The sequence below is a fragment of the Leclercia sp. LSNIH1 genome (assembly GCF_002902985.1).
Classification (GTDB): Bacteria; Pseudomonadota; Gammaproteobacteria; order Enterobacterales; family Enterobacteriaceae; genus Enterobacter.
In genome coordinates, this window is the sequence record NZ_CP026167.1 from 2969404 (window position 1) to 3026529 (window position 57126).

At 57.6% G+C, this 57126-nt stretch carries 53 protein-coding genes, 2 tRNA genes and 1 other RNA gene (1 of these 56 only partly in view); 31 read left to right on the plus strand and 25 right to left on the minus strand.

Features of this window, described 5'->3' with window-relative positions; translation table 11 throughout:
* Positions 1–142: 142 nt before the first annotated feature.
* Complete coding sequence (ppsR, locus tag C2U54_RS14790) at positions 143–976, minus strand: posphoenolpyruvate synthetase regulatory kinase/phosphorylase PpsR (protein ID WP_103179315.1); 834 nt, start codon at positions 974–976, stop codon at positions 143–145.
* A 338-nt stretch (positions 977–1314) separates the two neighbouring features.
* Between ppsR and ppsA the strand changes: the two genes are divergently transcribed.
* The 3 genes from ppsA to C2U54_RS14805 all read left to right on the plus strand — a co-directional run bounded on the left by ppsA (position 1315) and on the right by C2U54_RS14805 (position 7715).
* Positions 1315–3693 carry a phosphoenolpyruvate synthase gene (ppsA, locus tag C2U54_RS14795; protein ID WP_103179316.1) on the plus strand — a complete coding sequence of 793 codons (2379 nt, stop codon included), beginning with the start codon at positions 1315–1317 and terminating at the stop codon, positions 3691–3693.
* 236 nt (positions 3694–3929) lie between these two features.
* Positions 3930–5330 (plus strand): MFS transporter, encoded by a 1401-nt coding sequence (locus C2U54_RS14800; protein WP_103179317.1) that lies wholly within the window; start codon positions 3930–3932, stop codon positions 5328–5330.
* 3 nt (positions 5331–5333) lie between these two features.
* A complete protein-coding gene (locus C2U54_RS14805) occupies positions 5334–7715 on the plus strand; it encodes a glycoside hydrolase family 3 N-terminal domain-containing protein (protein ID WP_103179318.1) in 2382 nt (793 codons plus the stop codon).
* A gap of 44 nt (positions 7716–7759) precedes the next feature.
* Here the strand turns inward: C2U54_RS14805 and rprA are convergent.
* An RNA gene (gene rprA, locus C2U54_RS14810) (antisense sRNA RprA) lies at positions 7760–7870 on the minus strand.
* A 188-nt stretch (positions 7871–8058) separates the two neighbouring features.
* Complete coding sequence (gene ydiK / locus C2U54_RS14815) at positions 8059–9171, minus strand: AI-2E family transporter YdiK (protein WP_103179319.1); 1113 nt, start codon at positions 9169–9171, stop codon at positions 8059–8061.
* 206 nt (positions 9172–9377) lie between these two features.
* On the opposite strand from ydiK, the gene ydiJ reads away from it, so the two are divergent.
* The 9 genes from ydiJ to ldtE all read left to right on the plus strand — a co-directional run bounded on the left by ydiJ (position 9378) and on the right by ldtE (position 20272).
* The gene (gene ydiJ / locus C2U54_RS14820; protein WP_103179320.1) at positions 9378–12434 is read left to right on the plus strand and encodes a D-2-hydroxyglutarate dehydrogenase YdiJ; all 3057 of its coding nucleotides are present in this window, start codon (positions 9378–9380) and stop codon (positions 12432–12434) included.
* Positions 12431–12841 carry a 1,4-dihydroxy-2-naphthoyl-CoA hydrolase gene (gene menI / locus C2U54_RS14825; protein ID WP_103179321.1) on the plus strand — a complete coding sequence of 137 codons (411 nt, stop codon included), beginning with the start codon at positions 12431–12433 and terminating at the stop codon, positions 12839–12841. The genes ydiJ and menI overlap by 4 nt, the downstream gene beginning before the upstream one ends.
* Positions 12842–13654: 813 nt before the next feature.
* Complete coding sequence (gene sufA, locus C2U54_RS14830) at positions 13655–14023, plus strand: Fe-S cluster assembly scaffold SufA (RefSeq protein WP_103179322.1); 369 nt, start codon at positions 13655–13657, stop codon at positions 14021–14023.
* A gap of 8 nt (positions 14024–14031) precedes the next feature.
* Positions 14032–15519, plus strand: coding sequence for a Fe-S cluster assembly protein SufB (gene sufB, locus C2U54_RS14835; RefSeq protein ID WP_103179323.1), 1488 nt, complete (start codon positions 14032–14034; stop codon positions 15517–15519).
* Between the two features lie 16 nt (positions 15520–15535).
* Positions 15536–16282, plus strand: a complete 747-nt coding sequence (sufC, locus tag C2U54_RS14840; RefSeq protein WP_039029104.1) for a Fe-S cluster assembly ATPase SufC — start codon at positions 15536–15538, stop codon at positions 16280–16282.
* Positions 16257–17528, plus strand: a complete 1272-nt coding sequence (gene sufD, locus C2U54_RS14845) for a Fe-S cluster assembly protein SufD (RefSeq protein ID WP_103179324.1) — start codon at positions 16257–16259, stop codon at positions 17526–17528. Before sufC ends, sufD begins: the two co-directional genes overlap by 26 nt.
* Positions 17525–18745 carry a cysteine desulfurase SufS gene (gene sufS / locus C2U54_RS14850; protein ID WP_103179325.1) on the plus strand — a complete coding sequence of 407 codons (1221 nt, stop codon included), beginning with the start codon at positions 17525–17527 and terminating at the stop codon, positions 18743–18745. The genes sufD and sufS overlap by 4 nt, the downstream gene beginning before the upstream one ends.
* Positions 18746–18759: 14 nt before the next feature.
* A complete protein-coding gene (gene sufE, locus C2U54_RS14855) occupies positions 18760–19176 on the plus strand; it encodes a cysteine desulfuration protein SufE (protein ID WP_103179326.1) in 417 nt (138 codons plus the stop codon).
* 97 nt (positions 19177–19273) lie between these two features.
* The gene (gene ldtE / locus C2U54_RS14860) at positions 19274–20272 is read left to right on the plus strand and encodes a L,D-transpeptidase LdtE (RefSeq protein ID WP_103179327.1); all 999 of its coding nucleotides are present in this window, start codon (positions 19274–19276) and stop codon (positions 20270–20272) included.
* 63 nt (positions 20273–20335) lie between these two features.
* Here ldtE and lpp read toward each other — a convergent pair whose 3' ends face one another.
* From lpp to ynhH, 3 genes are all read right to left on the minus strand, one after another.
* Complete coding sequence (gene lpp, locus C2U54_RS14865; RefSeq protein ID WP_001082307.1) at positions 20336–20572, minus strand: murein lipoprotein Lpp; 237 nt, start codon at positions 20570–20572, stop codon at positions 20336–20338.
* Positions 20573–20882: 310 nt separating this feature from the next.
* Positions 20883–22304, minus strand: coding sequence for a pyruvate kinase PykF (gene pykF, locus C2U54_RS14870; RefSeq protein WP_103179328.1), 1422 nt, complete (start codon positions 22302–22304; stop codon positions 20883–20885).
* 7 nt (positions 22305–22311) lie between these two features.
* Complete coding sequence (gene ynhH / locus C2U54_RS28110) at positions 22312–22587, minus strand: protein YnhH (protein ID WP_420107399.1); 276 nt, start codon at positions 22585–22587, stop codon at positions 22312–22314.
* A 300-nt stretch (positions 22588–22887) separates the two neighbouring features.
* Between ynhH and C2U54_RS14875 the strand changes: the two genes are divergently transcribed.
* From C2U54_RS14875 to fumD, 4 genes are all read left to right on the plus strand, one after another.
* Positions 22888–23910 carry a methionine ABC transporter ATP-binding protein gene (locus C2U54_RS14875; RefSeq protein ID WP_103179329.1) on the plus strand — a complete coding sequence of 341 codons (1023 nt, stop codon included), beginning with the start codon at positions 22888–22890 and terminating at the stop codon, positions 23908–23910.
* A complete protein-coding gene (locus C2U54_RS14880; RefSeq protein WP_103179330.1) occupies positions 23903–24571 on the plus strand; it encodes a methionine ABC transporter permease in 669 nt (222 codons plus the stop codon). The genes C2U54_RS14875 and C2U54_RS14880 overlap by 8 nt, the downstream gene beginning before the upstream one ends.
* A gap of 27 nt (positions 24572–24598) precedes the next feature.
* Positions 24599–25411 (plus strand): MetQ/NlpA family ABC transporter substrate-binding protein, encoded by an 813-nt coding sequence (locus C2U54_RS14885; protein WP_039029111.1) that lies wholly within the window; start codon positions 24599–24601, stop codon positions 25409–25411.
* A gap of 104 nt (positions 25412–25515) precedes the next feature.
* Positions 25516–25725: a fumarate hydratase FumD gene (gene fumD / locus C2U54_RS14890; protein ID WP_014831602.1), complete on the plus strand. Its 210-nt coding sequence runs from the start codon at positions 25516–25518 to the stop codon at positions 25723–25725.
* On the opposite strand, the gene C2U54_RS14895 is transcribed toward fumD, so the two are convergent.
* The 4 genes from C2U54_RS14895 to C2U54_RS14910 are packed head-to-tail and all read right to left on the minus strand — an operon-like array spanning position 25706 to position 28788.
* Complete coding sequence (locus C2U54_RS14895; RefSeq protein WP_103179331.1) at positions 25706–26392, minus strand: ABC transporter permease subunit; 687 nt, start codon at positions 26390–26392, stop codon at positions 25706–25708. The genes fumD and C2U54_RS14895 overlap by 20 nt on opposite strands.
* Complete coding sequence (locus tag C2U54_RS14900; protein WP_103179332.1) at positions 26386–27156, minus strand: amino acid ABC transporter permease; 771 nt, start codon at positions 27154–27156, stop codon at positions 26386–26388. Before C2U54_RS14900 ends, C2U54_RS14895 begins: the two co-directional genes overlap by 7 nt.
* Positions 27153–27968: an amino acid ABC transporter ATP-binding protein gene (locus tag C2U54_RS14905; RefSeq protein WP_103179333.1), complete on the minus strand. Its 816-nt coding sequence runs from the start codon at positions 27966–27968 to the stop codon at positions 27153–27155. Before C2U54_RS14905 ends, C2U54_RS14900 begins: the two co-directional genes overlap by 4 nt.
* Position 27969: 1 nt before the next feature.
* Positions 27970–28788, minus strand: a complete 819-nt coding sequence (locus C2U54_RS14910) for an ABC transporter substrate-binding protein (protein ID WP_103179334.1) — start codon at positions 28786–28788, stop codon at positions 27970–27972.
* Between the two features lie 239 nt (positions 28789–29027).
* Between C2U54_RS14910 and C2U54_RS27475 the strand changes: the two genes are divergently transcribed.
* From C2U54_RS27475 to C2U54_RS14925, 4 genes are all read left to right on the plus strand, one after another.
* A complete protein-coding gene (locus C2U54_RS27475; RefSeq protein WP_168192014.1) occupies positions 29028–29189 on the plus strand; it encodes a hypothetical protein in 162 nt (53 codons plus the stop codon).
* A gap of 160 nt (positions 29190–29349) precedes the next feature.
* Positions 29350–30678, plus strand: a complete 1329-nt coding sequence (locus tag C2U54_RS14915; protein ID WP_103179335.1) for a sensor histidine kinase — start codon at positions 29350–29352, stop codon at positions 30676–30678.
* On the plus strand, positions 30671–31282 hold the full coding sequence (locus C2U54_RS14920; RefSeq protein WP_103179336.1) for a response regulator transcription factor: 612 nt from the start codon (positions 30671–30673) through the stop codon (positions 31280–31282). The genes C2U54_RS14915 and C2U54_RS14920 overlap by 8 nt, the downstream gene beginning before the upstream one ends.
* 89 nt (positions 31283–31371) lie before the next feature.
* Complete coding sequence (locus C2U54_RS14925; RefSeq protein WP_103179337.1) at positions 31372–31854, plus strand: GlcG/HbpS family heme-binding protein; 483 nt, start codon at positions 31372–31374, stop codon at positions 31852–31854.
* Between the two features lie 118 nt (positions 31855–31972).
* Here the strand turns inward: C2U54_RS14925 and C2U54_RS14930 are convergent, their stop codons facing one another.
* Entirely contained in the window at positions 31973–32113 is a 141-nt protein-coding gene (locus tag C2U54_RS14930) for a hypothetical protein (protein ID WP_032617828.1), read from the minus strand.
* A 128-nt stretch (positions 32114–32241) separates the two neighbouring features.
* On the opposite strand from C2U54_RS14930, the gene C2U54_RS14935 reads away from it, so the two are divergent.
* On the plus strand, positions 32242–33033 hold the full coding sequence (locus tag C2U54_RS14935) for an MBL fold metallo-hydrolase (protein WP_103179338.1): 792 nt from the start codon (positions 32242–32244) through the stop codon (positions 33031–33033).
* A gap of 71 nt (positions 33034–33104) precedes the next feature.
* A complete protein-coding gene (locus tag C2U54_RS14940) occupies positions 33105–33740 on the plus strand; it encodes a carbonic anhydrase (protein WP_103179339.1) in 636 nt (211 codons plus the stop codon).
* Between the two features lie 40 nt (positions 33741–33780).
* On the opposite strand, the gene C2U54_RS14945 is transcribed toward C2U54_RS14940, so the two are convergent.
* From C2U54_RS14945 to C2U54_RS14970, 6 genes are all read right to left on the minus strand, one after another.
* Entirely contained in the window at positions 33781–34947 is a 1167-nt protein-coding gene (locus C2U54_RS14945; protein ID WP_103179340.1) for a cupin, read from the minus strand.
* Positions 34948–34958: 11 nt separating this feature from the next.
* Positions 34959–35747, minus strand: coding sequence for an HpcH/HpaI aldolase family protein (locus tag C2U54_RS14950; protein ID WP_103179341.1), 789 nt, complete (start codon positions 35745–35747; stop codon positions 34959–34961).
* The gene (locus C2U54_RS14955; RefSeq protein WP_233210488.1) at positions 35740–36456 is read right to left on the minus strand and encodes an alpha/beta fold hydrolase; all 717 of its coding nucleotides are present in this window, start codon (positions 36454–36456) and stop codon (positions 35740–35742) included. The genes C2U54_RS14950 and C2U54_RS14955 overlap by 8 nt, the downstream gene beginning before the upstream one ends.
* 11 nt (positions 36457–36467) lie before the next feature.
* Positions 36468–37232: an SDR family NAD(P)-dependent oxidoreductase gene (locus tag C2U54_RS14960; protein WP_103179343.1), complete on the minus strand. Its 765-nt coding sequence runs from the start codon at positions 37230–37232 to the stop codon at positions 36468–36470.
* 3 nt (positions 37233–37235) lie between these two features.
* On the minus strand, positions 37236–38558 hold the full coding sequence (gene hisD / locus C2U54_RS14965) for a histidinol dehydrogenase (RefSeq protein WP_197431839.1): 1323 nt from the start codon (positions 38556–38558) through the stop codon (positions 37236–37238).
* A 73-nt stretch (positions 38559–38631) separates the two neighbouring features.
* Positions 38632–39870: an MFS transporter gene (locus C2U54_RS14970; RefSeq protein ID WP_103179344.1), complete on the minus strand. Its 1239-nt coding sequence runs from the start codon at positions 39868–39870 to the stop codon at positions 38632–38634.
* 330 nt (positions 39871–40200) lie between these two features.
* Here C2U54_RS14970 and C2U54_RS14975 point away from each other — a divergent pair, with 330 nt between their 5' ends.
* The 5 genes from C2U54_RS14975 to C2U54_RS14995 all read left to right on the plus strand — a co-directional run bounded on the left by C2U54_RS14975 (position 40201) and on the right by C2U54_RS14995 (position 46191).
* Positions 40201–41271, plus strand: a complete 1071-nt coding sequence (locus C2U54_RS14975; RefSeq protein WP_103179345.1) for a LacI family DNA-binding transcriptional regulator — start codon at positions 40201–40203, stop codon at positions 41269–41271.
* Positions 41268–42239 (plus strand): nuclear transport factor 2 family protein, encoded by a 972-nt coding sequence (locus C2U54_RS14980; RefSeq protein ID WP_103179346.1) that lies wholly within the window; start codon positions 41268–41270, stop codon positions 42237–42239. The genes C2U54_RS14975 and C2U54_RS14980 overlap by 4 nt, the downstream gene beginning before the upstream one ends.
* 130 nt (positions 42240–42369) lie before the next feature.
* Positions 42370–43509: a nuclear transport factor 2 family protein gene (locus C2U54_RS14985; RefSeq protein WP_103179347.1), complete on the plus strand. Its 1140-nt coding sequence runs from the start codon at positions 42370–42372 to the stop codon at positions 43507–43509.
* A complete protein-coding gene (gene hisD / locus C2U54_RS14990; protein WP_103179348.1) occupies positions 43509–44819 on the plus strand; it encodes a histidinol dehydrogenase in 1311 nt (436 codons plus the stop codon). The genes C2U54_RS14985 and hisD (C2U54_RS14990) overlap by 1 nt, the downstream gene beginning before the upstream one ends.
* A gap of 58 nt (positions 44820–44877) precedes the next feature.
* On the plus strand, positions 44878–46191 hold the full coding sequence (locus C2U54_RS14995; RefSeq protein ID WP_103179349.1) for an amidase family protein: 1314 nt from the start codon (positions 44878–44880) through the stop codon (positions 46189–46191).
* Here the strand turns inward: C2U54_RS14995 and C2U54_RS15000 are convergent.
* From C2U54_RS15000 to mdtK, 4 genes are all read right to left on the minus strand, one after another.
* Positions 46178–47788: an FAD-NAD(P)-binding protein gene (locus C2U54_RS15000; protein WP_103179350.1), complete on the minus strand. Its 1611-nt coding sequence runs from the start codon at positions 47786–47788 to the stop codon at positions 46178–46180. The two genes, C2U54_RS14995 and C2U54_RS15000, sit on opposite strands and share 14 nt — an antisense overlap.
* 149 nt (positions 47789–47937) lie before the next feature.
* Positions 47938–48014, minus strand: a tRNA-Val gene (locus C2U54_RS15005).
* 4 nt (positions 48015–48018) lie between these two features.
* Positions 48019–48095 (minus strand) — tRNA-Val (locus tag C2U54_RS15010).
* Between the two features lie 151 nt (positions 48096–48246).
* Positions 48247–49620, minus strand: a complete 1374-nt coding sequence (gene mdtK / locus C2U54_RS15015) for an MdtK family multidrug efflux MATE transporter (protein WP_103179351.1) — start codon at positions 49618–49620, stop codon at positions 48247–48249.
* A gap of 222 nt (positions 49621–49842) precedes the next feature.
* On the opposite strand from mdtK, the gene C2U54_RS15020 reads away from it, so the two are divergent.
* On the plus strand, positions 49843–50487 hold the full coding sequence (locus C2U54_RS15020) for a riboflavin synthase subunit alpha (RefSeq protein WP_103179352.1): 645 nt from the start codon (positions 49843–49845) through the stop codon (positions 50485–50487).
* 31 nt (positions 50488–50518) lie between these two features.
* Here C2U54_RS15020 and cfa read toward each other — a convergent pair whose 3' ends face one another.
* Positions 50519–51667 carry a cyclopropane fatty acyl phospholipid synthase gene (gene cfa / locus C2U54_RS15025; protein ID WP_103179353.1) on the minus strand — a complete coding sequence of 383 codons (1149 nt, stop codon included), beginning with the start codon at positions 51665–51667 and terminating at the stop codon, positions 50519–50521.
* A 280-nt stretch (positions 51668–51947) separates the two neighbouring features.
* On the minus strand, positions 51948–53144 hold the full coding sequence (gene punC, locus C2U54_RS15030; RefSeq protein WP_103179354.1) for a purine nucleoside transporter PunC: 1197 nt from the start codon (positions 53142–53144) through the stop codon (positions 51948–51950).
* Positions 53145–53259: 115 nt separating this feature from the next.
* On the opposite strand from punC, the gene punR reads away from it, so the two are divergent.
* A complete protein-coding gene (gene punR / locus C2U54_RS15035; RefSeq protein ID WP_103179355.1) occupies positions 53260–54183 on the plus strand; it encodes a DNA-binding transcriptional activator PunR in 924 nt (307 codons plus the stop codon).
* A 5-nt stretch (positions 54184–54188) separates the two neighbouring features.
* Here the strand turns inward: punR and purR are convergent, their stop codons facing one another.
* The gene (purR, locus tag C2U54_RS15040; protein ID WP_103179356.1) at positions 54189–55214 is read right to left on the minus strand and encodes an HTH-type transcriptional repressor PurR; all 1026 of its coding nucleotides are present in this window, start codon (positions 55212–55214) and stop codon (positions 54189–54191) included.
* Between the two features lie 296 nt (positions 55215–55510).
* Here purR and cydH point away from each other — a divergent pair, with 296 nt between their 5' ends.
* Both cydH and C2U54_RS15055 read left to right on the plus strand, forming a co-directional pair.
* On the plus strand, positions 55511–55600 hold the full coding sequence (gene cydH, locus C2U54_RS15050; protein WP_103179357.1) for a cytochrome bd-I oxidase subunit CydH: 90 nt from the start codon (positions 55511–55513) through the stop codon (positions 55598–55600).
* A gap of 164 nt (positions 55601–55764) precedes the next feature.
* The gene (locus C2U54_RS15055; RefSeq protein WP_103179358.1) at positions 55765–56931 is read left to right on the plus strand and encodes an MFS transporter; all 1167 of its coding nucleotides are present in this window, start codon (positions 55765–55767) and stop codon (positions 56929–56931) included.
* A gap of 38 nt (positions 56932–56969) precedes the next feature.
* Here the strand turns inward: C2U54_RS15055 and sodB are convergent, their stop codons facing one another.
* Positions 56970–57126: the 3' portion of a superoxide dismutase [Fe] gene (gene sodB, locus C2U54_RS15060; protein ID WP_103179359.1), read on the minus strand. The gene runs 425 nt beyond the window's last position; only the last 157 of its 582 coding nucleotides appear in the window; the start codon falls outside the window, past its right edge; the stop codon is at positions 56970–56972.

A 57126-nucleotide genomic window follows, 5' to 3' on the forward strand; every position in this document is an offset into this window, starting at 1 on the left:
GAATGTAGTGCTTCATCGGTAACTTACCGGGAAGTGATGGGCATCACCTTAAACCAATCCCCGCTGATTTCAAGTGCAGGGCACAGACGTGCCCTGTAATGGGGAGCGAGTATAAAGGATTATGAACCAATGTACTAGCCTGTTAGTACATGCGGCGATTCAGGCCCATAATATCGAGAATTTTGGTGGCGATCTCTTCGACCGAATAGTTGGTGCTGTTCAGACACGGAATATTGTTTTTTCGGTACAGGGCTTCGACTTCAGCCACCTCCATACGGCACTGGCGCATCGAGGCGTAGCGGCTGTTTTCCCGGCGCTCTTCACGGATGGCCGCCAGGCGTTCCGGGTTAATGGTCAGACCAAACAGCTTATGTTGCAGGGGTTTTAACGCTGCCGGAAGCACCAGATTATCCATGTCATCGGCGATGAAGGGGTAGTTGGCGGCGCGGATCCCGAACTGCATCGCCAGATAGAGGCTGGTAGGGGTCTTACCGCAGCGCGACACCCCGAGCAGAATGACCTGGGCCTGATCGAGATTACGCAGCGAAATGCCGTCGTCATGGGCGAGAGTGTAATCGATGGCGGCGATACGCGCGTCATATTTAATGATGTTCGCCGGGTTCAGGCCGTGGGTGCGGTGCGCCACCGGGGTGGGGTCCAGTTTCATCTCCTGTTGTAGAGGGGCCACCAGCGCCTGGACGATATCCTGGCAAAAGCCTTCGCTCTGCAAAATGATCTGGCGAATCTCCGGGATGACAATCGAATAGAAGACCAGCGGGCGCACGCCGGTCTGCTGAAAAATGGCATCGATTTGATCTTTCACCGCTCTGGCGCGGCTCTCGTTTTCTACAAACGGCAGGGTGATGCTGTTAATGGAAACCGGGAACTGCGACATGACTGCGTGGCCCAGTACTTCGGCGGTGATGGCCGTACCATCGGAAATATAAAAAACGTGGCGATCGACAGCATTATCCATTTTGCACACTCGGTATATCAGATGTAATTGACTGAAAGCATAAATTAAAAAAGTAAAATACAACAGGCAATGTAGGCCGGAAAATAAAAATGAAACGCTATTTTTAATTTAAATGAAAGGGGTGTTTCATTTTTCAAAATCACCCTAAAGTCTGAGTATTTTTGTGGGAATCCATAAGAATCATTAGGTTAGCATTTAAGCGGGAAGAGTCTGAAAAGCTAAAAAATAAATGTGCTTACACGATTCACCGTTTTTTTAGCGCGAATAAATATGACAGTATAAATACGCAGTAAGGAACTTCTCAAAACCCGTTCATATATCATAAAAGGATTGTTTCGATGTCCAACAATGGCTCGTCACCGCTGGTGCTTTGGTATAACCAACTCGGCATGAATGATGTAGACAGAGTTGGAGGCAAAAATGCCTCCCTGGGTGAAATGATTACAAATCTGTCCAGTATGGGTGTCTCCGTACCGAATGGATTTGCTACCACCGCCGATGCTTTTAACTATTTTCTGGATCAAAGCGGCGTAAACCAGCGCATTTACGAACTACTGGATAATACGGACATTGATGATGTCTCCGAGCTTGCAAAAGCCGGGGCTCAGATCCGCCAGTGGATCATCGACACACCTTTCCAGCCTGAACTGGAAAAAGCCATTCACGACGCCTACAACCAGCTTTCCGCTGACGATGCGCAGGCCTCCTTTGCCGTGCGCTCCTCTGCGACCGCAGAAGATATGCCAGATGCCTCCTTCGCCGGACAGCAGGAGACCTTCCTCAACGTGCAGGGCTACGATGCGGTACTGGTGGCGGTAAAACATGTGTTTGCCTCCCTGTTTAACGACCGCGCAATCTCCTATCGCGTGCATCAGGGTTATGACCACCGTGGCGTTGCGCTCTCGGCGGGCGTGCAGCGCATGGTGCGTTCAGACCTGGCCTCATCAGGGGTGATGTTCTCTATTGATACCGAATCGGGTTTCGATCAGGTGGTCTTTATCACCTCTGCCTGGGGTCTGGGCGAGATGGTGGTGCAGGGTGCCGTCAACCCTGACGAATTCTATGTTCACAAGCCAACCCTGGCTGCGGATCGCCCGGCTATCGTGCGCCGTACCATGGGGTCGAAAAAGATCCGCATGGTTTACGCCCCAACCCAGGAGCACGGCAAGCAGGTTCGCATTGAAGATGTGCCGCAGGAACAGTGCGACCGCTTCTCGCTGACCGATGCCGAGGTGCAGGAGCTGGCGAAGCAGGCGGTGCAGATTGAGAAGCACTATGGCCGTCCGATGGATATCGAATGGGCGAAAGACGGTAACACCGGCAAACTGTTCATCGTCCAGGCGCGTCCGGAAACCGTCCGTTCCCGCGGCCAGGTGATGGAGCGTTACACCCTGCATGCCCAGGGCAAAATCATCGCTGAAGGCCGTGCCATCGGCCACCGCATCGGCGCAGGCCCGGTGAAGGTTATCCATGACATCAGCGAAATGAACCGTATCCAGCCGGGGGACGTGCTGGTAACAGACATGACCGACCCGGACTGGGAACCGATCATGAAAAAGGCCTCGGCAATTGTCACCAACCGTGGCGGTCGCACCTGTCACGCGGCGATCATCGCCCGTGAGCTGGGTATTCCGGCGGTCGTCGGCTGTGGTGACGCCACGGAACGTATGAAGGACGATGAGAACGTCACCGTCTCCTGCGCCGAAGGCGACACCGGTTATGTCTACGCGGAGCTGCTGGACTTCAGCGTGAAGAGCTCCAGCGTGGATACCATGCCGGATCTGCCGCTGAAGATTATGATGAACGTCGGCAACCCGGACCGGGCGTTTGACTTCGCCTGCCTGCCAAACGAAGGCGTTGGCCTGGCGCGACTGGAGTTCATCATCAACCGTATGATCGGGGTTCACCCGCGTGCGCTGCTGGAGTTCGACGACCAGGATCAGAAGCTGCAAAAAGAGATCCGCGAGATGATGAAGGGCTACGACTCGCCGAAAGAGTTCTACGTTGGCCGTCTGACTGAAGGGATTGCGACGCTGGGTGCGGCATTCTTCCCGAAACGCGTCATCGTCCGTCTCTCCGACTTCAAATCTAACGAATATGCCAACCTGGTGGGCGGCGAGCGTTATGAACCAGAAGAAGAGAACCCGATGCTGGGCTTCCGTGGCGCCGGTCGTTATGTCTCTGACAGCTTCCGCGACTGTTTTGCCCTGGAGTGCGAGGCGGTAAAACGCGTGCGTAACGATATGGGGCTGACCAATGTTGAGATCATGGTGCCGTTCGTGCGGACCGTGGATCAGGCGAAAGCGGTCATTGACGAACTGGCGCGTCAGGGGCTGAAGCGCGGCGAGAACGGGCTCAAAATCATTATGATGTGTGAGATCCCGTCCAACGCCCTGCTGGCAGAGCAGTTCCTGGAACACTTCGACGGCTTCTCTATCGGCTCGAACGATATGACGCAGCTGGCGCTGGGTCTGGATCGCGACTCCGGCGTGGTTTCCGCGCTGTTTGATGAGCGTAACGAGGCGGTTAAAGCGCTGCTGTCGATGGCCATCCGCGCCGCGAAGAAGCAGGGTAAGTACGTGGGTATCTGTGGTCAGGGCCCGTCCGACCATGAAGACTTTGCCGCATGGCTGATGGACGAGGGGATCGACAGTCTCTCCCTCAACCCGGATACCGTGGTACAAACCTGGCTGAGCCTGGCCGAACTGAAAAAGTAACATTCAGCTTATGCACGATAAAAGGTGAGGATATTGATCCTCACCTTTTTTATTTCCCCTGAGACTTGCTCTCCATCACAAATAAATCAAAAAACTAAATATCATAATTTGTCTGTTAATTTAGACAATTGTTAGCGGGCAAAGCGTTGCTAATAATTGAGCCTCGAATGCGCACGAATCTGATTCTTGCGCAGCTGGTTGAAATAATTTTAACCTGATAAAAAGGCTCATTAAAAATGACAATTTCCTCTGTATTGAGTACGAAGGATAAAATAGGCTATGGATTAGGTGATATGGCCAGCGCGCTGGTTTGGCAAACCGCGACGTTATTTTTGGCCTACTTTTATACCGATGTTTTTGGCCTGCCTGCGGCCATTATGGGTACCATGTTTTTAGTCGTCAGGGTGGTGGATGCCTTTGTCGATCCCTGTATTGGGGCGCTGGTCGATCGCACCCAAACCCGCCACGGTCGTTTCCGCCCCTGGCTGCTCTGGTTCGCCATTCCGTTTGGCGTCAGCTGCCTGATTACCTTCTATGTTCCGGACGTAGGCGCCACGGCAAAAATTATCTATGCCTGCGTAACCTACGCTATTTTAAGCCTTATCTACTCCGCCATTAACGTGCCTTACTGCGCAATGCCCGGCGCTCTGACGCTGGATCCGCGCGAGCGCCACTCCCTGCAATCCTGGCGTTTTGGTTTGTCGTTTATCGGCGGTCTGATCGTCACGGTTATCGCCTTACCGCTGGTCTCTTATTTAGGCAATGATAACGTTCAGAAGGGCTATTTTTATGCCATGAGCCTTATGGGGTTATTAGGCATTATCTTATTCTTCTGCTGTTTCTTTATGACCCGCGAACGTTATTCTCCCCGTAATGACACCTCGGGCTCAATGCTGACGGATTTAAAACTGCTGGCCGGAAATAGCCAGTGGCGAATCGTTTTTCTGTTCAATATTCTCCTGCTTACCGCGGTGGTCACGCGTGGGTCAGCAACGATGTATTACGTGAAATATGTTCTGCTGCGCCCCGAACTGATTTTTGCCTTTATTGTCTCTGGGATGGTGGCTTCGCTGAGCGGTGCCTTATTATCCGAACGCCTGCTGGGAAAATTTGACCGGGTTCGCGCTTATCAGTGGACCATTATTACCTTCGTTATTTTTGGCGCGCTGATTTTCTTCATTCCGCCTTCCCAGGTCTGGCTGATCTTTGGTTTGAATATCATCTTCAGCTTCATACAAAACCTGACCACGCCGCTCCAGTGGACCATGTTCTCGGACGTGGTGGACTACGAAGAGCATCGCAGCGGTCGCCGACTCGACGGGCTGGTGTTCTCTACTGCGCTGTTCGCCATCAAATTTGGTCTTGCGCTGGGCGGTGCCGTGGTGGGCTGGGTGCTGGGGATGGTGGATTACGCGCCGGGAGAGGCCACCCAGGCCCCGCACGTGCTCTCTACGATCAACGCCTTGTTCACCCTGATCCCCTGCGGCCTGTTTATTTGCATGGTGCTGCTGCTGGCTGTCTACAAGCTCAACAGCCGACTGGTGGATACCATTGCGCGTGAACTCGCCAGCAAACGTGAAACCCGTAACGAGGCAGGGCACCTCAGCCCGGCAATTCATTCCGCAACTCAGGAGTAACTGATGACTGCTATTTACAAGGATGCGGGCCGTCCCGTGCAGGAGCGCGTCGCCGACTTACTGGCGCGCATGACCCCGGAAGAGAAATTTGCCCAGATGCACGCTTACTGGCTGATCCTCGATGAGAACGGCAACCACCGTGAGCGTAGCGATCTGAGCGATGAATTTGCCGGCGTAAGTGAACAGGCCGCCCTGAGCGAACGCCTGAAGCTGGGCGTCGGGCAGATCACCCGTCCGCTGGGCACCCACATTGTTGATGCCAGAACCGGCGTGCGCGCCGCTAACCGTCTGCAACGCATGATGATGGAGGAGACGCGGCTCGGTATACCGGCGCTGTTTCACGAAGAGTGCCTGGTGGGGCTGCTGTGTAAAGACGCCACCCTGTTTCCCTCCTCACTGAACTACGGTTCAACCTGGGATCCGGAGCTGGTGCATCGTGCCGCTGAACAGATAGGTAACGAGGCTCGTTCGGTTGGCTGCCAGCAGGGACTGGCACCGGTGCTGGACGTCTCCCGCGACGTGCGATGGGGACGAACAGAAGAGACCTTTGGCGAGGACCCGTGGCTGGTGGGGGTGATGGCAACGGCATATGTGAAGGGCTTGCAGGGCGATAAGCGCGATCTGCTGGCGACCCTCAAGCACTATGTTGGCCACTCCTTTAGCGAAGGGGCGCGCAACCACGCCCCGGTCCATCTTGGTTTCAGCGAACTCAACGACACCTTCCTGCTGCCTTTTGAGATGGCGGTGAAGCTGGCGAATGCCGGGTCAGTGATGCCGGCTTATCACGATATTGATAATCAACCCGGCCACAGCGACCACTTCCTGCTCACCACCGTGCTGCGCGAGCAGTGGGGCTTTGACGGCATCATCGTGGCGGATTACGGCGGCGTGAGTCTGTTGCATCAGCACCATGGGATAGCCCACGATGCAGCCGAATCGGCCGCGCTGGCCTTTAACGCCGGGCTGGACGTCGAACTGCCAAAAGATGACTGCGCCCGGCATCTGGCCGGGGCGGTGGAGCGGGGCCTGATGGCCATGGAGAAAGTAGATGAGATCGTCGCCCGCGTACTGACCGAAAAATTCCGCCTTGGGCTCTTTGAACATCCCTATGCCGACGAAAACGCCATCGATCTGCAAAGTGACGAGACTCGCCGGGTGGCCCGCGAGGTGGCGACGCGCTCGCTAACCCTGCTGGAGAACCGCGGCGTTCTGCCTCTCTCCGGTAAACCTCGCGTGGCGGTGGTCGGGCCCACGGCGGACGATCCGCTGGCGCTGTTAAGCGGCTACAGCTTCCCGGTCCATTTGATCATCAGTGACATGGTGGAAGAGACCGCTCAGGTGACCACCCCGCTGCAGGCACTGAAGCACTACCTGGGCGAGGCCCACGTTCAGTATGCGCAAGGGTGTCATATCATCGAAAAACGTATGGCGGGGGCCCCGGTTTTCCCGGGGGACAGCAGCGGTAAACCGATGCAGCAGTCGCCGGTTTCGCAGGATACCCAGCTCATCCCGCACGCTGTGCGGGTCGCCAACGACAGCGATGTGGTGGTGGCATGCGTGGGGGACCTGGCGGGCCTGTTCCAGAGCGGCACCGTGGGTGAGGGCTCGGATACGGACAGCCTGAATCTGCCCGGCGTACAGCAGCAGTTGCTGGAGGCGCTGGTGGCGACCGGCAAACCGGTGATCGTGGTGATGACGGGAGGGCGGCCATACAACCTGCAGGGGCTGGAAGATCGCGTAGCGGCCCTGATGATGGCCTGGGCGCCGGGTCAGGAAGGCGGCTGGGCCATCGCCGATGTACTGACCGGGCGGGCAGAGCCACAGGGCAGGCTGGTGGTCAGCGTACCGAAAAGCGCGGGGGCAATGCCTTTCTACTACAACCACAAGCTGAAAAGCGGCGGTACGCCGTTCGCCTTCCACTTTGGGGCTCGCTATCCCTTTGGCTATGGCCTGGGCTGGACCACCTTCAGCTGGGGAGCCGCACGGCTGGCTGAGAGCAGGGTGCCCGTCGACGGCGAGGTGAGGCTGAGCATCGACGTGAAAAACAGCGGCGAGCGCAGCGGGAGCGAAGTGGTCCAGGTTTACGTCCGGGATAAAGTCGCCAGCCAGGTGCGGCCCTTGCAGGAGCTAAAAGCCTTCCAGCGCGTCACCCTGTCTCCGGGTGAAAGCGCCACGCTCACCTTTACCCTGCCTGTGGATCTCTTCAACTTTACGCGCCGGGACGGCAAACGCGTGGTTGAGCCGGGCGAGTTTGAATTGCAGGTCGGGGCATCGTCGGCGGATATTCGCGAGGTGGTCACTGTCGAGGCGACGGGCGACACCCGGGTATTACCTTGCGAATGGCGTATGGTGAGTCACTGCACGGTTGAGAAGAGCGCGAGCTAAGGTGCTGTAAAGGCGGGAATCTTTTCTCCCGCCTGGTTTGCAGGATAAAAAAAAGCCCATCGTGGGAGATGGGCAAAGACTACACACAGCAATTCGTTGTTTCACTCAGGGGATTTCCATGCTTATAAATCAAGGTGTTGTTGATTCATAACCGTGACCTAATAGTAGGCATAGGGAATTTTTGCGTCGATCAGATTCGTCTCAATAGTTTAAAAAGCATGAAGAATTTATGAAGTAGATTGAAGGAATTACGCGCAGGAAAGGCTTTAGCAGCGCTTAAGGGAAATCCAATTGATAAGTGGAGCTTAACATTCTGGTGGGCGAACCCACCAGAACGGGAGCGTTACTTTTTGACCTCGTCCGTTTCGTTAAGGGAGGCGAGCAGGACAGCAGGATCGGTCGGCGGCAGCGGGACCTCGTGCACCCACGCAGAGAAGAGTCGCCAGGAGACAGCCAGCAGTACCGGTCCGATAAACAGACCGATCATCCCAAAAGCAATCAGCCCCCCGATAACGCCGGAGAGGATCAGTATCAATGGCAGGTCTGCACCCATGCGAATCAGAATCGGGCGGATGACGTTATCCATCGTGCCCACCACGCAGCTCCACACCAGCAGGAAGGTGCCCCAGGTGGTATCGCCGCTCCAGTAGAGCCAGACAATCGCCGGGACCAGAACCAGCAATGGCCCCAGCTGCATCAGGCAGGTTAACAGCATCAGCACCGTAAAGAGGGTGGCGTAAGGCACCCCGGCGATCGCCAGGCCCACACCGCCCAGCACCGACTGCACCAGAGCGGTCACCACCACACCTAAAGCCACGGCCCGCACGGCCTGCGCCGCCAGCAGCATCGCCGCGTCGCCGCGTGTCGAGGCCAGACGGGTGGCGAAATGGCGAACGCCCAGCGCTACCTGCTCGCCGCGCCAGTAGAGCAGGGCGCTGAACAGCAGCATCAGTACGCAGTGCACGACGAAGCGGCCAAGATGGGCGGCGGTACCCACAAACCAGGTGGTGGTGGCGCCAATATAAGGCCGTACTTTCGCCATAATCGCGCTGCCGCCCATATCCAGCAGGTTATGCCAGCCGGCATAGAGTTTATCGCCAATCAGCGGGATATCGTTGAGCCAGGCCAGCTCCGGCAGCGTCATATCGCCGCTGGTAACACTGCTGATAAGCGGGCCGCTGCCGTCAACCAGGCTATTAACCAGCAACGCGACAGGAATGACAAAGAGCAGGACCAGGAGCAACGTCATCACCAGCACCGCCAGCGTCCGGCGACCAAACAGTAAGCGTTCAAGACGAATAAATAGCGGCCAGGTGGCGATAACCACCGTTCCTGCCCAGGCAAAACCGAGAATAAAGGGTTGAACAATCCACAGACACGCAATAATCATGATTGCCAGAAACAGCACCGACAGCAAAACTTGTGCAACGTCCCTGGGCTGGTGTCGATTGACCATAGATGAAATTTACCTTTTGAGAACACCGGCAAACCGGCGAGAACATAAAACCGCATCACTACAATCATTAGTGATTTCAGCCATTTTTAACAGGCAGATTCTGCCTGTAATTCTGTCGGGCGGATACGTTTAAAATGTGATACAAAATGTGAGACACAACGCAAACGATTATCTACAACTCTTAAGATTGGGCAGGGTCGACAGTAATGATCCCACAAATTTCTCAGGCACCCGGCGTCGTTCAGCTGGTGCTTAATTTTTTGCAGGCACTGGAGCAACAGGGTTTTACCGGCGATACCGCCACACGTTATGCCGACCGGCTGACCATGGCGACCGACAACAGTATCTACCAGCTACTTCCCGATGCAGTCGTTTTTCCCCGTTCTACCGCTGATGTGGCACTCCTGGCCCGTGTGGCCTCCCAGGAGCGTTTCGCTTCGCTGATTTTCACCCCTCGCGGCGGCGGTACTGGCACCAACGGCCAGGCGCTTAACACGGGGATCGTCGTCGATATGTCCCGCTACATGAACCGCATCATTGAGATCAACCCGGAAGAAGGTTGGGTGCGGGTGGAAGCCGGGGTGATTAAGGATCAACTCAATCAGTTTCTGAAGCCTTACGGCTATTTTTTTGCCCCGGAGCTGTCGACCAGTAACCGGGCTACTCTCGGCGGGATGATCAATACCGACGCCTCGGGACAGGGCTCGCTGGTCTACGGTAAAACCTCCGATCACGTTCTCGGCGTGCGGGCAGTTCTGCTGGGCGGCGATATTCTTGATACCCAGCCTGTGCCGGTTCAGCTTGCCGAAACGCTCGGCAAGGACAACACCGCCACCGGGCGCATCTACCGCACCGTGCTGGAACGCTGCCGCGATAACCGCCAGCTGATTATTGATAAATTCCCGAAACTGAACCGCTTCCTGACCGGTTACGATCTGCGTCATGTCTTTAATGACGATCTCAGCCAGTTCGATTTGACCCGTATCCTCACCGGCTCAGAAGGGACGCTGGCCTTTATCACTGAAGCGCGTCTCGACATCACCCGCCTGCCAAAAGTGCGTCGCCTGGTGAATGTGAAGTACAACTCCTTCGACTCTGCGCTGCGTAATGCGCCGTTTATGGTGGATGCCCGGGCGCTGTCTGTTGAGACCGTCGACTCAAAAGTGCTCAACCTGGCGCGGGAAGATATCGTCTGGCACTCGGTGAGCGAACTTATCGCTGACGTGCCCGATAAAGAGATGCTGGGCCTGAACATTGTTGAGTTTGCTGGCGATGACGCAGCGCTTATCGAAAGCCAGGTCGCTGCCCTGTGCCAGCGGCTGGACGAACTTATCGCCCGGGGCGAGGGCGGGGTGATTGGCTGGCAGCTGTGTAACGATCTCGCTGGCATCGAACGTATCTATGCGATGCGTAAAAAAGCGGTGGGGCTGCTGGGCAACGCCAAAGGGGCTGCCAAGCCGATACCGTTTGCTGAAGACACCTGCGTGCCGCCGGAGAACCTGGCGGACTATATCGTGGAGTTCCGCGCTCTGCTCGACAGCCACGGCCTGAGCTACGGCATGTTCGGCCATGTCGATGCCGGGGTGCTGCACGTGCGCCCGGCGCTGGATATGTGCGATCCGCAGCAGGAGATCCTGATGAAGCAGATCTCCGATGAGGTGGTGGCGCTCACCGCCAAATATGGCGGCCTGCTGTGGGGCGAGCACGGGAAGGGCTTCCGCGCAGAGTACAGTCCGGCCTTCTTTGGCGAACAGCTCTATGGCGAGCTGCGCAAAATCAAAGCGGCCTTTGACCCGAACAACCGCCTCAACCCCGGTAAAATCTGTCCGCCGGAGGGTGTCGATGCCCCGATGATGCAGGTGGATGCGGTCAAGCGTGGCACCTTTGACCGCCAGATCCCGATAGCCGTGCGCGCCTCCTGGCGCGGGGCGATGGAGTGTAACGGCAACGGCCTGTGCTTTAACTTCGATGCGAAAAGCCCGATGTGCCCGTCAATGAAGATCACCAGCAACCGCATTCACTCGCCGAAAGGACGTGCGACGCTGGTGCGCGAGTGGCTGCGCCTGCTGGCCGAACGCGGCGTCGATCCGCTTGCGCTGGAGAAAGAGTTGCCGGAGAAACGCGCCAGCCTGCGCACCCTTATCGATCGCACCCGCAACAGCTGGCATGCGCGTAAAGGGGAGTACGACTTCTCCCACGAGGTGAAAGAGGCGATGTCGGGCTGCCTGGCCTGTAAAGCCTGCTCTACCCAGTGCCCGATTAAGATCGACGTGCCGGAGTTCCGCTCCCGCTTCCTGCAGCTCTATCACAGCCGGTATCTGCGCCCGATGCGCGATCACCTGGTCGCGACGGTGGAGAGTTATGCCCCGCTGATGGCCCGCGCGCCGCGCACCTTTAACTTCTTTATTAACCAGCCGCTGGTACGCAAACTTTCCGAGAAGCATATCGGCATGATCGACCTGCCGCTGCTCTCCACGCCCTCTCTGCAGCGTCAGATGGTCGCCCACCGCTCTGCCAACCTGACCCTCGAGCAGCTTGAGGCGCTGAGCGCAGAGCAAAAAGCGAAAACGGTGCTGGTGGTGCAGGATCCCTTTACCAGCTATTACGATGCCCAGGTGGTAGCGGACTTTATTCGTCTTGCCGAGCGGTTAGGCTACCAGCCGGTGCTGCTGCCGTTTTCACCGAACGGCAAGGCGCAGCACATCAAAGGTTTTCTCAACCGCTTTGCGAAAACCGCGCAAAAAACCTCGGATTTCCTTAACCGGGTGGCGCAGCTGGGTATGCCGATGGTTGGGGTCGATCCGGCGCTGGTGCTCTGCTATCGCGATGAGTACAAGCAGACCCTCGGTGACAAGCGCGGCGACTTCCACGTCATGCTGGTACATGAGTGGCTGCCGACGATCCTCGATGCGCAACCCGCCCAGGAGACCAGCGGCGAGGCGTGGTATCTGTTCGGACACTGTACAGAAGTAACCGCATTGCCGGGCGCGCCAGCACAGTGGTCGGCCATCTTTGCCCGTTTTGGCGCGAAGCTGGAGAGCGTCAGCGTTGGCTGTTGCGGCATGGCCGGAACCTACGGGCACGAGGTGGTGAACCATGCGAACTCGCTGGGGATCTATGAGCTCTCCTGGCACCAGGCGATGCAGCGCCTGCCGCGCAACCGCTGCCTGGCGACCGGCTACTCCTGCCGCAGCCAGGTCAAACGCGTCGAGGGCAACGGCGTGCGCCATCCACTGCAGGCCTTACTGGAGATTATGGGATGATCTGGAAACGGGCTGTCACGTTACAGGCGTTAAACGCCATGGGCGACGGGAATATGGTGGGGTTGCTGGATATCCAGTTTACCCGTATCGGCGAGGATGAACTGGAGGCCACTATGCCGGTCGACAGCCGCACCCATCAGCCCTTTGGGCTGCTGCACGGCGGTGCGTCGGTGGTGCTGGCCGAAACCCTGGGCTCGGTGGCGGGCTATCTCTGCACCGAAGGAGAGCAGAAGGTGGTGGGGCTGGAGGTGAATGCCAACCATATTCGTTCCGTGCGCAGCGGCCGGGTGCGCGGCGTCTGCCGTGCGCTGCATGCTGGCTCACGCCATCAGGTCTGGGAGATTGAGATCCTGGATGAACAGAATCGCTTGTGCTGCTCGTCGCGGCTGACTACGGCTGTGATCTGAAGCGAAAGGCCGCAAAAGCGGCCTTTTTTCTTTTTTATCACCTTGAAAAAGGGGAACTTACTGGCGGGCCGCAAGAAATGTTAATTCGCGCGTCAAGGTTTATGAGATTATTCCTATGCTCCTTCAAGAGCTAAGCCATATTGAGTGCCGGAGATAAGCGCCGGATGGAGCGAGAAGCCCTTAAGATTACTTCTGGTAGTCTTAAGGGCTTTCTTTTTACTGCATTCAGTAATCGTTGTTAATGTCCTGCATGGCAGACAGGATAACCAGACCGGTTATGACGACGGCAACGATGGCGATGGTCACAACTGCAATGAGCATTTTCCCCTCCGTATGCTGCCCTTTTGCCGAAGCATAGCGCACCCGGCGGCGTTCGCCTCACCCTTCCGACTGAGATTCAGAATACGCTTACAAAAAGAAAAACCCTGCTGGGGCGCAGGTTTGCCTGTTGGCCCAAAGTACCCAAATAAAGTCATGCCTCAATCCTGGAGAGCCTGGCTCACCTGGCACCGCCCTTCAGGAGATCCTCTGTCCTTGCGTCTTATCTATCTGGCTATTCCAAAAATAGGCATTTTCTATACATATTTTAACTTTTGACCATTATGGTCGATTTGTTCTGTTAATCATCAAGATTATCAAGAGATTAAACAATCTTCGTCAGGCCTGTTAAGCCTGTCATCAGGGTCTATGCTTAATAAAAGTATGCAAAAAGGGCGATTAAGCCGAATGCCCCTGCAAGTGAGGGGTTGAAGTGATAATCATTATCACTAACATGGTGTTATGCCCAGAGGGCGCAATACATGAGGTGGACTTATGGAACAGCATTCAGAAACGTTTGATCCGACAGATTTTGCATGGCGCGGATTATCGCTGACCCCTGCCGCAGCGGCGCACATTCGCGAGCTGGTGAGCAAACAGGCAGATATGCTCGGCGTGCGGTTAGGGGTGAAACAGACGGGCTGCGCCGGTTTCGGCTATGTCCTCACCACCGTCAGCCAGCCGGAAAAAGACGATCTGGTTTTTGAACATGACGGCGCCCGGCTCTATGTGCCGCTCCAGGCGATGCCGTTTATTGACGGTACGGAAGTGGATTACGTGCGCGAAGGCTTAAACCAGTTATTCAAATTCAATAACCCGAAAGCCCAGAACGAATGCGGCTGCGGCGAAAGTTTTGGGGTATAGGCGGTATTATGTCTCGACATACTGAAGCAACTGACGACGTCAACACCTGGTCCGGCGGCCACATTAATTACAAAGAGGGCTTCTTCACCCAATTGCAGACCGACGAGCTGGCAAAAGGGATTAACGAAGAGGTCATCCGCGCGATTTCCGCCAAGCGTAACGAACCCGACTGGATGCTGGAGTTCCGGCTGAATGCGTTCAAAGCCTGGCTGGAGATGGAAGAGCCGCACTGGCTGAAGGCGCACTACGATAAGCTTAACTATCAGAATTACAGCTACTACTCTGCCCCCTCCTGCGGTCATTGCGACGACACCTGCGCCTCTGAGCCCGGTGCGGTACAGCAGACCGGGGCCAACGCCTTTTTAAGTAAAGAGGTGGAGGAGGCGTTCGAACAGCTCGGCGTGCCGGTACGTGAAGGGCGCGAGGTGGCGGTGGACGCCATCTTTGACTCCGTCTCGGTCGCGACCACCTATCGCGAAAAACTGGGCGAGCAAGGGATCATCTTCTGCTCCTTCGGGGAAGCTATCCACGATCACCCAGAGCTGGTGAAGAAATATCTTGGCACTGTCGTGCCGGGCAATGACAACTTCTTTGCCGCCCTCAACGCGGCGGTAGCCTCCGACGGCACCTTTATCTACGTGCCGAAAGGCGTACGCTGCCCGATGGAGCTCTCCACCTATTTCCGTATCAACGCCGAGAAAACCGGCCAGTTTGAACGCACCATCCTCGTTGCCGATGAGGGTAGCTACGTCAGCTATATCGAGGGCTGTTCCGCCCCGGTGCGCGACAGCTACCAGCTGCACGCGGCAGTGGTGGAGGTGATCATCCATAAAGACGCCGAGGTGAAATACTCGACGGTGCAGAACTGGTTCCCGGGGGATAATAACACCGGCGGCATCCTGAACTTCGTCACCAAGCGCGCCCTGTGCGAAGGCGAAAACAGTAAAATGTCGTGGACCCAGTCTGAGACCGGCTCCGCCATCACCTGGAAATATCCGAGCTGTATTCTGCGCGGGGATAACTCCATCGGCGAGTTCTACTCCGTGGCGCTGACCAGCGGGCATCAGCAGGCCGATACCGGCACTAAGATGATCCACATCGGCAAAAACACCCGGTCGACCATCATTTCGAAAGGGATCTCCGCTGGGCAGAGCCAGAACAGCTATCGCGGCTTAGTCAAAATCATGCCGACGGCCACCAACGCCCGTAACTTTACCCAGTGCGACTCCATGCTGATTGGCCCGGACTGCGGGGCGCATACCTTCCCGTATGTTGAGTGCCGCAATAACAGCGCCCAGCTGGAACACGAAGCGACAACCTCGCGGATCGGCGAAGATCAGCTCTTCTACTGCCTGCAGCGCGGCATCAGCGAAGAGGATGCCATCTCGATGATTGTGAACGGCTTCTGTAAGGATGTGTTCTCTGAACTACCGCTGGAGTTTGCCGTGGAAGCACAAAAATTACTGGCGATCAGCCTCGAACACAGCGTCGGCTAAGGATTAAGGAAAGCACATGTTAAGCATTAAAGATTTACAGGTCAGTGTGGAAGATAAAGCGATCCTGCGCGGCCTGAGCCTTGAGGTCCGCCCGGGCGAAGTGCATGCGATTATGGGCCCTAACGGGTCGGGCAAAAGTACGCTGTCAGCCACCCTTGCCGGGCGCGAAGATTACGAAGTGGTCGGCGGTTCGGTCGACTTTAAGGGCAAAGATCTGCTGGAGCTGTCACCGGAAGAGAGAGCCGGGGAGGGCATTTTTATGGCCTTCCAGTACCCGGTAGAGATCCCAGGCGTCAGCAACCAGTTCTTCCTGCAGACCGCCCTGAATGCCGTGCGCAAATACCGCAGCGAAGAGGAGCTGGATCGCTTTGATTTCCAGGATCTGATGGAAGAGAAGATCCAGCTGCTGAAGATGCCGGAAGATCTGCTCACCCGCTCGGTCAACGTCGGTTTTTCCGGCGGGGAGAAGAAGCGCAACGACATTCTGCAGATGGCGGTGCTGGAGCCGGAGCTGTGCATCCTCGATGAAACCGACTCCGGGCTCGATATCGACGCCCTGAAAATCGTCGCCGACGGCGTTAACGCCCTGCGCGACGGCAAGCGGTCGTTTATCATCGTCACCCACTATCAGCGCATCCTTGATTACATCAAACCCGATTATGTGCATGTGCTCTATCAGGGGCGGATTGTGAAATCGGGTGATTTTACGCTGGTCAAACAGCTGGAGGAGCAGGGCTATGGCTGGCTTAGCGAACAGCAGTAACGCGCTGCAGCAGTGGCACCGCCTGTTTGAGGCACAGGGCGGAACCCGCTCTGAACAGGCCCAGCAGCACCTGCAGCAGATGCTGCGCCTCGGGTTGCCGACGCGTAAGCACGAAAACTGGAAATATACCCCGCTGGAAGGGTTGCTTAACGGCGAGTTTGTTTCCCGACCCGCCAGGGTGGCAGCGAGCGATCGGGATGCCCTGGCGCTTACTCTCGACGCCACGCGGCTGGTCTTTGTTGACGGACGCTTTAGTCCGGAACTGAGCGACAGCACCGACGGCAGCGGGTTTGAGGTGACCATTAACGACGAGCGGCAAAGCCTGGCGGCACCGGTTCAGCCGGAGCTGTTCCTGCATCTGACCGAAAGTCTGGCCCAGAGCGTGACGCATATCAGCGTGAAACGTAACGCCCGTCCTGAAAAGCCGCTGCTGCTGATGCACATCACCCAGGGACTTGAAGGCGAAGAGATCAACACTGCTCACTATCGTCACCATCTGGAACTGGCGCAGGGTGCAGAAGCAACCATCATTGAGCATTACGTAAGTCTCAATGAGATGCACCATTTCACCGGCTCGCGCCTGACCATGAACGTGGCGGCCAACGCCCGGCTGCACCATATCAAGCTGGCGTTCGAGAACGCGGCGAGCCACCACTTCGCCCATAACGACCTGTTGATGGCCGCCGATGCGACGGCATTCAGCCACAGCTTCCTGCTGGGGGGCGCAGTACTGCGCCATAACACCAGCACCCAGCATAACGGCGAAAATACGACCCTGCGCATCAACAGCCTGGCGATGCCGGTGAAATCTGAAGTGTGCGACACCCGTACCTGGCTTGAGCACAACAAGGGCTACTGCAACAGCCGCCAGCTGCATAAAACCATCGTCAGCGATAAGGGGCGGGCCGTCTTCAACGGGCTAATCAACGTGGCGCAGCACGCCATCAAAACCGACGGTCAGATGACCAACAACAATCTGCTGATGGGGCGACTGGCGGAGGTGGACACCAAACCGCAGCTGGAAATTTACGCCGATGATGTGAAGTGCAGCCACGGCGCCACCGTGGGGCGGATCGACGATGAGCAGATGTTCTATCTGCGCTCCCGCGGGATCGATAAGCAGGCGGCCGAGAAGATGATTATCTACGCCTTTGCCGCCGAACTGACCGAAGCCCTCGACGATGAAACGTTAAGACAGCAGGTGCTGGCGCGTATCGGCCAGCGTCTGCCTGGAGGTGTGGCATGATTTTCCCTGTAGAGAAAGTGCGGGCGGATTTTCCTGTCCTGACCCGTGAAGTAAACGGTCTGCCGCTTGCCTATCTCGACAGCGCCGCCAGCGCGCAAAAGCCCACGCAGGTGATCGAGGCCGAGGCGGAGTTTTACCGGCATGGTTACGCGGCGGTGCACCGGGGGATCCACACCCTCAGCGCCGAGGCGACGCAGCGGATGGAGAATGTCCGTACCCGCGCGGCAACATTTTTAAACGCCCGCTCGCCGGAGGAGCTGGTCTTTGTGCGCGGTACCACCGAAGGGATCAACCTGGTGGCGAACAGCTGGGGCAGCGCCGAAGTGCACGCGGGCGATAACATCCTCATCAGTCAGATGGAGCACCACGCCAATATCGTGCCCTGGCAGATGCTGTGCGAGCGCGTCGGGGCGGAACTGCGGGTTATCCCGCTTAACGAAGATGGCACGTTACAGCTTGAACAGCTGGATACCTTGCTGGATGAACGCACCCGGCTGGTGGCCATTACTCAGATCTCCAACGTGCTGGGTACCGTAAACCCGGTGGCGGAGATTATCGCCAAAGCCCACCAGGTGGGGGCGAAAGTGCTGATTGATGGCGCCCAGGCGGTGATGCACCATACGGTGGATGTCCAGGCGCTGGACTGCGACTTCTACGTCTTTTCCGGCCATAAGCTCTACGGGCCTACCGGTATCGGCGTGCTGTACGTCAAAGATGAGATTTTACAGGCGATGCCGCCGTGGGAAGGGGGCGGGTCGATGATCGCCACCGTCAGCCTGAGCGGAGGCACAACCTACGCCCGGGCGCCGTGGCGCTTTGAGGCGGGCACGCCTAACACCGGCGGCATTATCGGGCTGGGCGCGGCGATGGAGTATGTGTCAGGCATCGGCCTTGATGCTATCGCCGAATATGAACAGATGCTGATGCGCTACGCTCTGGCGGAACTTGCCAGCGTGCCGGATCTCACGCTGTATGGCCCGGCGGACCGTCAGGGTGTTATTGCCTTTAACCTTGGCAAACACCACGCCTATGACGTGGGCAGTTTTCTCGATAACTACGGGGTGGCGGTGCGAACCGGACACCACTGCGCTATGCCGCTGATGGCGTTTTATCAGGTACCGGCGATGTGCCGCGCATCGCTGGTGATGTACAACACACTGGAAGAGGTCGACAGACTGGTGGCCGGGCTGAAGCGTATCCACCAGCTGCTGGGCTAAAAAGAGGGCAAGAGATGGCTGCATTGCCAGACAGAGATAAATTGCTGCGTAATTTTACGCGTTGCGCAAACTGGGAAGAGAAGTACCTCTACATCATTGAGCTGGGGCAGCGTCTGCCTGCCCTCAGCGAAAGCGACCACGTCCCGGAAAATAGTATTCAGGGGTGTCAGAGCCAGGTGTGGATAATAATGCACCAGAATGAAGCCGGGGTGATTGAATTAGCGGGCGACAGTGATGCGGCAATAGTCAAAGGCCTTATTGCCGTCGTGTTTATTTTATATCAGCAGATGTCCGCCCAGGATATTGTCGCTTTTGACGTCCGCCCGTGGTTTGAAAAAATGGCCCTCACCCAGCATTTAACCCCCTCCCGATCCCAGGGGCTTGAGGCGATGATCCGCGCAATCCGCTCCAAAGCCGCCAACATTAGCTAAACTATCAGGACAGCCCTCATTCTGCTCCGCGAGACGGCTCCCGCCTCGCGGATTTTTCAGCTTTCTGACGTTCTGTCAGTGAATAAGGAATCTCAGTATGAAGCGCGCGTCTTTATTAACTCTCATTCTTTTAGGTTCGCTCAGCGCGCTTAATAGCGCCCGGGCGGTGGATTATCCTTTGCCAGCGGCGGGTAGCCGGTTAATCGGGCAAAATCAGACCTATGTTGTTCAGGAAGGTGATAATAACCTGCAGGCCATTGCGCGCCGATTTAATACCGCTGCGCATTTAATACTCGAAGCCAATAATACTATCGCCCCGGTCTATCCGGCGCCGGGAACGGTGATCACCATTCCGTCGCAAATGTTGCTGCCGGATACCCCCCGGGAAGGGATTGTGGTGAATCTGGCGGAGCTGCGGCTCTACTTCTATCCCCCGGGTGAAAATAGCGTGCAGGTCTATCCGCTGGGTATTGGACAGCTGGGGCTGGACACGCCGGTGACCACCACCCGCATCAGCCAGAAGATCCCGAATCCGACCTGGACGCCAACTGCGGGCATCAGAGCGCGCTCGCTGGCCCAGGGCATCAAACTGCCGCCGGTAGTACCCGCAGGGCCAAATAACCCGTTAGGACGCTTTGCGCTGCGTCTGGGCGTGGGTAACGGTGAATACCTGATCCATGGCACCAGCGCGCCCGACAGCGTGGGGCTGCGCGTCAGTTCCGGTTGTATGCGTATGAATGCGCCGGATATCAAAGCGCTCTTCGCCCAGACCTCTGTCGGCACGCGGGTGCAGATCATCAATGAGCCGGTGAAGTTCTCGGTTGAGCCGGACGGTAAGCGCTACGTTGAAGTGCATCGTCCGCTGGCGACGATGGAAGGGGAGAATCCGCAAACGCTGGCGATTGCCCACTCCAGTGCGCTTGCATCCTTTATGTCGCAGAGCGGCAGCGATAAGACGTTAGTGAACAAAGCGTTGTCGCGTCGGGCGGGTATCCCGGTAGAGGTCTCGACAGGTGCCGGGGCGAATGTGAACAGTAGTGGGCTTTCAGCGAAGAACACGCTTTCGTCGGTGGGGCATGAACAGGCGATTCAGTAAAGCGAAATGCGGGGCAAAAAAAAATGGCGCACAATGTGCGCCATTTTATTAACACAGGTACTATTACTTACGGTATTTAGTAGCCTGGTTGTCCAGACGCTGGTTAGCGCGAGCTGCGTCGTCTTTAGCAGCCTGAACGTCGGAACGCATTGCGTTCACGTCGTTGCTCAGCTGGTCAACTTTAGCGTTCAGAGTCTGAACGTCAGAAGACAGCTGATCGATTTTAGCGTTGCTGGAGCAACCTGCCAGCAGAGTAGAACCCAGGATTACCGCGCCCAGTACCAGTTTAGTACGATTCATTATTAATACCCTCTAGATTGAGTTAATCTCCATGTAGCGTTACAAGTATTACACAAAGTTTTTTAGGTTGAGAATATTTTTTTGATGGGAATATGCCTATTTTTGATCGTTCGCTCAAAGAAGCACCTGTTTTGACTATTTCATGGAAAATATTGTGTTAAAACAGACAATTTTCATCGGATTCATCTTAGAAAACGACCCCGTTAAATAGAAAAACCCGATTTGCTTTTTTAATAAATTTGGCTGATAGCGGAAATAAAAAAAGCGCCCCGAAGGACGCTTTTTATACAAACTAATTCGAACGAAATTATTACAGCACGTGAACAGATGCGGTATTAGTGGTGCCGCTTGGAACCAGTGCACCAGAAACCATCACCACAACGTCGCCTTTCTGCGCCAGGCCACGTTCAACCAGCTGCAGGGCCACTTCTTTACCCAGGCGGTAGAAATCGTCAGTAGAGGCGATCTCTTTTACCAGGTGTGGGACCACGCCTTTGCTCAGCACCAGTTGACGCGCGGTGGTTTCGTTGGTGGTCAGCGCCAGAATGGTCGCGTCCGGGAAGTATTTACGCACTGCGCGAGCAGATTTACCGCCCTGGGTGGCGACGACAATCAGCGGTGCTTCCAGTTTCTCGGCGGTTTCTACCGCGCCACGGCACACGGCTTCGGTGATGCGCAGTTTACGGCTGTCGTTGTTGTAATCCAGACGGCTCTTCATCACGCGGTCGGTACGCTCACAGATGGTCGCCATGATAGAGACCGCTTCCAGCGGGTACTTACCTTTAGCCGATTCGCCAGAGAGCATTACCGCATCGGTACCGTCGAGGATGGCGTTCGCCACGTCGCCAGCTTCTGCGCGGGTAGGGCGTGGGTTTTTGATCATGGAGTCCAGCATCTGCGTTGCGGTGATAACCACTTTACGCGCGCGAACACACTTCTCGATCATCATCTTCTGCGCGAAGATCACCTCTTCAACCGGGATCTCAACGCCCAGGTCACCACGCGCAACCATGATGCCGTCAGAGGCTTCGAGGATTTCGTCGAAGTTGTTCAGGCCTTCCTGGTTTTCGATTTTGGAGATGATCTGGATGTTTTCGCCGCCGTGGGCTTTCAGGTGCTCACGGATTTCAACAACGTCAGAACGCTTACGGATAAAGGAAGCTGCAACGAAGTCAACGCCTTGCTCGCAACCGAAGATCAGGTCCTGTTTGTCTTTCTCAGCCAGGGCTGGCAGCGCGATGGAAACGCCTGGCAGGTTAACGCCTTTGTTTTCGCCCAGGTCGCCGTTGTTCAGCACTTTACAGATAACTTTGTTACCTTCGATAGCGGTGACTTCCATACCGATCAGGCCGTCGTCCACCAGAACGGTGTTACCGACGGACAGGTCGCTGGTGAAGCCTTCATAGGTCACAGCAACGATTTCACTGTTGCCGACAACAGACTTGTCTGTAGTGAAGGTGAAAGTCTGTCCCGCTTTCAGCGAAACGTCGTTGCCGCCTTCCAGTTTAATGGTACGAATTTCTGGACCTTTGGTATCCAGCAGGATTGCTGCTTTTTTACCGGTCTTGCTCATCACGTTGCGCAGGTTCTGGATGCGCTGGCCGTGTTCAGCATAGTCACCGTGAGAGAAGTTCAGACGCATCACGTTCATGCCGGCGTCCAGCATTTTGGTCAGCATCTCTTCAGATTCGGTTTTCGGGCCGATGGTGCAAACAATTTTCGTCTTTTTCATGACAGTCTTAGTCTTTAAGTTGGGAAGGATATGGAAATCTCGCTCCGGGGGCGCAGAGCCCTGGAGTCAAACCTGTGTTGCGAAATTTTTTATGGCACGCAGTAAGGATAGGTGACATCAATTGAGCGTGCAGAAGAATGTGTGCCTGTGTTTCAGCCCAGGGAGAGAGGTTAAGTTGTATGCGTTGTTTTTTGTAGTCCAAGCGCTGAAACCATTCATCAGAAGACAGGCGCGCATTATACGCTGAAAGATGCGCAAAAGGAAAATGAAAACAGCGTTTCAAAAATTATATATGCAGTTTTACAAAGGGTTGTTATCAATGCGTTAAGGTTGACCGCGTAGATGTTGCACTCGCGAAAAACCTTCAGGCAAATGCCCCATTTTTATGGCGTTTCGCTATGGCGACTTTTTAGCTATCGATTGCAGAAAATTAGCAAAGGCCTTCTCCCCAGGTGTCACGCCTCTTATCACTCAAAGTTATAAGATATTCCTTTTCATTCATTCAAAAGTTAATAACGGCTGTTTACTATCGTTTGGACATCCATACTGCTAAACCGCCACAGGCGAACGGATTACCCGAAGAATGATTGTACTCAGGAATATTTCAAAGATTTTTGACAACGGAAAAGTGGCGCTGACAGCCGTTGATAACGTGAACCTGACGATAGAGCAGGGGCAAATTTATGGAATTATTGGCTACAGCGGCGCGGGTAAAAGTACCTTAATCCGCCTGCTCAATGGCCTGGAAAAGCCGACCACCGGCAGCGTGACGATTAACGGACACGACATCTCCGCGGCGAAAGGTGAAACCCTGCGCCAGGCGCGGCTGAAGATCAGTATGGTGTTTCAGCACTTCAATCTGCTGTGGTCGCGCACCGTGAGCGAGAACATCGCCTTTTCAATGCAGATTGCCGGGGTGCCTAAAGCCAAAATCAAAGCCCGCGTGGCAGAACTGGTTGAGCTGGTGGGGCTGAAAGGCCGCGAACAGGCTTATCCGTCCCAGCTTAGCGGTGGGCAAAAGCAGCGCGTGGGCATTGCCCGCGCGCTGGCCAACAACCCGGACGTGCTGCTCTGCGACGAGGCCACGTCGGCGCTGGATCCCCAGACCACCGATCAGATCCTCGATCTGCTCCTCGACATCAACCGTCGTTTTAAGCTCACCATTGTACTCATCACCCATGAGATGCACGTGGTGCGCAAAATCTGTGACCGTGTGGCGGTGATGGAAAACGGCAAAGTGGTGGAAGAGGGCGACGTGCTGCAGGTCTTTACCCATCCTCAGCAGCCGATTACGCAACAGTTTGTGCGTCAGGTCAGCCAGTACGCCGAAGACGAAACCTTTAACAGCGAGCTGGCAAACGAACTGGAAGGCACCGTTATTAAGCTGACCTTTACCGGCCACAGCACCCACAAACCGGTCGTCGGGGAACTGACGTTGCGCTACGGCCTGCCGTTTAACATCCTGCACGGCAAAATGACACAAACCGCCCACGGCGTCTTCGGCCAGCTCTGGCTGCACGTGGTGGCAACAGATGAACAACTGAACAATATCCTCGCCGATTTGCAGCACAGTGATATTGAAGGCGAGGTAATTAAACATGGCTGAGAATCTCTTCCCGCACCTGAAATGGGACCAGCTCTGGGCCGCCACCCTGGAGACGCTGTATATGACCGCGCTCTCCGGCGTTGCGACTTTTGTGCTCGGGCTTGTCCTCGGTCTGGCGCTCTTTTTAACCGCCCGGGGCGGCATGTTCCATAACCGCACGGTCTACAGCGTCATTTCGATTGTGGTGAACGTCTTCCGCTCCATCCCGTTCATCATTCTGATTGTGCTGCTGATCCCCTTCACCAAAACCGTGGTGGGGACCATCCTCGGGGCCAACGCCGCACTGCCTGCGTTGATCGTCGGTGCCGCGCCGTTCTACGCCCGTCTGGTAGAGATCGCCCTGCGTGAAGTGGACAAAGGGGTGATCGAGGCGACGCGCTCAATGGGCGCCCGACTCAGCACATTAATCTTTCGCGTTTTACTGCCGGAATCATCGCCTGCCCTGGTGTCAGGGATCACGGTGACGCTGATTGCCCTGGTGAGCTACAGCGCCATGGCGGGGGTGATTGGTGCCGGTGGTCTGGGAAATCTGGCTTATCTGGAGGGATTCCAGCGCAACCATGGTGACGTCACGCTGGTGGCAACGGTGACCATTTTGATCATCGTTTTCATTATCCAGTTCTGCGGCGACATCATTACTTCCATTCTTGATAAAAGATAAACACAACAATACACAGGAACCATCATCATGAAAAAGACACTGACGTTGATCGCCGCAGCAACCCTGAGCGCCCTGAGCTTTGCCTCCTGGGCTGATACCCTGACCGTGGGAGCCTCCAACACCCCGCACGCCGAAATTCTGGAGCAGGCGAAGCCGATTCTGGCGAAACAGGGTATCGATCTGGAGATCAAACCGTTCCAGGACTACATCCTGCCGAACACCGCGCTGGCGGGTCGTGACATCGATGCCAACTACTTCCAGCACATTCCATACCTCAACAGCGTGCTGAAAGATCACGCCGGGGATAAAGAGTACGATTTCGTCAGCGCCGGGGCGATCCACATCGAGCCAATCGGTATCTACTCCAAAAAATACAAGTCGCTGAAAGATCTGCCGGAAGGCGGCAAAATCATCATGCGTGATGCGGTCTCTGAAGAGGGACGTATCCTCTCTATCTTCGAGAAAGAGGGCGTGATCAAGCTGAAGCCGGGCATCGACAAAGTGACCGCGCGCATCAGCGACATCGTTGAGAACCCGAAAAAGCTGCAGTTCACCCCGAACGTAGAAGCCTCCCTGCTGCCGCAGATGTATAACAATGACGAGGGCGCGGCGGTTGTCATCAATGCCAACTACGCCATTGACGCCGGTCTGGACCCGGTTCACGACCCGATTGCGGTGGAGAGCGGTGAAAACAACCCGTACGCCAACATCATCACCGTTCACCGTGGCGATGAGAAGAAGAAAGACATCGTGGCGCTGGTGGACGTGCTGCACTCTAAAGAGATCCAGGACTGGATCCGCACCAAGTATAAAGGCGCGGTGATCCCGGTTAACAACTGATTTATCCGTTTGATTTCAAAGCCCGGCGAGTCTCTCGTCGGGCTTTTTTGTATAACGGCGATGAATCTATTAAGCTGGCCTTTTAAGGCAACGGAGTGAAAGTCATGGGCAATGTAACCAAAGACGAAGCGCTGTATCAGGAGATGTGTCGCGTGGTAGGCAAAGTCGTTCTTGAGATGCGCGATTTGGGGCAGGAGCCGAAGCATATCGTCATCGCCGGGGTACTACGCACCGCACTGGCAAACCAGCGGGTGAAACGCAGCGAATTAACCACCCAGGCGATGGAAACCGTCGTTAAAGCGCTGGCCGGTTAAGCCGCCAGCGTTTCGCCAGCTGTTCAACGCCACAGCACAGCAGGTAATAGACCACGCCAGTAAAAATAAAAATAGCCGCCGGGTAGATCTGCACCCGGTTGTTCACCTGGCCTGCCACGGTGGTCAGCTCCGGCACGTTGACAATAAAGGCCAGTGAGGTGTCCTTCAGCAGGCTGATAAAAATCCCCATTAGCGAAGGCAGGGTGTTGCGCAACGCCTGCGGCAGCAAGAGTAACCCCAGCGTTTGCAGCGCGCCAAACCCCTGGGCCTGAGCGGCTTCATATTGTCCCCCAGGCAACGCATTCAGCCCGGCCAGCACGGAGTGCATCACGGCGGCGGCGGTAAACCACGCCAGCGCGAGAGTAACGGTCAGCGCCCCCGGCAGATCGCCTCCGGTGATGAGGGGTAACAGATACCACAGCCAGAAAATGACAAAAATCAGCGGGATGCCGCGGATAATCTCAGCCCACAGGAACAGGGCTTTGCGCAGGCCACCCGGGAAACGCCACGCCAGCCCCGCCAGCGCTATTCCAGCCGGAAACGCCAGCGCCGCGGCACCCAAAGCCATCAGTAGCGTCAACAGCACGCCGCCCGGCTCTCCGGTCGCAGTCCGTCCCCAGAGCAGATAATCCAGGTTATCGGTAATGACAGTAAGTCCGGCTAACATCTCTCTTCACTCCGGGGGGTGATGGCGGCTTTACGGCGCCGTTCGGTTGAAGGTCCCAGTCTGGTCAGCAACACCCCCATCGCCACGCCGGTGAGCAGGTACAGTACCGTGCCGATGCTGTAAGCCTCCAGCGCGTGGGCGTTATAGCTCTCTGTCTGCCGCACCTGGTAGGTGAGCTCCGCAAAGCCGATGCCGCTTGCCAGCGAAGAGAGTTTCATCAGATTGAGGTACTGACCCACCACCGGCTGCCAGGCGTTCGCCAGCCCCTGCGGCAGCAGGATATACCGCAGCAGCGGCCAGGGGGAAAAGCCCTGCGCCAGGGCGGCTTCCCGCTGCCCGGCGGAAACGGCGCGTAGCCCGGCGGTGATCTCCTCTGTCAAAAAGGCCGAGGTAAAGACCCCCAGTCCCCAGGCGGAGCAGAGAAACTCTGGCGTAAACCACCAGACCGGACCCGGCAGCACCGCCCAGGCATGATCGTCCATCACAAAGGTGCGAAACCCCTGCGGCAGCCCGTTCCAGGCGGCGAAATACCAGAACAGCAGCTGCACCAGAAGGGGCGTATTGCGAAACAGCGATACCCACAGGGCGACGATATGCGCGCCGATGCGCCCCCCGGCGAGACGCAATCCCAGAGAGGCGAGAGTAATAAGGCTGGCGACCACCATCCCTGCCAGCGTCACCCACAGGGTGGTGAGAAAACCGGACAAGATCCACTGCAAGGGCTGGCCGGTCAGCACCCCTTCCCAGTCGAGGTTGGGCATCACACCCCTCCCGGATGCAGCGGGTTAAGCACCTTCTGCAGAAAACGCTGGGTGCGCGGATGGGCAGGATGCTGAAAGAACTGTTCCGGCGGAGCCACCTCCAGAATGTGCCCGCCATCGATGAACACCACCCGGTCAGCAATTTCCCGGGCAAACTGCATCTCATGGGTGACGACAATCATGGTGATCCCGCTGTGGGCGAGGGCTTTCATCACCAGCAGGACTTCGCCAATCATCTCCGGATCGAGGGCTGAGGTGGGCTCGTCAAAGAGGATGATCTGCGGCGAGGAGGCAAGGGCCCGGGCGATCGCCACCCGCTGCTGCTGCCCACCGGATAAGGCTTCCGGATAGTAATCGGCTTTATCCGCCATCCCCACCTGCGCCAGCAATCTATCGGCGCGGGTGTCGGCCTCTGCCGAATGCCAGCCATGAACGTGCCTCAGCGCCAGGGCGATGTTTTGTCGGGCCGTCAGATGGCTGTAGAGATTAAACTGCTGGAAGACAAAACCGACCCGGCTGCGCAGCTGGCGCAACGCCTGGCGGGGGAGCTGGCGCGTAGATTTCCCGTCAATCAGGATGTCGCCGGAGGTGAGAGCTTCCAGCTGGTTGATCAGGCGAATCAGCGTCGATTTACCGGAACCCGACGGGCCGAGAATAGCGACCACCTCACCGGGCGTCACGCTGAGGTTGATGCCTTTCAGCACCGGGCGGTCGCCGTAACGTTTCACCACCTCGCAAAAGGTGACGCTGGCCTGTTGCAGATGTGAAAAATCCGCGGCACGGGCCGCGGAGCGAGAGAATAAACCTGACAGCATATTACTGGGCTTCTATTTTAAAGGCGCGAGGCTGCGGGGAGGGCGTCTGTGGACCAAACCAGGCATCGTAGATTTTTGCCGCGTCGCCTGTATTCTCCAGCTTCACCAGCTCATCGTTCACCACCTTTAACAGCGCGGTTTCGCCTTTTTTCACCCCGACGCCAATCTCTTCTTTACTTAGCAGATCCGGGAGGATCTTAAAGTTGGCTTTATCCGGCGCCTGGGCCAGCAGACCCGCCAGAATGGTGCTGTCCTGGGTGATCGCCTGCACGTTGCCGTTGCGCAACGCCGTCAGCGCCAGCGGAATATCGTCATAAGAGAGCACGCGGGACTGCGGGAAACGCTGATGCAGCGCCTGCTCCCCGGTGGTGCCTTTTACCGCCCCGATACGCGCCTTGCTGTAGGCCTCCAGTTTATCCGCGCCCTTGGCCGGAACCAGGAACTGCTGCCCGGTCACGAAATAGGGGGTCGAAAAGTCGATCACCTGCGCCCGTTCCGGGGTGATGGTGATATCCGCCACAATCAGATCCGCTTTCCCGGACTGTAGCAGCGGGATGCGGTTTGCCGGGTTAGTGGCGACCAGCTCCAGTTTTACCCCGAGTGATTTTGCCAGCGCTTTGGCGAAGTCGACGTCATAGCCGACGATCTCATGGCTTTTTGCATCCACCGATCCAAACGGCGGATTGGCATCAAACGTTGCGACTTTCACCACACCCGCCGCCTTAATATCCGCCAGCTGGTCTGCCTGCGCCTGGGTGGAAACCATCCCGACAGCGGCCAGTAAAGCCAGTGCCAGCGTCCGTTTTGTGTGTATTGCCATAGGTTCCTCTGCTTCTGTTTTTATTTTGTCCTCATACGCTCCCATACCCGGCGCAGGTAGCCAAATGCCAATATTGTCTTTGCTTAACGAAAAAAATCATTAGTGAACAGCGCGTTACCCAGCGGTTAAAGCAGCGTTGCTTTTGCGCCTGGCGCAAATCCTCTGCCGGAATCGGCATTTCCATCGCCGACGGATTGCTGTTGTACTGCTTTCAGGTTGAGCACATGAGGAACAGGGCAATGGACAAACTGATGAGTACGTTACGGCGGTTTTTTACCGCACGATCGGAAGAGAACAGCGCGCAGCGTATTATTGAATCCATTCTGCCTGTCGCCAGCCTCTACGGTGTGGATATCGCCAATATTGACCCGGAGTGGTTCCATGACCAAACGCCACGCTGAACACCGTCTGGTGCGGGAAACATACTGGAATGAGGTGTGCATTCTTCACCGCACCCTCTGCCATTCTGGACGCTAACATCCAAAAATCGCCGCAAGTTTTGTCCACGGCTTAGCTTCCTGCTAAGGTCTCTGGCGTCCTTTTCCTGCGCCAGTTAAATGAATGAACAGCAAAAACTATCTACAACGAGGGCTCCTGATTTGGCTCACGCTCTGCCTGCTCAGCAGCGTGCTGCTGTATGCCGAACAGATCCGCCGTCAGTACTGGGCACTCGACCGGGAATTTGCCACGGCGTTTACGGAGATCGGCGCGGTTCTCACCCAGAATGAGTCAGTGCTGCCGCTGTTGAATGGCGATGAAGATCTGACGGCGCTGCGTAAAAAATTCCCGCAAATACTCGACCTGCAAACCACCTCTGGTCGCGCACTCGACGCCGCCCGGGTTGAACCGGTGACGGGCACGCAGTACTGGCTCTACAACCCCTGGCGACAGATCCGGGTGCTGATTGACCCTTCGCCGGTCCTTAACGCCTGGCCCCGCTTTTCCCGCCTCACCCTGAATCTCTCCGGTGAGGTGCAGCCACCGCCAACAGAGGCTTTCTGGCACTGGCAGCGACAGTTTTCTCAGCATACCCAGCCGTTTATTCTGCTGGCCGAGGCCCAACCGGCGTGGCTGAGCGTAGCGCTGCTGCCGTTTGTCCTGCTGTTTGTGGGCTGGGCTATTGTGGTCGCGGCGGGTGGCGTGATCCTCTGGCAGCGTAAGCAGCGCCAGAACGCCGACCAGCGCGCCTGGTACTATCAACATGCCCGGCTCAATACCCTGGGGGAGATCACCGCGGGCATTGTGCATGAGATCAACCAGCCTCTCACAGCGGTGCAGACCTGGATCCAGGGGGCGCAGCGCCAGGTGCGCCAGGATAACCCTGCGGCGGTTGCTCAGGCGCTGGGCTCGGCGCTGGTGCAAACCCAGCGCATTAGCGTGCTGCTGACCCGCTTTCGTGAGCACGTTACCCAGGAGGCTGTCACCTTAGAAGCAGTAGATCTGGCCGAGTGCTGGCGGCATGTCAGTAACCTGCTGGAGCATGAGCGCACCGCCAGTCCTGTTCGTCTTACCCATGATTTCGCCGCCGATGCCCGCACGCTCTGCGCCGACCGGCTGTGGCTGGAGCAGGTGCTGCATAACCTGCTCAGCAACGCTATTCAGGCCCAGCAGGAGCGCGCCGCAGGATGGGTGCATATCCGCAGCCATCGCGAAGGCGAACGCATCCATATAGCGATCACTGACGGTGGCCCGGGCTTTACCCCGGAAGCGCTCCACAACGCCTTTATGCCCTTTTATAGCGGGCGAGAGGGCGGCACGGGGCTGGGAATGACCTTAACGGAGTCGTTGGTCACCCGGATGAATGGCACGCTGGCTCTGGATAATGCCCCGGAGGGCGGGGCCAGGATCAGATTGCAGTTTGCTCACCACGGAGGTCAGGTAAATGGATAACGTCATCTGGTTGATTGATGATGATGCGTCAGTCAGAGAGTCGCTGGTTTTTCTTTTCACCGGTATGAACTGGCATGTGGAGCCTTATGACAGTATTGCTGCGTTTACCGCGGCGCAGGGGGCGGAAAAATCCCTGATCGGCTGTCTGCTACTGGACATGCGCATGCCGGGAAAAGGTGGGCTCGCCTGGCTGGAGGAGGGGGCATGGCCCTGGCCGCTGCTGCCAGTGATCCTCATGACCGGTCATGGCACCATTGATGCCTGCCGCCGCGCGTTTCACAACGGCGTGTTTGAATTTTTCACCAAGCCGCTGGATGCCGACAGGCTGATCGAATCCATTACCGCCGCCCTCACCGAGAGCCAGCGGCGCCTGGGCGTCTGGCAGGAGGCCACGCGGGTCCGAGCGCGGTTTGAACAGCTCACCACCCGGGAGCATGAGGTGCTGCAGGCGCTCATGGAAGGCAGCAGTAATAAAGCGGTCGCCGCCCGGCTGAATCTCTCCCCAAGGACAGTGGAAGCGCACCGGGCGGCGGTGTTCGCCAAGCTGGGCGTCTCAAGTCTGGTGCAGGCCATCCGGGAATATGACAAATTACAATCCGTATAACTACCAGGATCACCGCGTAGTCAACCGAATAACATTTCATCCCACGACTGGATACGCTGCAAGGGTTCCCACTTACAAGAGGATGTGCGATGAAAAAGTTAATGATGGCGGCAGCGTGTGTAGCAGGGATGGTCAGCGTATCGGCGCATGCACAGTCTGTGGCGCAAAAAAATCTCTCCCTGGCCCAGGCGAATGCGTTAGCCAGCGCGGCGATCCAGGCCTGCACAGCAAAAAATTATCAGGTCAGCGTCACGGTGGTGGATCGCGCCGGGGTGGTAAAAGCGGTGCAGCGCACGGATAACGCCGGTCCGCACACCCTGAAAGCCAGCGAAATGAAAGCCTTTACCGCCCTCAGCACCAAAAACGCGTCGGGGAAGGTGATGGAGTCTGCCCAGAGCAACGCGGGCGCGCAGAACCTGCGCGATATCCCGGGCTTGCTGCTGCTGGCAGGAGGAGTACCGGTCAGGGAAGGGGATGAGGTGATTGGCGCCATCGGCATTGGCGGCGCGCCGGGTGGTCATCTGGATGAAGCCTGCGCGCAGCAAGCCATTGATGGCCTGAAGAAGTCGTAAAAACGCCCGGCGGCGCTGCGCTTACGCGGCTCTGAGGGAAGGGTGTTGTAGGCCGGGTAAGCGTAGCGCCACCCGGCATAAAACTAAAAGCCCCGACGCGAGTCCGGGGCTTTTTACATCAGATCTTGCAGGCGTCGCCGCAATCATCATCCGCTACGATCGCCTGGGCTTTTTTATCCGCATCTTCAAGGCGTTCAGCGTTACGTTCTTCGGCTTCGTCCAGCCCGTCAAACACCAGATTGTTGAGATCAATTTCCATCGTTTACCTGCTTTGTTCGGTTTTTGTTCCAGGTCGTATTATAGAGCAAAACAGAGGGAGGAGGCACCCCAGCGCACATAAGGATAATCCTTGCCATACTGATGACTTACCCGGACTCAGGAGGCGTTGTGATCGTCTTATGTAAAACCTGCGGCACGTCTTATGACGCCGACCACGAACCGCAGCACTGTGCCATTTGCGAAGATGAGCGCCAGTATGTACCCGCGACGGGCCAGGAGTGGCTTGATTTTTCCGCCCTGACCCGCACGCACACCAACAAGTGGCAACAGCTCGAACCCGACTTATTGAGCATCAAAACCGTGCCCGCGTTTGCCATCAACCAGCGCGCGATCCTGCTGAGAACCGCGCAGGGTAATGTGCTGTGGGACTGTATCGCCAATCTCGATCCCGCCACCCGGGCGCTGGTGACCGCGCTGGGCGGTATCGACGCCATCGCCATCTCGCACCCGCACTACTACACCACCATGCAGGACTGGGCAGCGGCCTTTAACGCCCCGGTATACCTGCACGCCAGGGATCGGCAGTGGGTGATGAGGAGCAGCCCGGCGCTGCGCTTCTGGGAGGGCGATTCGCTGGAGATCGTCCCTGACGTGACGCTGCACCGACTGGGCGGCCATTTTGCCGGCGGGACGGTGCTGCACTGGCACCGCGACGGCGGTATTCTGCTGGCCGGGGATATTCTGCAGGTCACGCCGGGCAAAGATGGGGTGTCGTTTATGTGGAGCTACCCGAACATGCTGCCGCTCCCGGCAGGCGTCGTGGCTGAGATCGCCGCCAGGCTGGAAAAGGTTTCCTTCGAACGCCTCTACGGCGCCTTTGAAGGCCAGAACATTTCCGCGAACGCGCGGGAGATTGTCATGCGGTCGGTCCAGAAATATATTGCTTGTCTGAAGTCGTGACCGGTGGGTAAACTCAAAAAACCGTGATCTCGATCATGCCTGTAACAATCACAAAAAAATGAGACATTGCTATGCAACATATCATTGAAGGTTTTCTCAGCTTTCAAAAAGAAATTTTTCCGCAACGTAAAGACCTTTTCCGCAGTCTGGCGTCCAGCCAGAATCCCAAAGCGCTGTTCATCTCCTGTTCTGACAGCCGCCTGGTGCCGGAGTTAGTAACCCAGCAGGAGCCGGGACAGCTCTTTGTCATTCGCAATGCTGGCAACATCGTTCCGCCTTTCGGGCCGGAGCCGGGCGGTGTATCCGCCACCATCGAATATGCGGTGGTCGCCCTGGGCGTGACCGATATCGTGATCTGCGGTCACTCTAACTGTGGCGCGATGAAGGCGATTGCCGACAACGCCAACCTCGAGCCGATGCCTGCCGTCTCTCACTGGCTGCGCTACTCCGATGCGGCAAAAGCGGTGGTGGAAAAGAAAACCTGGGAGACCCCGACCGACAAGGTCAACGCCATGGTGCAGGAGAACGTCTTCGCCCAGCTGAGCAATATCAAAACCCATCCGTCTGTGGCGGTTGGCCTGCGTAACAACGCCATTCGCCTGCACGGCTGGGTGTACGATATCGAAAGCGGCGAAATTCGCGCCCTGGATAAAGAGACGAAAACCTTCGTTTCGCTGTCCGAAAATCCTGGCGTTTACTTCGAGTAACACGCCGCATTCAGGGCGGGCGATCCCGCCCTGATTCTGTTTACGGTAGCGCCTCAAGTTTCAGACCCGCGCGCTTCGCCGTTTCCGGCAGCAGATCCGCCGCCGTGACATACCCGTCCGGATCCAGACAGCGGTTTGCCGCTCTCGCCTGTTGCAGGATCTCTTCATCCCAGTAGACGCGCTTACGCTGATCGCCCTCGGTGGTCAGAATGCACTCCATGTCGCCCTCCAACGCGCGATAACGCCGCCAGCTGTTGGCCGGAACCGAAATGACCGAACGCTCAGGGGCGACAATGCTCACCTCTTCGCCCTCTTTATTCCAGGTCACCTCCAGCGTCCCTTTAAAGACCATGATCACCTGCACGTCCGGGCAGAGGTGGCGACCCACCACATGCTCCGCGGCCAGGCGCAGCCACTCAACGGAAAAACCGTGCGGGTTAACGATAGCTGGCGCGGCGTGTTTATCCTGGCTGATACCAAAGCCGATCGCCGGGGCGATCTCGCCGCCGTGGCCGGGCAGGACCGAATCGAGTAACCCCGCCGCCGACCAGCGCCGATCGTCCCCGGTCACCGCCCGCTGGCGCATCTCCTCCACGGAGTAGTGGTGCAGGGCGGCGATCTCTTCTGCAGGCAATGGCGCCAGCAGTCCTGCCGGTTCCGGAAGGGTATCGCCCGCATTCACGTCGATAAGCATGTTGTCTTTGCTCAGATAGAGGCCATACTCGCTGGCCGCGTTCAGAATCGACGGATGCCAGATAATTCCCCCCGTGTTATTTCCCCCAAGCACCGTGTAGACCATGCCGCAGGTCTCTTCTTTACTGACATTGGTAAAGCCGCGGAAGATCCAGGTGGGAATGGAAAGAATGGCCGGGGCGCTGAACTCGGCTTCATTTTCGCCGTTGGCTCCCCAGCGAAAACGCCACGTGCCCTCGTGAATCAAGAACACTTTGGCGGTGAAATGCAGATGCAGGTTATTGGTCACCCCTTTTGGCATCGCCGCGGCGCCGATATTAAAGCCGTGCGGCTCCGGGATATTGACCACCTGAGCGGAGGACTGGGTCACGCCCGGGCCAATAAACGAATAGTTCTGTTTCAGGTGAGAGCCGGGGAGCTTGCAGTCGATAAACGCAAGATTGCAGGACACCATATCTTCAGGGGCAACCAGACGGCTGCGGGCCAGTTCGGGGCTAATGTGACGTGCTTTCATCTTTTCTCCTGTTAATAACCTGATGCGCCGGTAGTGGGGAGTGCATTGCCCCGCGCCAGGGCGATGGCTTCGCGTGAGGCGCGGCCAAGTTGCATGACATCGTTCGCCGGGGTGACAAACTGGAAACCTTCGCTAATGCGCCGGGCGGCAGCCTCACCCGAGGTGCAAAAGATCCCGGCGATTTTATTCCACTGACGACACCGGCTGACGACCCGCTCGATGGCGGCCAGCATCTCAGGGTGACGGGATTCGGCGCTGGCGCTGCCGGTCAGGGTCAACGACAGATCGTTCGGGCCGATGAAGACCCCATCCAGTCCGTCGGTGGCAAGGATGGCATCCAGGTTCGCCAGCCCGTCACGGGTTTCGATCATCGCCAGGGTCAATATTTCGTCGTTGGCGTGCTGTGGATAATCCGCGCCACCGTAGAGCAGCCCCCGGGCAGGGCCAAAGGAGCGGTTGCCCAGCGGCGGATAGCGGCAGGCGGCCACAAAACGGCGAGCCTCTTCGGCCGTGGAGATCATCGGGCAGATAATGCCGTAGGCACCCGCATCCAGCATGCGCATGATCTGCGCCGGATCGTTATCCTGCACCCGCACCAGCGGCACCGCCGGGGTAGCGGAGAGGGCCTGCAGCATGGAGAGCGCGCTGCCGAAGTCAATCATGCCGTGCTGAAGATCGACGGTGACCGCATCGAAACCCTGATGGCCGGCGAGCTCCGCGCTGTAGCCCGACGGGATGGCCAGCCAGCCGTTAATCATGGCGCTGCCGTCGGGCATTGCCTTGAGTCTGTTTTTACGCATCTAAACACTCCTGGATCCAGTGACGTAGCGGGTGAGCAACCTCATCCGGCGCTTCCAGCAGGGTGAAATGTCCGGCTGAGGCGAGGGTGACAAGCGTCGCCTGAGGCGCACTCTCAATAACCCGCTGGTGGTGAGACGGCGTGCAGATGGGATCGTGCAGGCCGTTGATAACAACGATGGGGCAGGCGAGGGCCGGGAGCGCCCCGCGATTGTCCCGCCGGGTAATAGCGATTTCAGTCTGCGTCGCCAGGGTGTCGGGCCCGCACTCCCCGGCCATCTGGCAAATCAGATCGTGCAGGGCGGCATCCTGCGTGCGCGTTGGGGCAACGTATTTCGGCCACAGGCTGGCGGAGAGCCAACTCATTACACCCTGCTGTCGCGCCACGCGCACCGCCTCGCGTCGGGAAGCCGCATTTTCTGGCGCATCGGCAAGGGGATTGACCGACAGCAGCGCCAGCCCGGCGATACGCTGTGGCGCGTCGGCGACCATCTGCAGGGCCACAATCGCCCCCAGCGAAAAGCCAGCCAGCAGGAAGCGCGGCGGCAGTTCGCGCAGCAGGTTTCGCGAGGCGTCTGCCGCCGACGTCGCGTCGGTCAGCGTAATGCAGAGCACGTCAGAGAGGTTGAGCCTGTCAAGCAGCGGCTGCCAGAGACGCGCGTTACAGAGCGTGCCGCTAATCAGCACCAGCGGCAGGGCGTGATTATCCACAATCTTACTCCTCAGGTTGCGGTCCAGCCGCCGTCGACCATCAGCGCGCTGCCGGTGATCATCGCTGCGGCGCCGGAGGCCAGGAACACCACCGGACCCATCACATCTTCGACGGTACCGGTGCGTCCGAGCTTGATATTCTCCAGCACGTAGTGGCGAAAGGCCGGGTCGGCCAGCGACGATGCGGTCAGCGCCGTCTCAATAAAGGTCGGGCAGAGGGTATTAACCCGGATCCCCGCCTCGCCAAGCTCCAGCGCCATGGCTTTGGTTAACCCTTCCAGCGCAAATTTCGACGCGCAGTAGACGCTGCGCTTAGGGCCGCCGACATGCCCCATCTGGGAGGAGATGTGGATGATCGAGCCTGCTATTCGCTCCTCACGCATCCGGGCGGCGATCCGCTGGCTGACAAAAAAGGTCGCCCGCAGGTTGAGCGCCATCACCGCATCAAAGTTCGCCTCGCTGACCGTCAGAAACGGTTCGTGGCGAGCCAGCCCGGCGCTGTTGACCAGAATGTCGAAGGCGGGCAGGGCTTCGGTGACGGCCTCCACCTGGGCGACATCGGTGATATCCAGCACCACCGGACGCAGCAGCAGCCCGCGTTCGGCGGCGAGGGTGGCAGCCGCATCCAGCGCCTGGCGATCCCTGGCGGCAATCCACACCTCTGCGCCACTCTGCGCCAGGGCGACAGCGCAGGCGAATCCCAGCCCGCGGGAGCCGCCCGTCACCAGGGCTCGCTTTCCCTGCAGGCCGAAGGAGGGCATCTCAGGAAACGCCATGACTTACACCTTCTCTCTGATCGGCGCCGGGGTGGCGTAAGGCACCTCCACCTGGCCGTAGCGGCGGACGCGGATATTGGCCTGCTCAGCATGTCCGGCGAAGCCTTCCAGCAGCGAGAGGCGCGAGCAGTAGCTGCCGATCTCGGTGGTGGCTTCATCGCTGAGGACTTTCTGCCAGGTGCAGGTTTTCATGAATTTCCCCACCCACAGGCCGCCGGTGTAACGCGCCGCTTTTTGCGTGGGCAGCGTGTGGTTGGTGCCGATCACCTTATCGCCATAGGCAACGTTGGTGCGCGGGCCGAGGAACAGAGCGCCGAAGTTAGTCATGTTGGCCAGGAACCAGTCGTCCCGGGCGGTCATGACCTGAACATGCTCAGAGGCGATGCGGTCGGCTTCCGCGAGCATCTCTTCGTAGCTGTCGCAGACGATGATCTCCCCATAATCGCGCCACGCCTGGCGGGCGATATCAGCGGTGGGCAGTTTTTCCAGCAGACGATCGATCTCGCGCAGCGTCTCTTTGGCAAGGGCCATCGAGTTGGTCAGCAGAATGGCAGGCGTGGTCACACCATGCTCGGCCTGTCCCAGCAGGTCGGTAGCACACATTTCGGCGTCAACGGTGTCGTCGGCAATGACCAGCGTCTCCGTCGGACCGGCAAAGAGGTCAATCCCGACCCGGCCAAAGAGCTGGCGTTTGGCCTCCGCCACAAAAGCGTTACCAGGCCCGACCAGCATATCGACCGGCGAGAGCGAATCGGTGCCCAGCGCCATCGCGCCGATGGCCTGAATCCCTCCCAGCGCATAAATTTCCGTGGCGCCGGCCATTTTTTGCGCCGCGACGATTGCGGGTGCCGGTTCGCCGCCGAACGGCGGCGCGCAGCTCACGATGCGGGAACAGCCCGCCACGTTGGCGGTGATAATCGACATATGCGCTGAGGCCAGCAGGGGATATTTCCCGCCCGGGACATAACACCCCACCGCATTGATGGGAATGTTTTTATGCCCGAGAATCACCCCCGGACGGGTTTCAATTTCCAGATCCCGCAGACATTCTTTTTGAGCGCGGGCGAAATTAAAGACCTGCTCCTGCGCAAATTCGATATCGTGAATATCCTGGCGGCTTAATTTATTGATACAGGCATTAATTTCCGCGTCGCTCAGGCGATAATCCTGACGGTCATAGCGATCAAACTTAATGGATAATTCGCGGATGGCTTTATTACCGCGTTTTTCAATATCCGCCAGGATTAGCTCTACCGTTTCCCTTATTTGACGCTGCGCATCCTGACGTTCCTGAACCGGTTTACTGGTTTTAAGCATATAAGCCACAATCTCTTCCTCGCATAATTAAGATGACAACTATCCTCCCGGCGGGCCGGGATAAATGTTTGGGTGATAAATATTACTGGTCGCGCGCGGGCGCGAGTGGGGCGTTAAGGGATAATTCCGCAGACGGCGGCGTTTTACGGCTATTCACCCAGCGCACGGAGAGCGGGGTGGCAATGGCCGCGATAACCGACAGGGCAGCAATAAAGAGATAGCCGGACGACAGATTAATGTGCTGCATCATCACGCCCATGATCACCGGCCCGGCAAACATGCCGCAGGAGTAAATGGTCTGGAACAGACCCATGCGCGTGGACTGCTCATCAGAGGTGGTATTGACCACGCTCAGGGACATAAAGGCCGCGAACGCCATCCCGAAGGAGAAGCCCGCCAGCGCCTGTAACAGATAGATGACATACATATTGCTGGTGAAGGGGATGCCTAAGGTCGACACCACCTGTAGGACAATGCCCAGCACCGCCGTCTTCATCAGCCCAAGGCGCTGATAAAAGAGGCTGCTGCAAAGGGCGATGGCGAGAGCGTAGAAGATCAGATGGATGTTACTCAGCAGGGTTAAGATCCCGGCACGCCCGCCTAACTGCTCGGCATAGATCGGCGTCAGCGTATCGCGGGTAGCAAAAGGCACCAGGATGACGAGGGTCGCCAGAATACCAATCAGCCACACCGAACGATCGGCCAGTTGCAGGCGGGCACCGGCGATACAGGCTTTCAGCGTCGGGGCTTTGACCGGATCGTGTACATCCTGGATGCGGGTGGTGAGAAGCAGCGCCACCAGCGCCGAGACGCAGGAGACGAAAAATGCGATGTTGTTCTCAAAATAGTGAATCAACAGGCCCCCGATGCAGTTGCCGAGAAACACCCCCAGCGGCCCCGCCAGCGCCAGAAAGGCCACCGCAGCAGGGGCATCTTTGCGGTCAAAATAGCGAATAAAGAGAATGTTGTAGAGCACCCAGGTGGCAGCGGTGACCCCGTCAGCCGCCTTCGCCAGATAGAGGGTGAGGGCGTTAGGCTCCAGCCACGCCAGCGGCCAGGCGATAATCGGCAGGACCAGCGCCCCCTGGATAAAGATTTTTCGACTCTTCACCACATCGGAAACAATCCCCAGTGGAAAGCGGATCAGCAGCGTGGCGAGGCCGCTGGCCCCCATGATGATCCCCATCACCTGCGGCTCCATCCCCTGGTTGATCATCATCGGGGCCAGGAACGCATCAATGCTGTGAATACAGATAAAAAACAACACGCTGATGATAAAAAAGAGCCGGGCTTCGGGTCGGCGTAACAGTGCTCGAAACATGGTTGTGAACCTCTTAAAACGTAATGGGTTAAAACCAGTCAAGTACAACGTTTACCGGCTCAATCCCTTTGGATACTGACCAGGCTGCCCGGTACAATTGACGGCGTGAATATTGCTCTGCATACGTATTCAAAAATTGAAGTTACGAAAAGGTTTCAGATTTGTAAAGGTAGTTTATCACCATTGTGAAAAAAATAATTTAGGCTGTTGCATACGCATGCAAACATGGTGTAAGTATAAAAAGTACCCGCTTCCTGCGGCGCGGTGACAGGGAATAGCCCTGCCACAAGTGCCGATGAGGGGAGTCACAGGGATAAGGAACTCACGGTAATGAAACGTAAGACTTTTACAGCGGTGACCTCTCAACAGGTGGCGCAGCTGGCGGGAGTATCACAATCGGCGGTGTCCCGCACCTTCACGCCGGGGGCGAGCATCTCACCGGCAACGCGTGAGAAGGTGCTCAAGGCGGCGCGTGAGCTGGGCTATCGGCCTAACGCCATCGCCCGCTCGCTTAACACGGCCCGCTCACGGATCATCGGCGTGGTGATCTCCTATTTTGATAACCAGTTTTATCCCCAGGTGCTTGAGGCGCTGGCGCAAAAGCTGGACACCCTTAACTATCACCTGCTGCTGTTTGTCGGCGATCGCGACGGGAACGTTGACCGGATTTTCGACCAGATCATGCAGTATCGGGTAGACGGCATTGTGCTGGCTTCGGTCACCCTGTCGCTTGACCTCTCCCAGGAGTGCCTTGCCGCCGGGATCCCGGTGGTGCTGTTTAACCGCAGCGAAGAGAGCGGAATGGCGTCGAGCGTCAACAGCAATAACGAGGCGGCATCCCGCCAGATTGCCGAATTTTTACTGGCGGCAGGACATAAACGCTTTGCCTACGTAGGAGGGGTGGCGGACTCGTCCGTCAACATCGCCCGTCAGCGCGGGTATTTGCAGGCTTTGCAGGAGCAGGGCATTGAGGATGTCCGGGTGGTGAACGGCAATTACGATGCCCAGGAGACGGCCCGAGCGGCCTATGCGCTCTTCTCCGCATCCCCCGCGCCGGACGCCATTTTTGTCGCCAATGACCATATGGCGGTGATCGTCATGGATGTGGCGCGCTACGAGTTTGGCCTGCGCATCCCGGAAGATGTCTCCATTGTGGGATATGACGACATCGGCCCCTCCGGCTGGGCTTCCTATGCATTAACCTCCGCGTCACAGCCCGTCGAGGCGATGGTCAGCGCCACGGTGGAACTCCTGATGAAGCAGATCGACAGCGGTACGATCGAGCCTGAACAAATTACCGTGCCGGGAAAACTGGTGGTACGCCACTCCGCACGCCGACCGCATGCGGGGGCTATCGACGCCGAGGGTTATTACATGTTCCAGACGCAGGAGGACAAATGAGCAGATTGCCGGGCTTCAGCCCTCAGTTCGATTCCATCCAACAGTTTATTCTCACCCTGACGCATGTGGTCTGGGAACAAAAGGATATCGGCCAGCTTGCCGACTTCTACGCTACGCCGGTGGTCTTTATCACCCCGGAAAAACAGCTGACCGATCTGCCGCAGTTTATGCGCCTGACCCTGGAGGCGATGCACAGCTTTCCCCAGCGCACCGTGCTGACCGAGGACATTCTGGCGACCGAGAATCCCGGTAATGAGTACTACGCCGCCCAGCGTACCATCGCCTGCATTCGCCATATGGGCGAAGGCTTCTTCGGCGCACCCAGCGGCAAAACCCTCTGGGTGCGCACCTGGGCCGACCGTATCTGTGCCGACGGCGCGGTGCGCCAGGAGTGGCTTTTGCAGGACAGAGCGGCGATTGTCGCTCAGCTCGGACTTAACGTGCAGGAATTTGCGCGCAATCTGGCGGGCATGCAGGAGCAGCTGGGTATTCCCCGGGCAACCGCCGAAACGCTGGACGCCCGCTGGTCGGGTGGCCCGGAGGGGGATGATGTCGAAGGGCCGATTGCCGGGGTAGTGGAGCGCTATCTCACCATGTGGGCGGGCGGGAACAGCGGCACCGTGCCGGGTCTGTATCATCCTGCCGCCACGCTCTATGCGCCGGGCCACTGCAGCGGCACGGGAGAGCAGGAGATTGCCGCGCTACTGTCGGGATACCGCGCCTCCTTTGCCGACAGCGAAGTGCAGCTGCACCACCTTATCGTGCGCCGGGACCCTGGCGAGCCGGTGCGCATTTCGCTGCGCTGGTCGCTCCTCACCTGGCACGACGGGTATGGCAAGTTTGGCGTGCCGACCCGTAAACCGGTATCGATCACTGGTATCAGTCAGCTTGAATTACGCGATGGTTTAATTATTCGCGAATATCTTGGTATTGATGAATTAGCTATCTGGTCGCAAATCGTGAATTAACCGGAGGTCCGCCTCCGCTATATTTCTTACCTGAACGATTTTGAATCCGCCGCAATAAATATTGCGGCTCCATTCTCCATCCATTCCGGGTGCGGGATCGTATTGTCTGAAAACAGAAGCAGGGGTTTATATGTCTTCAACTGAAGCAACAAATAAAGCACCAGCCGTACCTGAAAAAAATAATAAGCTCACCCGTGATGAACCGGTATTACAGGTTGAGCGTCGCGACTTTATTGATTTAGTGCCGGAGAAACGTCCGCGGGCGCAATCATTACGTGGGTTCGATGAGTGTTATACCGATATTGTCGATTATATTGTCCGCTGCACCCATAAAATATGGGATGAACGCGACGTGGGGTTAATTTACACCCACTATACGCACAACTGCGTCTTATATAACGCGCTGGGTACTCTCTATACCCGCGAGCAGGTAGTGCAGGATACGCTGCAACGCCTGGTGGCTTTTCCGGAGCGCCGCGGCATGGCGACCCAGGTGATCTGGAACGGTAACGACGTGGACGGTTTTTACACCTCGCACCTGGTGACCGGCAGCGGGCGGCATACCCAGTTCAGCCACCTCGGCAAACCGACTAACCGAACGTTCGTCACCCGCACCGTGGCCGACTGCATGATCCACGAGAACAAGATCTATCGCGAGTGGGTGGTGAGCGACAACATGTCGCTGATGAAGCAGCTGGGACTGAACACCGATGAAATCGCCTTCAACATGGCGAAAGAGCAGTTCGACAAGGGCTTTCGCGTTACCGATATCGGTGAAAACGGCCGCATGCTGGGGCAGTATCCGCCGGAGATGGTCTGCGATGTCTCCATCGCCCATACCGACACCGAAGAGCAGTGCCTGCGCTGGATGCACGAAATCTATAACCGCCGGATGCTCGGCAAGATCAAAGAGGTCTACGCGCCGAACGTTCAGTGGCACGGCCCGCTGATGAAAGAGCTGTACGGCACGGCATCGGTGACGCACCAGACTCTGGCCCTGATCGGCATGATCCCTGACGGCGCCTGGCTGCCGCAGCACATCTGCTCCAACCCGTGCGACGAAGGCGGCACGAAAGTAGCGATACGCTGGATCATCGAGGGCCACCACCTGGGCTACGGCAAGCTGGGTAAACCGACCGGTAAACGTCTGTTCGTGATGGGGATGTCTCACTACCACATTATCAACGGCAAAATTGTCGACGAGTGGGTGCTTTACGATCACCTGGCGCTGCTGGCACAAATCAAACTGGGTCAAATGGAGGAAGCATAATGTCTGTACAGTCAATTGTTGACCAGGTGAGCTGGATCAAACGTCCCCAGGGGCAGGATGCGCAGGCCGACAAATCGTTAACCGACACGGTCGGTGGCATTATTGCGCGGGTAAAAGACGAGGGCGACGCGGCCCTGAGAGATTTCTCGCGGCAGTTTGATAAGGTGGTGCCCGCGCAGTTTGAAGTCACGGCCCAGGAGATTGAGACCGCGCTGCGCGAGATGGACCCGCAGACCCGCCGCGACAGCGAGTTTGCCATCGCCCAGGTCAGGCGCTTTGCCGAGGCCCAGCTTGCCACCATGCAGCCGCTGGAGGTGGAAACCCTGCCTGGCGTGCATCTGGGGCACCGCATTATTCCGGTTCAGACGGTAGGGTGTTATGTGCCGGGGGGCCGCTATCCGATCCTCTCCGCGCCGGTGATGTCCATCGTGCCCGCCACGGTTGCCGGGTGCGAGCAGATTATCGCCTGTCTGCCGCCCGCGGCGCACCCGTCGATGATTGCGGTCTGTCACCTGGCCGGGGCGCACCGGATCTTTAAAATTGGCGGTGCTCAGGCGGTGGCGGCCATGGCCTGGGGAACGGAGAGCGTACCGGCGGTGGATAAAATTGTCGGACCGGGCAACGCCTTTGTGAACGAGGCCAAGCGCCAGGTGTTTGGCAAAGTGGGGATTGACGCTCTGGCGGGGCCGAGCGAGATCTTCACCGTCGCCGACGACAGCGCTGATGCGCGCATTATTGCCGCCGATCTGCTGGCGCAGGCCGAGCATGATGTTCACACCCGCGTCGGGCTGGCGACCACCAGCCGGGCGATCGCCGAGGGGGTGCTGTCAGAAATTGAGCGCCAGCTGATGACGCTGCCTACCGCCGCCACCGCGGGCGAAGCCTGGCGTCGTCAGGGTGAAATCGTGGTCTGCGACAGCGAAGAGCAGTTGATCGCCTTTGCGGATCATATGGCGACCGAGCATCTGCAGGTCCATACCCGCGACCCGCACAGCACGGCAGCGAAAATCCGCAATTACGGCTCGCTGTTTATCGGTCAGAACGCCAGCGTGGTCTTCTCGGACAAATGTTGCGGCACCAACCACACCCTGCCAACCATGGCGGCGGCACGTTACACCGGCGGGCTGTGGGTGGGAGCTTACGTTAAAATCTGTACCCATCAGTGGATCGACGAGCAGGGCATCGCGGCGATTGCGGAACCGGCCATTCGCCAGAGCCGTACCGAGGGGATGCAGGGGCACCGTCGCGCCGCGGAGATCCGTCTGCATCCGGAAGCGCTGGATGCCATCACCTCCGGACTGCGGGACTGATTGCAACGGGAGACCAGCGCGTTGCGCTGGCCTCCGGCATGACTGTGAAGAGGACGATATGCAAAAGAGTCGGTTGATTCCTCCCCGGGATGCCCCCGAAGAGATAGCCCGGCGGCTGGCGATCATTGCCGGGCAGCCGCAGCTGAACGCAATCCTCGGCATCAACCCGGAGGCGCAGGCCCAGGCGCACCTCTGCCAGTCGCAGCGGCGTCGCGGCCAGACGTTGGGGCCGCTGCACGGCGTGCCGCTGGTGGTCAAAGATAATATCGCCTGCGCCGGACTGCCGGTAACGGCAGGGTGTCAGGCCCTGGCCGCGCTTCGGTCCACAGGGGATGCGCTGGTGGTGCGCCGTCTGCGGGCTGCCGGGGCGATTATTCTGGCCCGGGCCAATATGTCTGAGTTTGCTTTCGACGTCCGCTCCCGCAGCTCGCTTGGCGGCGATGTGCATCACCCGCTGTTTTTGGGCATTACGGCAGGCGGCTCCAGCGGCGGCAGCGCGGCGGCGGTGGCGGCAGGAATGGCGGAGGGGGCGCTGGGTACTGATACCGGCGGCTCGATCCGCATCCCGTGCAGCTATACCGGGCTGGTGGGGGTAAGACCGCGGGTGCGCAGGGGGCAGATGGAGGGCATCGCGCCGCTCTCCCTCAGTAAAGACACGGTGGGGCCGATGGTACATAGCGTGCAGGATGCGGCCCTGCTGCACTGGATTATCCACGGCCAGACGCCACGGACCCTTGAATCCGTTTCGCTGAAAGGGGTGCGTTTTGGGGTGATTCGCAGCCTGGAAGGGAGCGATTCGCACCAGGGAGAGGTATGGCATGCCGCCCTCGCGCAGCTTGCGCGTCACGGCGCAACGCTTACGGAGATCGATCTGCCGATACTGCACGACGTGGAGAGAGCAATCTGCCTGAGCCTGTTCGAATTTCGCGTGGGGTTCGATGCCTGGTTAAAGCAGCATCCGGGGGCGCCGACGGATCTGCATACCATTGTGGCATCCGGGCAATTTTTGCCGGAGTTTTTACCGCTCCTGACCCAGATGCTCGCCTGCGACAAACTGAAAACCCCGGCGTGGCGCGCCGGAAGAGAGCTGCGGCGTCGGTTGCGCCACACCCTTGGTCAGGTAGCAGAGCAGGCGGGGGTCGATGCTTACCTCTACCCAACGGTGTGCCGTATACCCGACAGCCTGGAGAAGATGCCGCCCGGATGTGCACCTGAGCTGGCGGCCATCAGCAGTTTCGCCGCTATCACGCTTCCTTGCGGCAGAACGCGCAGCGGCTTTCCTGTGGGGCTGGAAATTCTCTCTCCCGCAGCCGATGAATCGCCGCTGCTGGCGTTGGCCGCCGCCTGCGAAACCGCCTTTACTCCGCCATAAGCGGCAACCGCCTGCGTACGCGGGAGGCGGGCTGAACGGCGGCTTTCGCCATCGCTTCGCCGATCTCCGCGCAGGCCACCAGACCCTGGACAAAGGGGCGATCGTGCATCAGATAGGGCAGGGCGCCGAAGGCGATGCGCCCGCGCAGGTACTCCGGTGCCAGCAGGGTGTAATCGTCGCCGACGTCGGGGATATCTTCTCCTGCAGAGACAAGCTGTTCGCGCAGGGACGGAAACGGCAGGTCTTTGCTTTTCAGCGCTTTCTGCCCGCGGGCGTCGATAAAGGTATCAAAGATCCAGCGTTTACCCTCGGCGTGAATGACCGTCCGGTTCCCTTCTGCGGTCAGTTCATACTCGTTGCCCAGCGCCTCGATGCTGATGATACCCGCCTCGCGCAGGGCCAGCAGTCGGCGCACCGACCGTGAAGGGATCGCCGCATAATTGTCGATAAACACCCGCGCCAGCCCCGTTTTAAAGCGTTCTCTGTCGGTCTCATCCAGGTAGGGCACAATCTTTTCTACGGCCTCATGCAGCCGCAACACGGTGTAGCGCCACGGCAACGTGCGGTGGTCCCGCTTGTTGCGCTCCACTTCATCCAGGTTAGAGACCGCCCAGCGGAACGGGCCATGCTTCTGGCGATCGGCAAACCAGGCGTCGCGGATGCTGTCGGCGGTGAGGGTGTCCAGGGCGATCGCCTTGCTCCACTGCGGGTCAGCCTGCGTCAGCTCTTCAATCATCAGCATAAATACCCGGTCGAGCAGGCCGGTGGTGCCCTGCTGGATCGCCGCCTCGATGGCCGTTTCCGTGACCACGGTTAACGGCTCGTAAGGGATAGGACAGTAGAAATCGGCTTCGGGCAGGATGCCAGAGCGGGACATCAGCACAATCTTCAGCGCCTCGCTCTTCTCATCGAGCCGGTAGTGGATCTGCTCGTCATCGGTCTCAATGAATTTGCCATGCTGTGCGGCGACGGCCATTGCCGCGTCCAGCCCGCTCAGGGAGGTACCTAAAATGCCCACCTTGCCCGCGCCGATGCTGGCCTCCATCAGCCCGGACCAGGGGCTCGGGAAGAAGTCGCGTGAAGAGGTATCTTCGTCCGGCCAGACGTGGCCGGTGGCGATCACCGCCAGATCGAACTGGTCAGGAGTGAGTTTGCCGTCGGTCCAGATGCTCACCCCCTCGGCGCTGGCCAGCAGATCGCTCACCTGGCAGGACTCCTGGACAGTGATCTCGAAGCCCTGTTTTCGTGCCTGCGCGATGAGCGTCTGGAACTGGTCACGGAAATACTGGCCCAGCAGAATACGCGGCAGGAACTGTCGGTCGTGCAGGGTAGATTTCTGCACGCCGTAGCGCGCAAGATGCGCCTCACTCTGGGTGCGCAGCCACGCGAGGTAGGTGGAGAAAAGGGGCGGGATCTCAATGCTGGCGATATTGGCCAGCATCATGCGCGAGTTATCTTCATCGCTATAGGGCATCCCGACGCCGGCCTCTTCAGCCTGTTCATAAACGGTGACGGAAAGCGGTGTATTCAGTTTCAGAAGAGAAAAGAGGGTATAGATCCCTGTGGGACCTGCTCCGACAATGGCAATTTTTTTCATTGTGTTTACCTGCTGTTTTTTTTACCGAATCCATGGGGAAAATGCTATGCAGGTTAAGTGTGGTAGAAAACGGGTGATGAGCAACTCAGAAACGAAGCGAAAGTGATAAATCAGAGAAGAAGAGGGATTGCACCATTTCAGAACTGAAATGGTGCGTCCGAGTGGACTCGAACCACCGACCCCCACCATGTCAAGGTGGTGCTCTAACCAACTGAGCTACGGACGCAGAATGGTGCGTTCAATTGGACTCGAACCAACGACCCCCACCATGTCAAGGTGGTGCTCTAACCAACTGAGCTATGAACGCATTGTTGTGTGTGACAACGGGGACGGATATTAGCGGCAGTGGTCGCATGAGGCAAGAGGCAAACCGCAATTTTCTTTCAGATTTCACACGATTGCTCTATTCCCGCGCAAAATGAAGAGAAAGTAGCCGCCCGCAGGCGGCTGGCGGGTGATTAACGCGCAGCGCGTTGCAAAATTACGCTGGATGGCTGGCGCTGTAAAAAACGCATGCGCAGCATCATCATAACGGCGGCGGAGGTCAGACCGATGATAAAGCCCATCCAGAAACCGGCCGGGCCCATACGATCCACCACCAGATCGGTGAGCGCCAGAATATAGCCGCTCGGCAGACCCAGCACCCAGTAGGCGATAAAGGTGATAAAGAAGATCGAACGCGTATCTTTATAACCTCGAAGCACGCCGCTGCCGATCACCTGGATTGAATCGGAGAGCTGGTACACGGCCGCGAGCAGCATCAGATGGGAGGCCAGCAGCACCACTTCCGGGTTGTCGTTATAGAGCAGGGCGATCTGCTCGCGCAGCGTGACGGTGAACAGCGCCGTGCAGACGGCCATGCACATGCCTACGCCAATGCCGGTCCGGGCTGCGATTTGCGCATCCAGCGTGGAGCCCTGTCCGAGGCGATAACCGACGCGAATGGTTACCGCGGCAGCAAGCGACAGCGGCAGGACGAACATCAGCGAGCTGAAGTTAAGGGCGATCTGGTGCCCGGCCACATCCACAATCCCCAGCGGGGAGACGAGCAGGGCGACCACCGCGAACAGCGTCACTTCGAAGAAGAGCGCCAGCGCGATAGGCAGGCCCAGCTGCACCAGCCGTTTGACCACCTCCATGTCCGGCTGGCTGAAACCCGCTTTGCTACGGATATCACGCATGGAGCGGGCACGCTTCACATAGGAGAGCATGCCGAAGAACATCACCCAGTAGACTACCGCCGTGGCAACGCCGCAGCCGATGCCGCCCAGTTCAGGCATGCCGAAATGACCGTAAATAAAGATGTAGTTCACCGGGATATTGACCAGCAGGCCGATAAAGCCCAGCACCATGCCCGGTTTGGTCTTCGCCAGACCTTCACGCTGATTACGCATCACCTGGAAGAATAAATAACCCGGCGTCCCCCAGAGAAGGGCGCGTAAATAGCCGACGGCTTTATCCGCCAGGGCCGGGTCAATATTGCGCATGGCGTGAATAATATAGCCCGCGTTCCAAAGCACCAGCATGATCAACACCGAGACCAGACCGGCCAGCCAGAAGCCCTGACGGATCTGATGGGCGATACGATCCCGCCGCCCGGAGCCGTTAAGCTGAGCAATCACTGGCGTCAAGGCCAGCAGGAGGCCGTGGCCGAAGAGAATAGCCGGTAGCCAGATAGAGGTCCCGATGGCTACCGCGGCCATATCGGTGGCGCTGTAGCCACCCGCCATAACTGTATCGACGAACCCCATTGAGGTCTGGGCGATTTGCGCGAGTATCACCGGGATTGCCAGAGCTAATAACTGACGCGCTTCAATCATGTACTTCTGCACGTGAACACCTTTGGTATTGTTGTTATTTGAATGCAAAAAAAGCCGCTGCGAAAAACAGCAAGAAGAAGATGCGGGGAAGTCCAGCTATTGTAGCGGGGATAAGCTAATTATCTAGTGAAAAAATCGCCAGAAAAGGTGGGTACTGGCAACCTCTATTTTCAACTGTTATTGTGGTGGGATTAAACGGTGTTAACACCGAAGGAACAAACAGGAGTCGTAAGCATGTTTACTGGTATTGTGCAGGGCACCGCGAAACTGGTGGCCATTGATGAAAAACCCAATTTCCGTACCCACGTCGTCGCCCTGCCGGACGAGATGCTCGATGGGCTGGAGACCGGGGCATCGGTTGCACACAACGGTTGTTGCCTGACGGTGACCGAAATTAACGGTAATCTCATCAGCTTCGATTTAATGAAAGAGACGCTGCGCATTACCAATTTGGGCGACCTGGTTGAGGGCGATATTGTTAACGTGGAGCGCGCCGCGAAATTCAGCGACGAAATTGGCGGGCATTTAATGTCAGGCCATATTATGACTACCGCGGAAATTGCCAAAATCCTCACCTCAGAAAATAATCGTCAAATCTGGTTCAAGGTGCAGGATCCTTCATTGATGAAGTACATCCTCTATAAAGGCTTTATTGGCGTGGATGGCATTAGTCTGACCGTTGGTGAAGTGACGCCTACCCGATTCAGTGTCCACCTGATCCCGGAGACGCTGCAGCGCACGACTCTCGGCAGCAAAAAGCTGGGGCACAGAGTGAATATCGAAATCGACCCGCAAACCCAGGCGGTGGTCGATACCGTGGAGCGCGTACTGGCGGCGAAAGAGGCCGCCGCTATCCAGCAGACGCTCAACGACGCATGATAAAAAAGACCCCGGCAAGCCGGGGTCTTTTTTAGCGGGGCACCCGCAGGCCGTGCTCCACGCCGCGGCTGAATACCACCTGCCACAGTTGAATATCACGGGCGCGAAACGCACCGGCGCAGGCGTTCAGATAGTAGCTGAACATCCGTTTAAATCGTTCAGAATAGTTGTCGGCGATCTCCGGCCAGCTGGCAAGGAAGCGCGCATGCCAGGCCATCAGGGTAGTATCGTAATCAGCGCCAAAATTATGCCAGTCCTCCATTACAAAATGGGCTTCGCTGGCATTCGCAATCTGGCGAACTGAGGGCAAACAGCCATTCGGAAAGATGTACTTGTCTATCCAGGGATCAACGTTATGGTCGGTTTTTCGTGAGCCAATGGTATGCAGCAGGAACAGGCCATCCGGCTTCAGGTTACGATCCACCACGTTGAAATAGGTGTTGTAGTTTTTTGGCCCCACATGCTCGAACATCCCTACCGAGACAATGCGATCGAACTGATCGTGCAGATCGCGGTAGTCCTGTAACAGGATGGTGACATCCAGCCCGGCGCAGCGCGCCTGCGCCATGCGTTGCTGCTCCGCTGATATGGTCACACCGACCACGCTGACGCCATAGTGCTGCGCCATAAACTCCGCCAGCCCGCCCCAGCCGCAACCGATATCCAGTACCCGCATACCGGGCTGCAGTTGCAGTTTTTCGCAGATGAGGCGCAGTTTATCCTGCTGGGCCTGCTCAAGGGTGGTGGCCTCTTTCCAGTAACCGCAGGAGTACTGCATAGCCGGGTCGAGCATACGGCTGAACAGGTCATTGCCAAGATCGTAGTGCTCTTTGCCGACAATCCAGGCGCGCTTTTTACTTTGCAGGTTGAACAGGCGGGCAGTAGCGATGCGCAGGGTATCCTTCAGGTGGCTGGGCAGCTGTGTTTCCAGACCCGCTCGCAGAACCTTATGGAAAAAGATGTCCAGCCGTTCGCACTCCCACCAGCCGTCCATATAGCTCTCGCCGAGACCCAGTGAGCCCTGCTTCAGGACGCGTTTAAAAAAATCGGGGTGTTTAACTTGTAGATCGGAGGATGCCGGGCCGTTGATGGTGATACCCGCGCGGCTCAGCAATTCATTGACTATCCGGAACCAGTCATCATTCCGGATGCTGACTTCTTCTATACACGATGAACTCATAGCTTCTCCATCACCTGATGTGATCAGAACCCATAAACAGCGTAGACGCTCTTCATGGAGAGTGAGAAATTTCACGGTGCAACCCGTGAGGCTAATATCCGACGTAGAACAGAGGAAGGGAGAGGACCCTTGCCGAAAGGCCATCCATGGTAAAACGGGAGCAATCCGGCTCCCGTTAACACTTAATAATTTTAGTATTTATCAGAAAGCTTTAGCCAGTATAGGACTGATATCCTGGTGATTCAACAGCATATTGTTAGTACGCTAATTATTTATCCTGTCAGGCGTGGGAAGATTCTGCGTGCGGGCTCTCATCCTGCTGGCCCACAGGGAGATACTGCATCCGATAGCCAAGCGCGGCCAGCACGACGGTCGCCACCATCACGCTGGTGGTGGTCAGCAACGGGGTGGCAATCAGCCAGGAGACCAGCAGGCTCGCGAGGAAACAGAGTCCCAGCTGCAGGGTGTTCTGCAGTGCCGCCGCGCTGCCGGTTGCCTGCGGGAAGGGACGCAGCGCCTGCGCTACCACGATAGGGTAGATGGCGCCGTTCGCCACTGCCATCAGGCAGAAGGGGGCCAGCAACGCCGCCAGGCTGACGCCCGGAATAAACCCGATCGCCCAGGTACCGATCACGCTGACGGCAAACAGGCCCAGCAGCCACGGCAGCATCTGGTGACCCGGCCATTTTTGCAGGGCGGCGCGGCAGCCGTAACCCCCAATCAGGAAGGCGATAGTCTGCGGCACATAGCTCAGTCCGATCGCCGCCGGGCTGTAGCCCATATCGCTGAGGATAAACGGCGAGCCGGTCAGCCAGGCGAAGAAGCTGGCGGAACAGGCGGCGTAGATCAGTACGTTACCGCGGTAGATCCGGGAGCGAAGCAGGGTGAAGAAGGTCACGCGGGAGGTTGGCTGCGCCTCTTTTACCGTCACTGGCTTCAGGAAAAAGGCCGGGATCATCAGCACCAGGGTAATGGCAAACAGCACCGCAAAAATGGCCTGCCAGCTGAAATGGGCGAGGATCCAGCTGCCGAGCAGCGGTGCCAGCGCTGGCGACAAGCCAACCAGCGGCATGATGGTGGCGAAAATGCGGTTGGTTCGCGATGCCGGGTAGTAATCGGTCACCAGCGCCTGCCAGGTCACCGCCGCGGCGCAGACCCCCACCGCCTGGATAAAGCGTAGCACCAGCAGCCAGGTGGCGTCGCGTACCCACAGCATACCGAGGCAGCCGAATGCAAAGATGGCTAAGCCGGCCAGCAGTACCGGCTTGCGTCCGAAGCGGTCAGACATCGGTCCCCAGAGCAGCTGCGCGAAGGCAAAACCGGCCAGGAAGAGGCTCAGGCTGGCGCTGATGGCGGCAGCCGGGGTTTGCAGATCCGCCTGCATGATGGCGAACGCAGGCAGGTACATATCGGTGGCGAGGAAGCCCAGCACGCTCAGGCCGCCGAGCCAGACTAAAAATCCTTTCCCGGGTTGCATGGTTTTATTGTCCTTATGGATGCAGGTTTAGGTAGCCGCTGAGTGTAGGCAGTGCAATCCCGCTTGTGAAACGCTAATATTTGGCGGTTGCATTCAAATTTTTTGCAGGCAGAAAATGTGGTCAGAATATTCCCTTGAAGTGGTGGATGCCGTGGCGCGTAACGGCAGTTTCAGCGGCGCGGCACAGGAGCTACATCGTGTCCCGTCAGCCATCAGCTATACGGTGCGTCAGCTTGAGGAGTGGCTGGCGGTGCCGCTATTTGAACGGCGACACCGTGATGTGGAGCTGACGCCTGCCGGGCTGTGGTTTCTGAAGGAGGGGCGTTCTGTTATCAAAAAAATGCAGATCACCCGCGAACAGTGTCAGCAGATTGCCAACGGCTGGCGCGGGCATATCTCCATTGCGGTGGATAACATCGTTCGTCCCGAGCGCACCCGCCAGATGATCGTCGACTTTTATCGCCACTTCGCTGACGTTGAGCTGCGTGTCTCCCAGGAGGTCTTTAACGGTGTCTGGGATGCGCTGGCGGATGGCAGGGTGGAGATGGCGATCGGCGCGACCCAGGCGATACCGGTGGGGGGGCGCTACGCGTTTCGCGATATGGGGATGCTGAGCTGGGTCTGCGTGGTGGCGAGCCACCATCCGCTGGCCGCGCTTCCCGGCCCGCTCAGCGATGATACCCTGCGCAACTGGCCGTCGCTGGTGCGGGAAGATACCTCCCGCTCGCTGCCGAAACGGATCACCTGGCTGCTGGATAACCAGCGGCGGATCGTCACCCCGGACTGGGAATCCTCTGCGACCTGCCTGTCGGCCGGGTTGTGCGTGGGGATGGTGCCGGTCCATTTTGCCCGGCCCTGGATAGACAGTGGCAAATGGGTGGAGCTGACGCTGGAAAACCCCTTCCCGGATGCGGCCTGCTGCCTCACCTGGCAACAAAACGACATGTCACCGGCGCTGGCGTGGCTGCTGGATTATCTGGGGGACAGTGAAACGATGAACAGAGAGTGGTTGCGGGAGCCAGAGGTACTGGCTCCCTGAGCGGATCAACGGCGGTAGTCGCGGAACGGGCCATCGGCGACGGAGCGGCGTTCGATCAAACGCGGATGCACTTCAATGGACTGCGACTCTTCACGTTTATTGACGATACGGTCGAGCAGCATGTTAAAGGCGGTCTCGCCCAGCGAATCTTTTGGCTGGTGGATGGTGGTCAGCGCCGGGGTGAAGAAACGGGCGTTGCGCACGTTATCATACCCGATCAGCGAAACGTCCTGCGGAACGCGCAGGCCCATCTCGTCAGCGGCACACAGGGCACCCATCGCCATAACATCGCCGCCGCAGAAAATAGCGGTCGGACGCGGCGTCTGGGAGAGGATCTGCTGCATTGCGCGATAGCCGGACTCCGGCTCAAAGTCGCCCTGGACGATCCAGTTTTCCGGCACCGTGATTAAGGCTTCTTCCATCGCTTTCATAAAACCGGCCAGACGACCGGCGCCGGTGTTGCGCTCCAGCGCGCCCGGGATGACGCCAATATCGCGATGCCCGCGTTCGATCAGATAACGTCCGGCCATGTAGCCACCTTCAAAGGCGTTATCAATGACCGAGTCGGTGAAGTCCGCTTTCGCTTCGCCCCAGTCCATCACCACCATCGGGATATTGCGATACTCTTCCAGCATCTTCAGCAGCGGCTCCGGGTATTCCGAGCACATTACCAGCAGGCCGTCGACGCGCTTTTGCGCCATCATCGACAGATAGGCCCGCTGCTTCTCCAGGCTGTTCCAGGCGTTGCCGAGGATCAGGGTGTAACCTTTCTGGAAGCAGTTTTTCTCTACCGCTTCAATAATTTCTGCGAAGTAGGGGGCTTCGCTGCTGGTCGCCAGCAGGCCGATCGATTTGGTGTGGTTCACCTTCAGACTACGGGCGACGGCGCTCGGAGAATAGTGCAGCTCTTTGATCGCTGCCCAGACGTTGTTACGCGTCTCTTCCGCCACAAAGCGGGTTTTGTTAATAACATGTGATACGGTTGTAGTGGAAACGTTTGCGCGTTTCGCTACGTCTTTAATTGTTGCCATCAGATGTCACTCCAGACCATATCTTAAGCTCCTGAAAAACCAATAGGTAAACGTTTGCCTTCACTCGCCCTAATTGCGCAATTTGAATTGCGGTACGCCGGGAAAACGACACAGGACGTCAGGAGGGGGTCAATGGCCGGTACGCTAATAAATTTAGCGTGGAATTTTGGCTGATCTTGACCAAAAGGGGAAGAGTAAAAATCGATATCAATCTAAATCCAGCAAGATTTTTACCCTGAACTGTGCAAAAATGAGCAAGCTCACTCTTCGTAGGGTGATTAAAAGGAGAAAAATTGATGAGTACCGATCTTAAGTTTTCGCTGATTACCACCGTTATTGTTCTGGGTCTGATCGTTGCCAGCGGTCTTACGGCTGCGCTGCACTGATATTTGCGAGGGAGCTAACGCTCCCTCGTCTCCCTTCTGCTATTGTTACGCGTCCGGCAAAAATCTTTTGCCAAATTGTTAACTTCTCATTTTTTGTGATTGATGTCATGCTTTCGCCTTCATTGTTCTGTGTCGCCTGACGACACGGTATCCGGAGTTGAAGTATGAAAATCAATTTTCCGCTGCTGGCCCTGGCCATTGGCGCATTTGGCATCGGCACCACCGAGTTTTCTCCAATGGGACTGCTACCGGTTATCGCCCGGGGTGTGGATGTCTCTATTCCCGCTGCGGGCATGTTAATCAGCGCCTACGCTATCGGCGTAATGGTAGGGGCACCGCTGATGACCTTGCTGCTTTCCCATCGCGGCCGTCGTAATGCGCTGATCTTCCTGATGGCGATCTTTACCGTCGGTAACGTGCTGTCGGCGCTCTCCCCGGATTACACCACCCTGATGCTGTCGCGTATTTTGACCAGCCTCAATCACGGCGCCTTCTTTGGCCTCGGGTCGGTGGTCGCCGCAAGCGTAGTGCCGAAGCATAAACAGGCCAGCGCCGTAGCAACCATGTTTATGGGTCTCACCATCGCCAATATTGGCGGCGTACCCGCCGCAACGTGGATGGGCGAAGCCATCGGCTGGCGGATGTCCTTCCTGGCGACGGCGCTTTTGGGCGTGGTCTCGATGGTCGCGCTCTTCTTCTCCCTCCCTGCGGGTGGCGCGGGCGAAAAGCCGGATGTGCGTAAAGAACTGGCGGTGCTGATGCGCCCGCAGGTGCTTTCCGCCTTACTGACCACGGTTCTCGGTGCTGGGGCAATGTTCACCCTCTACACCTACATTGCGCCCGTTCTGCATGACATTAACCAGGCGACGCCTGCTTTTGTTACCGCGATGCTGGTGCTGATTGGCGTCGGTTTCTCCCTCGGCAACTTCCTGGGCGGCAAGCTGGCGGACCGCTCCGTAAGCGGCACCCTGAAAGGCTTTCTACTGCTGCTGATCGCGATTATGGTGGCGATCCCGTGGCTGGCACGTAATGAAGTGGGGGCGGCGTTCGCGATGGTGGTATGGGGGATGGCGACCTTTGCGGTGGTACCGCCGCTGCAAATGCGTGTGATGCGGGTGGCAAGCGATGCGCCAGGGTTATCCTCTTCCGTCAATATCGGAGCGTTTAACCTGGGGAATGCGCTGGGTGCGGCGGCGGGTGGTGCGGTGATCTCCGGCGGGCTGGGGTACAGCTTTGTTCCGGTGATGGGGGCCATCATTGCCGCGCTGGGGCTTCTGCTGGTGCTAATGGCCGACAGAAAACAACCTGAACCGGTTTGTGCCGCCGAATAACACCAAAACGCAGAAGGCCCGGCCTTCTGCGTTTTTCGTTATGCCGCGAAGTTCTTCGCAACAAATTCCCAGTTTACCAGCGCCCAGAAGTGCTCGAGGTAGTTCGGGCGCGCATTACGGTAATCGATGTAGTAAGCGTGTTCCCATACATCCACCGTTAACAGTGGGGTAGCGTTGCTGGTCAACGGCGTGCCC

Coding starts and splice junctions, on each gene's coding strand:
- ppsR (WP_103179315.1), bottom strand. CDS start 976: ATGGATAATGCTGTCGATCGCCACGTTTTTTATATTTCCGATGGTACG.
- ppsA (WP_103179316.1), top strand. CDS start 1,315: ATGTCCAACAATGGCTCGTCACCGCTGGTGCTTTGGTATAACCAACTC.
- C2U54_RS14800 (WP_103179317.1), top strand. CDS start 3,930: ATGACAATTTCCTCTGTATTGAGTACGAAGGATAAAATAGGCTATGGA.
- C2U54_RS14805 (WP_103179318.1), top strand. CDS start 5,334: ATGACTGCTATTTACAAGGATGCGGGCCGTCCCGTGCAGGAGCGCGTC.
- ydiK (WP_103179319.1), bottom strand. CDS start 9,171: ATGGTCAATCGACACCAGCCCAGGGACGTTGCACAAGTTTTGCTGTCG.
- ydiJ (WP_103179320.1), top strand. CDS start 9,378: ATGATCCCACAAATTTCTCAGGCACCCGGCGTCGTTCAGCTGGTGCTT.
- menI (WP_103179321.1), top strand. CDS start 12,431: ATGATCTGGAAACGGGCTGTCACGTTACAGGCGTTAAACGCCATGGGC.
- sufA (WP_103179322.1), top strand. CDS start 13,655: ATGGAACAGCATTCAGAAACGTTTGATCCGACAGATTTTGCATGGCGC.
- sufB (WP_103179323.1), top strand. CDS start 14,032: ATGTCTCGACATACTGAAGCAACTGACGACGTCAACACCTGGTCCGGC.
- sufC (WP_039029104.1), top strand. CDS start 15,536: ATGTTAAGCATTAAAGATTTACAGGTCAGTGTGGAAGATAAAGCGATC.
- sufD (WP_103179324.1), top strand. CDS start 16,257: ATGGCTGGCTTAGCGAACAGCAGTAACGCGCTGCAGCAGTGGCACCGC.
- sufS (WP_103179325.1), top strand. CDS start 17,525: ATGATTTTCCCTGTAGAGAAAGTGCGGGCGGATTTTCCTGTCCTGACC.
- sufE (WP_103179326.1), top strand. CDS start 18,760: ATGGCTGCATTGCCAGACAGAGATAAATTGCTGCGTAATTTTACGCGT.
- ldtE (WP_103179327.1), top strand. CDS start 19,274: ATGAAGCGCGCGTCTTTATTAACTCTCATTCTTTTAGGTTCGCTCAGC.
- lpp (WP_001082307.1), bottom strand. CDS start 20,572: ATGAATCGTACTAAACTGGTACTGGGCGCGGTAATCCTGGGTTCTACT.
- pykF (WP_103179328.1), bottom strand. CDS start 22,304: ATGAAAAAGACGAAAATTGTTTGCACCATCGGCCCGAAAACCGAATCT.
- C2U54_RS14875 (WP_103179329.1), top strand. CDS start 22,888: ATGATTGTACTCAGGAATATTTCAAAGATTTTTGACAACGGAAAAGTG.
- C2U54_RS14880 (WP_103179330.1), top strand. CDS start 23,903: ATGGCTGAGAATCTCTTCCCGCACCTGAAATGGGACCAGCTCTGGGCC.
- C2U54_RS14885 (WP_039029111.1), top strand. CDS start 24,599: ATGAAAAAGACACTGACGTTGATCGCCGCAGCAACCCTGAGCGCCCTG.
- fumD (WP_014831602.1), top strand. CDS start 25,516: ATGGGCAATGTAACCAAAGACGAAGCGCTGTATCAGGAGATGTGTCGC.
- C2U54_RS14895 (WP_103179331.1), bottom strand. CDS start 26,392: ATGTTAGCCGGACTTACTGTCATTACCGATAACCTGGATTATCTGCTC.
- C2U54_RS14905 (WP_103179333.1), bottom strand. CDS start 27,968: ATGCTGTCAGGTTTATTCTCTCGCTCCGCGGCCCGTGCCGCGGATTTT.
- C2U54_RS14910 (WP_103179334.1), bottom strand. CDS start 28,788: ATGGCAATACACACAAAACGGACGCTGGCACTGGCTTTACTGGCCGCT.
- C2U54_RS27475 (WP_168192014.1), top strand. CDS start 29,028: ATGGACAAACTGATGAGTACGTTACGGCGGTTTTTTACCGCACGATCG.
- C2U54_RS14915 (WP_103179335.1), top strand. CDS start 29,350: ATGAACAGCAAAAACTATCTACAACGAGGGCTCCTGATTTGGCTCACG.
- C2U54_RS14920 (WP_103179336.1), top strand. CDS start 30,671: ATGGATAACGTCATCTGGTTGATTGATGATGATGCGTCAGTCAGAGAG.
- C2U54_RS14925 (WP_103179337.1), top strand. CDS start 31,372: ATGAAAAAGTTAATGATGGCGGCAGCGTGTGTAGCAGGGATGGTCAGC.
- C2U54_RS14930 (WP_032617828.1), bottom strand. CDS start 32,113: ATGGAAATTGATCTCAACAATCTGGTGTTTGACGGGCTGGACGAAGCC.
- C2U54_RS14940 (WP_103179339.1), top strand. CDS start 33,105: ATGCAACATATCATTGAAGGTTTTCTCAGCTTTCAAAAAGAAATTTTT.
- C2U54_RS14945 (WP_103179340.1), bottom strand. CDS start 34,947: ATGAAAGCACGTCACATTAGCCCCGAACTGGCCCGCAGCCGTCTGGTT.
- C2U54_RS14950 (WP_103179341.1), bottom strand. CDS start 35,747: ATGCGTAAAAACAGACTCAAGGCAATGCCCGACGGCAGCGCCATGATT.
- C2U54_RS14960 (WP_103179343.1), bottom strand. CDS start 37,232: ATGGCGTTTCCTGAGATGCCCTCCTTCGGCCTGCAGGGAAAGCGAGCC.
- C2U54_RS14970 (WP_103179344.1), bottom strand. CDS start 39,870: ATGTTTCGAGCACTGTTACGCCGACCCGAAGCCCGGCTCTTTTTTATC.
- C2U54_RS14975 (WP_103179345.1), top strand. CDS start 40,201: ATGAAACGTAAGACTTTTACAGCGGTGACCTCTCAACAGGTGGCGCAG.
- C2U54_RS14980 (WP_103179346.1), top strand. CDS start 41,268: ATGAGCAGATTGCCGGGCTTCAGCCCTCAGTTCGATTCCATCCAACAG.
- C2U54_RS14985 (WP_103179347.1), top strand. CDS start 42,370: ATGTCTTCAACTGAAGCAACAAATAAAGCACCAGCCGTACCTGAAAAA.
- hisD (WP_103179348.1), top strand. CDS start 43,509: ATGTCTGTACAGTCAATTGTTGACCAGGTGAGCTGGATCAAACGTCCC.
- C2U54_RS14995 (WP_103179349.1), top strand. CDS start 44,878: ATGCAAAAGAGTCGGTTGATTCCTCCCCGGGATGCCCCCGAAGAGATA.
- C2U54_RS15000 (WP_103179350.1), bottom strand. CDS start 47,788: ATGAAAAAAATTGCCATTGTCGGAGCAGGTCCCACAGGGATCTATACC.
- C2U54_RS15020 (WP_103179352.1), top strand. CDS start 49,843: ATGTTTACTGGTATTGTGCAGGGCACCGCGAAACTGGTGGCCATTGAT.
- cfa (WP_103179353.1), bottom strand. CDS start 51,667: ATGAGTTCATCGTGTATAGAAGAAGTCAGCATCCGGAATGATGACTGG.
- punC (WP_103179354.1), bottom strand. CDS start 53,144: ATGCAACCCGGGAAAGGATTTTTAGTCTGGCTCGGCGGCCTGAGCGTG.
- punR (WP_103179355.1), top strand. CDS start 53,260: ATGTGGTCAGAATATTCCCTTGAAGTGGTGGATGCCGTGGCGCGTAAC.
- purR (WP_103179356.1), bottom strand. CDS start 55,214: ATGGCAACAATTAAAGACGTAGCGAAACGCGCAAACGTTTCCACTACA.
- cydH (WP_103179357.1), top strand. CDS start 55,511: ATGAGTACCGATCTTAAGTTTTCGCTGATTACCACCGTTATTGTTCTG.
- C2U54_RS15055 (WP_103179358.1), top strand. CDS start 55,765: ATGAAAATCAATTTTCCGCTGCTGGCCCTGGCCATTGGCGCATTTGGC.